The sequence below is a fragment of the Pseudomonas sp. CFII68 genome (assembly GCF_000416195.1).
GTDB classification, from domain to species: Bacteria; Pseudomonadota; Gammaproteobacteria; order Pseudomonadales; family Pseudomonadaceae; genus Aquipseudomonas; species Aquipseudomonas kilonensis.
Window position 1 is genome coordinate 57,672 of the sequence record NZ_ATLN01000120.1, and the last position, 46,247, is coordinate 103,918.

Annotated in this window: 33 protein-coding genes, 5 tRNA genes, 1 pseudogene and 1 riboswitch (1 of these 40 only partly in view); of the genes and pseudogenes, 27 read left to right on the forward strand and 12 right to left on the reverse strand. The window is 62.1% G+C overall.

The genetic code is table 11. From position 1 onward, the window contains the following. From dgcB to CFII68_RS04760, 6 genes are all read left to right on the forward strand, one after another. On the forward strand, nt 1–1,394 hold the 3' portion of the coding sequence (gene dgcB / locus CFII68_RS04785) for a dimethylglycine demethylation protein DgcB (protein WP_018612381.1). The gene continues 559 nt to the left of window position 1, outside the view; 1,394 of the gene's 1,953 nt are visible here — the last part of the coding sequence; its start codon lies beyond the left edge, outside the window; it ends in the stop codon at nt 1,392–1,394. Next, nucleotides 1,391–2,611 carry an electron transfer flavoprotein subunit alpha/FixB family protein gene (locus CFII68_RS04780; protein WP_018612383.1) on the forward strand — a complete coding sequence of 407 codons (1,221 nt, stop codon included), beginning with the start codon at nt 1,391–1,393 and terminating at the stop codon, nt 2,609–2,611. The genes dgcB and CFII68_RS04780 overlap by 4 nt, the downstream gene beginning before the upstream one ends. 13 nt (nt 2,612–2,624) lie before the next feature. Next, complete coding sequence (locus tag CFII68_RS04775; protein WP_018612385.1) at nt 2,625–3,395, forward strand: electron transfer flavoprotein subunit beta; 771 nt, start codon at nt 2,625–2,627, stop codon at nt 3,393–3,395. A gap of 1,048 nt (nt 3,396–4,443) precedes the next feature. Then, on the forward strand, nt 4,444–7,896 hold the full coding sequence (locus tag CFII68_RS04770) for a GMC oxidoreductase (protein ID WP_018612387.1): 3,453 nt from the start codon (nt 4,444–4,446) through the stop codon (nt 7,894–7,896). Nucleotides 7,897–8,017: 121 nt separating this feature from the next. After that, nucleotides 8,018–9,886: a cytochrome c gene (locus CFII68_RS04765; protein ID WP_018612389.1), complete on the forward strand. Its 1,869-nt coding sequence runs from the start codon at nt 8,018–8,020 to the stop codon at nt 9,884–9,886. Between the two features lie 27 nt (nt 9,887–9,913). Continuing rightward, nucleotides 9,914–11,158 carry a metallophosphoesterase gene (locus CFII68_RS04760; RefSeq protein ID WP_018612393.1) on the forward strand — a complete coding sequence of 415 codons (1,245 nt, stop codon included), beginning with the start codon at nt 9,914–9,916 and terminating at the stop codon, nt 11,156–11,158. Between the two features lie 138 nt (nt 11,159–11,296). Here CFII68_RS04760 and gbcA read toward each other — a convergent pair whose 3' ends face one another. Continuing rightward, on the reverse strand, nt 11,297–12,589 hold the full coding sequence (gene gbcA / locus CFII68_RS04755) for a glycine-betaine demethylase subunit GbcA (protein WP_018612395.1): 1,293 nt from the start codon (nt 12,587–12,589) through the stop codon (nt 11,297–11,299). A 284-nt stretch (nt 12,590–12,873) separates the two neighbouring features. Between gbcA and gbcB the strand changes: the two genes are divergently transcribed. Then, on the forward strand, nt 12,874–13,974 hold the full coding sequence (gbcB, locus tag CFII68_RS04750; RefSeq protein WP_018612396.1) for a glycine-betaine demethylase subunit GbcB: 1,101 nt from the start codon (nt 12,874–12,876) through the stop codon (nt 13,972–13,974). Between the two features lie 214 nt (nt 13,975–14,188). On the opposite strand, the gene CFII68_RS04745 is transcribed toward gbcB, so the two are convergent. Continuing rightward, nucleotides 14,189–15,229 (reverse strand): low specificity L-threonine aldolase, encoded by a 1,041-nt coding sequence (locus tag CFII68_RS04745; RefSeq protein ID WP_018612398.1) that lies wholly within the window; start codon nt 15,227–15,229, stop codon nt 14,189–14,191. Nucleotides 15,230–15,465: 236 nt separating this feature from the next. Between CFII68_RS04745 and CFII68_RS04740 the strand changes: the two genes are divergently transcribed. Both CFII68_RS04740 and glyA read left to right on the forward strand, forming a co-directional pair. Then, entirely contained in the window at nt 15,466–16,170 is a 705-nt protein-coding gene (locus tag CFII68_RS04740) for a TraX family protein (RefSeq protein ID WP_018612400.1), read from the forward strand. A 346-nt stretch (nt 16,171–16,516) separates the two neighbouring features. Continuing rightward, nucleotides 16,517–17,790, forward strand: a pseudogene (glyA, locus tag CFII68_RS0126205) (serine hydroxymethyltransferase). Nucleotides 17,791–17,868: 78 nt separating this feature from the next. Here glyA and CFII68_RS04735 read toward each other — a convergent pair. Beyond that, nucleotides 17,869–17,944 (reverse strand) — tRNA-Asn (locus CFII68_RS04735). 235 nt (nt 17,945–18,179) lie between these two features. Between CFII68_RS04735 and CFII68_RS04730 the strand changes: the two genes are divergently transcribed. Beyond that, the gene (locus tag CFII68_RS04730; RefSeq protein WP_018612405.1) at nt 18,180–18,407 is read left to right on the forward strand and encodes a hypothetical protein; all 228 of its coding nucleotides are present in this window, start codon (nt 18,180–18,182) and stop codon (nt 18,405–18,407) included. Between the two features lie 261 nt (nt 18,408–18,668). Here the strand turns inward: CFII68_RS04730 and CFII68_RS04725 are convergent, their stop codons facing one another. Then, nucleotides 18,669–19,865: an amino acid aminotransferase gene (locus CFII68_RS04725; RefSeq protein ID WP_018612407.1), complete on the reverse strand. Its 1,197-nt coding sequence runs from the start codon at nt 19,863–19,865 to the stop codon at nt 18,669–18,671. A gap of 332 nt (nt 19,866–20,197) precedes the next feature. Between CFII68_RS04725 and uvrB the strand changes: the two genes are divergently transcribed. The 11 genes from uvrB (at nt 20,198) to CFII68_RS04670 (ending at nt 28,736) form a co-directional block, all read left to right on the forward strand. Next, nucleotides 20,198–22,213, forward strand: coding sequence for an excinuclease ABC subunit UvrB (gene uvrB / locus CFII68_RS04720; protein ID WP_018612408.1), 2,016 nt, complete (start codon nt 20,198–20,200; stop codon nt 22,211–22,213). Between the two features lie 230 nt (nt 22,214–22,443). After that, nucleotides 22,444–23,925: a glutamate--tRNA ligase gene (gene gltX / locus CFII68_RS04715; protein ID WP_014337445.1), complete on the forward strand. Its 1,482-nt coding sequence runs from the start codon at nt 22,444–22,446 to the stop codon at nt 23,923–23,925. 271 nt (nt 23,926–24,196) lie between these two features. Further along, nucleotides 24,197–24,272 (forward strand) — tRNA-Ala (locus tag CFII68_RS04710). A gap of 79 nt (nt 24,273–24,351) precedes the next feature. Then, a tRNA-Glu gene (locus CFII68_RS04705) sits at nt 24,352–24,427 on the forward strand. A 53-nt stretch (nt 24,428–24,480) separates the two neighbouring features. Continuing rightward, nucleotides 24,481–24,556: transfer RNA gene (locus CFII68_RS04700), tRNA-Ala, on the forward strand. A gap of 75 nt (nt 24,557–24,631) precedes the next feature. Continuing rightward, a tRNA-Glu gene (locus CFII68_RS04695) sits at nt 24,632–24,707 on the forward strand. 179 nt (nt 24,708–24,886) lie between these two features. Then, nucleotides 24,887–25,426 (forward strand): TetR/AcrR family transcriptional regulator, encoded by a 540-nt coding sequence (locus tag CFII68_RS04690; protein ID WP_003203880.1) that lies wholly within the window; start codon nt 24,887–24,889, stop codon nt 25,424–25,426. A gap of 28 nt (nt 25,427–25,454) precedes the next feature. After that, on the forward strand, nt 25,455–26,288 hold the full coding sequence (locus CFII68_RS04685) for an alpha/beta fold hydrolase (RefSeq protein WP_018612410.1): 834 nt from the start codon (nt 25,455–25,457) through the stop codon (nt 26,286–26,288). Between the two features lie 85 nt (nt 26,289–26,373). Further along, nucleotides 26,374–26,823 (forward strand): thioesterase family protein, encoded by a 450-nt coding sequence (locus CFII68_RS04680; RefSeq protein WP_018612412.1) that lies wholly within the window; start codon nt 26,374–26,376, stop codon nt 26,821–26,823. A gap of 381 nt (nt 26,824–27,204) precedes the next feature. Beyond that, nucleotides 27,205–28,164, forward strand: coding sequence for a tRNA-dihydrouridine synthase (locus CFII68_RS04675; protein ID WP_018612414.1), 960 nt, complete (start codon nt 27,205–27,207; stop codon nt 28,162–28,164). 119 nt (nt 28,165–28,283) lie between these two features. Then, entirely contained in the window at nt 28,284–28,736 is a 453-nt protein-coding gene (locus tag CFII68_RS04670) for an Hsp20 family protein (RefSeq protein ID WP_018612416.1), read from the forward strand. A 214-nt stretch (nt 28,737–28,950) separates the two neighbouring features. On the opposite strand, the gene CFII68_RS04665 is transcribed toward CFII68_RS04670, so the two are convergent. Next, nucleotides 28,951–32,229 (reverse strand): EAL domain-containing protein, encoded by a 3,279-nt coding sequence (locus CFII68_RS04665; RefSeq protein WP_018612418.1) that lies wholly within the window; start codon nt 32,227–32,229, stop codon nt 28,951–28,953. A 68-nt stretch (nt 32,230–32,297) separates the two neighbouring features. Then, nucleotides 32,298–33,188 carry a LysR family transcriptional regulator gene (locus tag CFII68_RS04660; RefSeq protein ID WP_003203868.1) on the reverse strand — a complete coding sequence of 297 codons (891 nt, stop codon included), beginning with the start codon at nt 33,186–33,188 and terminating at the stop codon, nt 32,298–32,300. Between the two features lie 156 nt (nt 33,189–33,344). On the opposite strand from CFII68_RS04660, the gene leuC reads away from it, so the two are divergent. From leuC to asd, 5 genes are all read left to right on the forward strand, one after another. Further along, a complete protein-coding gene (gene leuC, locus CFII68_RS04655) occupies nt 33,345–34,763 on the forward strand; it encodes a 3-isopropylmalate dehydratase large subunit (protein WP_018612421.1) in 1,419 nt (472 codons plus the stop codon). Nucleotides 34,764–34,774: 11 nt separating this feature from the next. Beyond that, complete coding sequence (gene leuD / locus CFII68_RS04650) at nt 34,775–35,419, forward strand: 3-isopropylmalate dehydratase small subunit (protein WP_018612423.1); 645 nt, start codon at nt 34,775–34,777, stop codon at nt 35,417–35,419. Nucleotides 35,420–35,576: 157 nt separating this feature from the next. Next, entirely contained in the window at nt 35,577–36,341 is a 765-nt protein-coding gene (locus CFII68_RS04645; protein WP_018612425.1) for a class I SAM-dependent methyltransferase, read from the forward strand. A 66-nt stretch (nt 36,342–36,407) separates the two neighbouring features. Next, nucleotides 36,408–37,490, forward strand: coding sequence for a 3-isopropylmalate dehydrogenase (gene leuB, locus CFII68_RS04640; protein WP_018612426.1), 1,083 nt, complete (start codon nt 36,408–36,410; stop codon nt 37,488–37,490). A 54-nt stretch (nt 37,491–37,544) separates the two neighbouring features. Further along, complete coding sequence (gene asd / locus CFII68_RS04635; protein ID WP_003203857.1) at nt 37,545–38,657, forward strand: aspartate-semialdehyde dehydrogenase; 1,113 nt, start codon at nt 37,545–37,547, stop codon at nt 38,655–38,657. A 322-nt stretch (nt 38,658–38,979) separates the two neighbouring features. Here asd and CFII68_RS04630 read toward each other — a convergent pair whose 3' ends face one another. From CFII68_RS04630 to cobO, 6 genes are read right to left on the reverse strand one after another with little or no spacing between them, the layout of a single operon-like run. Then, a complete protein-coding gene (locus CFII68_RS04630; RefSeq protein ID WP_018612429.1) occupies nt 38,980–40,431 on the reverse strand; it encodes a cobyric acid synthase in 1,452 nt (483 codons plus the stop codon). Continuing rightward, a complete protein-coding gene (gene cobD, locus CFII68_RS04625; protein WP_018612431.1) occupies nt 40,428–41,420 on the reverse strand; it encodes a threonine-phosphate decarboxylase CobD in 993 nt (330 codons plus the stop codon). Before cobD ends, CFII68_RS04630 begins: the two co-directional genes overlap by 4 nt. Then, nucleotides 41,413–42,321, reverse strand: coding sequence for an adenosylcobinamide-phosphate synthase CbiB (cbiB, locus tag CFII68_RS04620; RefSeq protein ID WP_018612433.1), 909 nt, complete (start codon nt 42,319–42,321; stop codon nt 41,413–41,415). Before cbiB ends, cobD begins: the two co-directional genes overlap by 8 nt. Then, nucleotides 42,318–42,968: a 5,6-dimethylbenzimidazole synthase gene (gene bluB, locus CFII68_RS04615; protein ID WP_018612435.1), complete on the reverse strand. Its 651-nt coding sequence runs from the start codon at nt 42,966–42,968 to the stop codon at nt 42,318–42,320. The genes cbiB and bluB overlap by 4 nt, the downstream gene beginning before the upstream one ends. Then, on the reverse strand, nt 42,965–44,362 hold the full coding sequence (locus tag CFII68_RS04610; protein WP_371103555.1) for a cobyrinate a,c-diamide synthase: 1,398 nt from the start codon (nt 44,360–44,362) through the stop codon (nt 42,965–42,967). The genes bluB and CFII68_RS04610 overlap by 4 nt, the downstream gene beginning before the upstream one ends. Nucleotides 44,363–44,373: 11 nt before the next feature. Beyond that, nucleotides 44,374–45,000: a cob(I)yrinic acid a,c-diamide adenosyltransferase gene (gene cobO / locus CFII68_RS04605; RefSeq protein WP_018612438.1), complete on the reverse strand. Its 627-nt coding sequence runs from the start codon at nt 44,998–45,000 to the stop codon at nt 44,374–44,376. A 79-nt stretch (nt 45,001–45,079) separates the two neighbouring features. Beyond that, a riboswitch (cobalamin riboswitch) is annotated at nt 45,080–45,447 on the reverse strand. A 154-nt stretch (nt 45,448–45,601) separates the two neighbouring features. On the opposite strand from cobO, the gene CFII68_RS04600 reads away from it, so the two are divergent. Further along, a complete protein-coding gene (locus CFII68_RS04600; protein ID WP_018612440.1) occupies nt 45,602–46,186 on the forward strand; it encodes a hypothetical protein in 585 nt (194 codons plus the stop codon). Nucleotides 46,187–46,247: the final 61 nt, after the last annotated feature.

Below are 46,247 nucleotides of genomic sequence, written 5' to 3' on the forward strand. Positions count from 1 at the left end.
TGAAACACGCCTTCGCCGGTGCCCTGCACCTGGCCTGGCACCGCCGAGCGGAGCGCTTTGGTGGCGGTCGTTCCACCGGTCTGAAGCCGTTGGACTTGAACGACCCTAGCGCATCGCTGGGTGTGGAAAAACCCAAGGACTTCACCTGGAACCAACTGCTGGGCTTCGATGCCTGCGTGCAGTGCGGCAAGTGTGAGGCTGCTTGCCCGGCGTTCGCTGCCGGCCAGCCGCTGAACCCGAAAAAACTCATCCAGGACATGGTCGTCGGCCTGGCCGGCGGCACCGATGCGAAATTCGCCGGCAGCCCGTATCCGGGTAAACCGGTGGGCGAACATGCTGGTAATCCCCATCAGCCAATCGTCAACGGCCTGGTGGACGCCGAGACCCTGTGGTCTTGCACCACCTGCCGGGCGTGCGTCGAGGAATGCCCGATGATGATCGAGCACGTCGATGCCATCGTCGACATGCGCCGCCACCTGACCTTGGAAAAAGGCGCCACGCCGAACAAGGGCGCCGAAGTGCTGGAAAACCTCATCGCCACCGACAACCCTGGCGGCTTCGCCCCGGGCGGGCGGATGAACTGGGCGGCGGACTTGAACCTCAATCTGCTCAGCGAGAAGAAATCCACCGACGTGCTGTTCTGGGTCGGCGACGGTGCTTTCGACATGCGCAACCAGCGCACCCTGCGCGCCTTCGTCAAAGTGCTCAAGGCGGCGAAGATCGACTTCGCCGTGCTCGGCCTCGAAGAACGCGACAGCGGCGACGTGGCCCGGCGCCTGGGCGATGAGGCGACGTTCCAGCTGTTGGCCAAGCGCAACATCCAGACCCTGGCCAAATACAGCTTCAACCGCATCGTCACCTGCGACCCCCACAGTTTCCATGTGCTGAAAAACGAATACGGTGCCTTCGATGGCAACTACCTGGTGCAGCACCACAGCACCTATATGGCGGAAATCATCGACGCCGGTGCGTTGAACCTCGGCCAGCACAAGGGCGACAGCGTGACTTATCACGACCCGTGCTACCTGGGCCGCTACAACGGCGAATACGAGGCGCCGCGCCAGGTGCTGCGTGCGCTGGGTATCGAGGTCAAGGAGATGCAGCGTTCCGGTTTCCGTTCGCGTTGCTGCGGCGGTGGCGGCGGCGCGCCGATCACCGACATCCCGGGCAAGCAGCGGATTCCTGACATGCGCATGGAAGACATCCGCGAAACCGGCGCCGAACTGGTGGCCGTGGGTTGTCCACAGTGCACCGCGATGCTGGAAGGCGTGGTCGAGCCGCGGCCGATGATCAAGGACATTGCCGAACTGGTGGCCGACGCGCTGCTGGAAGACGTGGCCCCGAGCAAACCGGTGACCCCGGTCAAACGTGAACTCGCGCAGGTGCATTCATGAGCACAATCATCCGCCGCGACCCTCGCGCCGAGTGGATCGCCCGCAACCGCCTGCACCCGCTTCACGCGGCCATGCAACCGGTGCAGCACAGCTGGATGGGGCCCAACGGCGTCATTCGCAAGAACGTTCATGGTGTCGGTTTCATCGGCCCCAATGGCATCAAGCGGATCGACCGCAGCGGTGCCCAGCAGGGTGGCGCGAGCAAACGCAGCGCTGCCGTTGAAGTGCAATTGCCGCTGCATCAGGTGCCGCAACCGGCGTTCTACATCAGTGTGGTGCCGGACATGGTCGGTGGCCGCTTGAGCAGCCACGACCGCGATCTGCTGGGCCTGGCCCATCAGCTTGCCGGCAGTGAAGGCGCAGTGCTGGCGGTGGTCTTCGGCGAGCATAAGGAAAACGCCTTCGCCACGGCCGGTGTCGACCGCTTGCTGGTGCTCGATGGCGAGGAATTCAGCGGTTATGCACCGGAACAACGGGTGCAAGGCCTGCGGGCTGTGGATAACCAGTTCAGCCCACGCCATTGGCTGTTGCCAGACAGCCGCACCGGTGGCGGCGAACTGGGCCGGCGCTTTGCTGCGGCCTTGGGTGAGCGCCCGGCCACGCGGGTCTGGCAGGTCAAGGGCGAAGAGTGTATCGGCCGCGCCGGTGCGGGCCTGCAAGACCTGGCCCGGCCATTGGCGCGCTTGATCCTGGCAGCGGCCGAATGCGCTGAACCGGTCAGCGAAACCCGCCACGAAGCCTTGCCGGTGGAGTTATCCACAAGCGTGGCCCGCAGCTTGTCGCGCATCGAAGACCTTGGTGCGGTGGCGGTGGACCCGGGCGCGATCCCGATGGCCGAGGCCGAATTCATTTTCTCCGGCGGCAACGGGGTCAAGGACTGGGCACTGTTCCACCAGACCGCAGCGGCCCTGGGCGCTACCGAAGGCGCTTCGCGGGTGGCGGTGGACGACGGCTTCATGGCCCGCGATCGCCAGGTCGGTGCGTCCGGCACCTGGGTTACGGCGCGGGTTTACGTGGCCGTGGGGATTTCCGGGGCGATCCAGCACCTGCAGGGCATTGGCGCCTGCGACAAGGTGGTGGCGATCAACCTCGATCCGGGTTGCGACATGATCAAACGGGCGGACCTGTCGGTGATCGGTGACAGCGCGGCGATTCTCCAGGCCTTGATCGCGGCGGTAGAGGCTTACCGCAACGAAGCCAAGCGCGATGCGGCTTAAGAAGGATAAGTTGATGAGTACCCAAGTGATCAGCCTCGTGTCCATCGGCGCCCACCCCACTTCCGGTCGGCCTCGGCGCGCCGAACAGGACGCCCGGGCCGTGGAGCTGGGCTTGCAACTGGCCGGCAGCGACCTGCAAGTGCTGCACGCTGGCGACGTGGCCGAACCGGCCCTGCGCGCCTATCTGGGCATGGGCCTGGATGAATTGCACGTGCTGGAAAACCCCGTCGGCGCCGACGCCCTACCGGCCCTGACCGATTACCTGCGTGATGCCGGTGCCCAAGTGGTGCTCACCGGCAGCCAGGCGGAAACCGGTGAAGGCTCGGGCATGCTGCCGTTCCTGCTGGCCGAGAGTCTCGGTTGGCCGCTGGTGGTGGGGTTGGCCCAGGTCGAGTCCATCGACAAGGGTGTGGCCCTGGTGCTGCAAGCCTTGCCTCGCGGCCAACGGCGACGTCTCAAAGTGCGCCTGCCGTTCCTGGCCACTGTGGATAGCGCTGCGCCAAAGCCTCGGCAAAGCGCCTACGGCCCGGCCCGGCGGGGGGCATTGCATACCGAGGAGGTCGAAGTGATCGACGACACCTTGCTGGCGGTGGCAACCCTGCAACCGGCCAAGCCACGGCCCAAACGCTTGAAAGTGATCAAGGCCAAGAGCGGCGCCGACCGCATGAAAGCTGCCACGGCCAAGGCCAGTGGTGGAGGCGGGCAGGTGCTCAAGGGCGTGAGCCCGGAGGCGGGGGCCGAGGCGATTCTCAAGCTGTTGGTGGAGGAAGGAGTGGTTCGCTGACCTCAAGTACCCCCTAACCCCCTGTGGGAGCAAGCTTTGCTCCCACAGGGCTAGCTCCCACAAAGAATGGGCATGGTGGGTTACCCACAATCCCTGTGCGCGCTTCTGTGGATAACCTGTTCGCCCCTCTCTGCACCCCATGCAAATCAGGCCCTCCAGCCCTGCGTTCAAAAAACAATCAGTCTAACTCACGGTTTTTATTGGCTTTTGCCTGTGAGTAGTTATTCGCTCCAGCCAAAACTTGCCCCCAATCTCTGTTGGCGCTTCTGTGGATAAGATGTTCGCTCTACGCTGCAACCCATACGAACCGGGGCGTTCAGCGAGTTGATCATAAACTGATCAAATAGCCTTTTTTTATCAGGAAAACCTCGATTTACAAGCCGTCCAAAGGGTTTTCCACAGAATCGTCAAATTTACCCCCAAACACTGTTGGTGCTTCTGTGGATAAGGTGTTCGCTTACCGCCACACGCCTTGCCAGGCATGGCTTACAGGGGTTTGATCAAAAAACAACCGATAGGCCGGTAAAACCGTCATTGTTCATAAGTCACGGTTTTTATTCACTTTGCCGGTGGAAAAATGCCGGGCATACACGTACTTGTCCCCATTTGCTGTGGGTGGTCATGTGGATAACTTGTTCGCCAAACGCTGCAAGCCACAGCGGGCATAGCGCAAATGGCGATAGATCAAATTTCATACAGTTCTAAGTCACACCCTTGACGAGGGTCTGTGGGCTGTCTTCACTCCATGGCACAAGGACATCGCCACTTTATCCACATCAGGTTCAGGGAGAACACATGATGGATAGCAAGGAACCCCGCTCACACCCGCAATCATCGGTGACCTGCGTCCCGACACCTCCCACCTCGTTGCATAAACGCATTCATCGTCGCGCCGTCAATCAGCGTGCGCGTCTATAGCGCCCGGGTTTTCCCCTGTAGCACCGCTGACTGTCGCCGGACCCTGCAAGGGACGGTGGCCAGGCGTTCGTGCGCCTGTCGATTTGCAGGCAACCGCAGAGTTGCCCCTTCTGCCTGAGAGGACTTGAACATGACACGGATCTCGACCCCCATCAGTGATATCCAGGAGCACTACGACGTGATCGTCATCGGTTCGGGCTACGGGGGCGGCATTGCTGCCTCGCGTCTGTCCCGGGCCGGGCGCAAGGTGTGCCTGCTGGAGCGTGGCCGGGAGATCCAGCCCGGCGAATACCCCAATACCCTGCTCGCAGCCACCGAGGAACTGCAAGTCCACGACCCGGATGGCCACATCGGTTCGCGCACCGGGTTGTTCGACTTGCACGTCAACGCCCAGCAGAACGTGGTGGTCGGTTGTGGCCTGGGCGGCACGTCGCTGATCAATGCCAACGTTGCGCTGGAGCCGGAGCCTGGCGTGTTCGAGGACCCGCGCTGGCCCCAGGCAGTCCGTGAGCACCAGGACACGCTGCTCAAGGACGGCTACGCCCGGGCCCGGGAGATGCTCAAGCCCAATCCTTACCCCGCGTCGGAACCGAACCTGCCCAAGCTCGACGCGCACAAGAAGTCCGCCGATTACCTCAAGCAAGGCGCGCATTTCTACAAACCACCGATCAACGTGACGTTCGACAAGCTGCCCAACAACCTCAACCACGTCGGCGTCGAACAGCTGCCGTGCAATGGTTGTGGCGATTGCGTCTCGGGCTGTAACAACAAGGCCAAGAACACCACGCTGATGAACTACCTGCCGGATGCCTGGAACCACGGCGCGGAAATTTTCTGCCAGGCCGAGGTGCGGCACCTGGAGCGCGACGGCGATGGCTGGATCGTGCACTTCCAATACCTGGACAGCGGCCGCGAAATGTTCTCCGCGCCGACCCTGTTCGTGCGCGCCGACATCGTGGTGGTGTCTGCCGGCACCCTGGGCTCCACCGAAATCATGTTGCGCTCGCGGGACAAGGGCCTGTCGATGTCCAGCCAATTGGGCGAGCACATGAGCGGCAACGGTGACATCCTCGGCTTCGGCCACAACTGTGACCAGGTCATCAACGGCATCGGCTTCGGCGCCCATTCGGCCAAGGAACTGGAACCGGTGGGGCCGTGCATCACCTCGATCATCGACATGCGCACCGAGGGCGACTGGCGCAGCCGCATGGTCATCGAGGAGGGTTCGATTCCCGGCGCCCTCGGCCAGGCCATGGTGCCAAGCATGGCGGCGTTCGCCGGGATGATTGGCGTACCCACCGACACCGGCTTCGGCGCCAGCCTCAAGTACAAGGGGCGCGAAGCCGAGAGCTTCCTGCGCGGGCCGTATCACGGCGCGCTGCACAACATGCAGACCTACCTGATCATGAGCCATGACAACGCCAAGGGGCGCATGCTGCTCGACAGCAAGGATCAGTTGCGCATCGACTGGCCCGGCGTCGGCGAACAGGAGAACGTCACCCTCGGCAACGAGCGGCTGCACCAGAGTACCAAGGCCTTGGGCGGGATCTGGGTCGAGAACCCGATCTGGACCAAGTTGCTCAAGCACAGCATCGTCTCGGTCCATCCCCTGGGCGGTTGCGTGATGGGCGAGGACGCGACCCAAGGCGTGGTCAATCACAAGGGCCAGGTGTTCAGTGGCGCCAGCGGCACCGATGTCTACCCGGGCCTGTACGTGACCGACGGCGCGGTGATCCCGACGTCGCTGGCGGTCAACCCGCTGCTGACCATCTCGGCGGTGAGCGAGCGCAACATGGGGCTGCTGGCGGCCGACCGCGGCTGGATCATCGACTACACGCTGCCCTCCGCCCCGCGCAAAGCCGTGGCGGCGCCGACCCTCGGCGTGCAGTTCACCGAAACCATGAAGGGCTACTTTTCCACAGCCTTCACCCAACCCCAGGGCACCGACCTCAGCCTGTACGAAGCGGCGGCCAAGCGGGGCAAGGCTGACAACTCGCCCATCGAGTTCACGCTGACCATCACCGCCGCCGACCTCAACCGGCTGATCAAGGAGCCGGAACATGCGGCAACCCTGGTGGGCACCCTCGATGCACCGCTGCTCTCGCCGCAGCCGCTGGTCGCCAGCAATGGGGTGTTCAACCTGTTCGAGCAGTACCAGGAACAGGTTGGCGTGCGGCACATGAACTACGACATGAAGCTGACCGCCGAAGACGGCAGCGACTATTACTTCAGCGCCTTCAAGACCGTGCCCGAGGACAACGGTGTGCTGAACATCTGGCCTGACACCAGCACCCTGTACGTCACCCTCTATCGCGGGCCGGACAAGACCGGCGCGGTGATCGGCTCCGGGGTGATGCACATCCTGCCGGCGGACTTCGCCAAGCAGATGACCACCATGAAAGTGCTCAACGCCCGCAACGAGCGTGAGCGCGTGGAGGCGCTGGCGCGGTTCGGCAAGTTCTTTGCCGGTATCTTGTGGGAGAGCTACGGCGGTGTCTTCGCCGGCGATGTCTACTTCAACCCGGACGCACCGCCCCGGTTGAAACGGCCACTGGATGCACCGGCGCCGGCCGTGCATTTCTTCCAGACCGAAGACAACGTCGAGTTGCGCCTGACCCGTTACCAGGCCGGCACCAAAGGCCCGGTGATGTTGGTCCATGGCCTGGGCGTGGGCTCGAATATTTTCTCCACTGACACCATTCACACCAACCTGCTGGAATACCTCTGCAAGCACGAATATGACGTCTGGCTGTTGGATCTGCGGGTGAGCATCCTGCTGCCGGCCAGCAAAAATGAATGGAACGGCGACCAGGTGGCCCAGTACGATTTCAAGGCCGCCATCGAGCAGATCCAGCAAGCGACCCTGGCCCGTGACGTGCAGTGCGTGGTGCATTGCTACGGCGCGACGACGTTCTTCATGTCGATGCTGGCGGGCTTGCAGGGCGTGCGTTCGGTGGTCTGCTCGCAGATCGCCGCTGACACGGTGGTTGCCACTGCTACTGGGCTGAAGGCCGGTTTGCACTTGCCGGGGATGCTCGATGCCATTGGCATCAAGTCCCTCACGGCCTACGCCGACACCAAGGAAAGCTGGTTCAACAAACTCTACGACAAGGCCCTTAACGGCTATGCCCGGATCGAGGCCCAGGGCTATTGCACCAACCCGGTCTGCCATCGCATCACGTTCATGTATGCGTCGCTGTACCGCCACGACACCCTCAACGAAACCCTGCACGACAACCTGCATGAGTTGTTCGGCGAGTCGAACATCCAGACCTTCGAGCACCTGGCGCTGATCGTGCGCAAGGGGCACCTGGTGGACTTCAAGGGCAACGACGTCTACATGCCGCATTTCGATCGGTTGAAGTTGCCGATCTGCTTCATCAGCGGCGCCGACAACCAGTGCTACCTGCCACAAAGCACCCTCAAGACCTATGAGCGACTGTGCGAGATGCACGGCCCGCAGTTGTTCAGCCGCCACGAAGTGCCGGGGTACGGCCACATCGACTGCATGTTCGGCAAGGATGCGGTGGTGGATGTGTATCCGATCATCCTTGAACACCTGGAGAAGACGGCGTTGGGCTAGCTGATCGTTCCCACGCTCCGCGTGGGAATGCCGCCATGGACGCTCTGCGTCCGCTGTTGTGACGCAGAGCGTCACGGGATGCATGCCCACGCAGAGCGTGGGAACGATCAAGGGAAATGCCATGAACACTTACATCCGCTGGTTCCAACGCATCATCTGGGTCGGGATTGTCATGAACATGTTCTTCGCGATCCCGGCGCTGTTCGCGCCGGCGTTGCTGACGTCCATGATCGGCCTGCCCCCCGTATTGTCCGATCCCTGGCTGGAGAACGCCGGCATGTTGCTGGTGGGGATCAGCCTGTTCTACATGCCCTCGGGGTTCAACGCGCCGCGTTTCGTGGTGCATTCGTGGTTGTGCGTGCTGTCGCGGCTGGTGGCGGTGGTGTTCTGGATCTACCTGATCAACACCAACAACCAGGGCCAGCTGTTCGTGCCGATGCTGATGGGCGACCTGAGCATGTTCCTGATCCTGGGCGTGCTGCTGTACCTGGGCAGCCCGGTGGCCAATCGTCCGCTGGCCTTGCTCTGCGCCGGTTGGCGGGAATGGCGCGCCGGTTGGGCGCTGCGCTGGCAGAGCCACGGTTTCAAGGTCGGCACGCTGGTGGTGCTGCTGGTGCTGGGCTTCATCGGCTACCAGACCTGGTACCAGATGATCCGGGAAGTCCCGCAACCGGACTTCGCCTCCGACGAAGACCATTACAAATACGCCGCCATCGGCCTGGGCATCGAGGCGCGGATTCCCTACTACCTGTTCGCCGTGCTGCCGCAGATGTGCCCGGAAAAACTGCCCAAGCCGGGTGGCTACGAGGTGTTCGGTTTTCTCTATGAAAACGGCAAAGACCTGCCCATTGGCATGGCCAAGCGGCAGCTCGGTTACCCCACGGTGGAACCCAACTGTGCCCTGTGTCACACCGGCTCCTATCGGGCCAATGCCAGTGACGTAGCGGTTCCGGTCGCTAGCGCGCCGGCCAATACCCTGCAACTGCAGGCCTTCCAGTGGTTCGCCTACGAGTGCGCCAGCGACCCGAAATTCACCCCCCAGGCGGTGATGGCGGCGATCAATGGCAAGTTCCAACTGGGTTTTTTCGAGAAGCTGTACAACCGTTACCTGATCATTCCGATGGCCAAGAGTGCGCTGCTCAAACAGAAGCAGGCGTATGCCTGGCAGAAGCTGCGTCCGGCCCAGGGGCCAGGGCGGACCGACACCTTCAACCCGACCAAAATGGTGGTGTTCGGCTTCCCGGATGACTCCACCATCGGCACCGTGGATCTGCCGCAGGTCTGGAACCAGAAACCGCGCGAGTCCATGTACCTGCATTGGGACGGCAATAACAACAAGATCCACGAACGCAACTACGCAGCGGCCATGGCCGTGGGCGCGACGCCGCAATCGGTGCTGCCGCCGAGTTTCAATCGCGTCACGAACTGGCTGCTGGGCCACAAGGCGCCGGCCTGGCCGTTCGCCCTGGACCAGGCGAAAGTCGCCCAAGGCAAACCGATCTGGGAGAAAAACTGCGCCAGCTGCCACGATTTTGGCCGCAGCGACACCGGTCAGGTCACCACCAACATCGACCAGTTGGGCACCGATCCCCATCGCTTGAATTCCTTCACCACCGGCCTGGTGACGGCGTTCCACGGCTTCAAGAAACCGCCGTTCGACTTTGGCGCCTACCGCAAGACCCAGAGCTACAGCAACACGCCCACCGACGGTATCTGGCTGCGCGCGCCGTACCTGCACAACGGTTCGGTGCCGACCCTGTGGGATTTGCTGCAACCGCCGGAGCAACGTCCGCAAGTGTTCTACACCGGCTCCGACATCTACGACCAGGAGAAGGTCGGCTTCATCACCCGCGGCGCGCAGATGAAGGCGTCGGCGGATTTCAAATACGACACCCGCCTGGAAGGCAACCACAACGGTGGCCACCTGTATGGCACGCAGCTGTCGGACGTCGATAAACGGGCCCTGATCGAATTCATGAAGACCCTGTAGCCCAGGGCATTGCGAAGGAGCGTTCACATGTCATTACTGCACCATTGGGAACATGAGTTCGACAAGGTCAAGGTCCGCCTGCATGGGTTGGTCACGCGGCTGGAGATGTCCTGGAAAAAACTGGTCAACGACCTCGAGCCCGAGGAGTTCCAGGCCATCGTCAAGCTGCTGCAGCGAGGCCACGACCAGGCCCAGCATGTCATCGAGCATGGCGACCTGCCGGACGACGAGCCGGCCGTGCCGTGGGAGTTGTCCCACGGTTTGTCGATCCTCAAAATCGGCAACGCCACGCCCTTGCCGCAAAGCGTGGACGAGTTGCCGACCCGGGTACTCAAGGACGGCACCTTGCTCGGCTGCCGCAAATGGGAACTGCTGGATCTGTTGTGGAGCGAGGCGCTGCTCAAGTGGATCGAGAACCTGCGCCACCACGCGCCGTTCGCCACCAACCCGGCGCTGGTGAAAATGGACAGCGACGTGGTGCTGGCCATCGCTGGCGACTGGGGCACCGGGCCGTTCGACAGTCATGCCCCGGCGGTGGCGGTGGCCAACCAGATGCAACTGGCCCTGGCCGATTTCACCATCCATCTGGGCGACGTGTATTACGCCGGCACCCATTCCCAGGAAGACGTCGACATGGTCGGCTGGCCCCAGGGCAAGCATGGCGCGTTCACCCTCAATTCCAACCACGAGATGTACAGCGGTGCCCACGGCTATTTCAAGGAATTGTCCAAGCGTTTCCCGGTGCAGCAGGGCACCAGTTACTTTGCCTTGTACAACGACGACTGGCTGGTGGTTGGCCTCGACAGCGCCTACGCCTCGGACGCCATGAACCTGTACATGGACGGCACCCTCAACACCCAGCAGATCGAGTGGATGAAAACCCTGCCCAAGCGCAAGAAACTCATGGTGCTCAGTCATCACCAGGGTTTTGATATTTCCGGGCACAACAAGACGGCGCTTTACCAACCGGTGTGCGATGCCTTGGGGCGTGAACCGGACTACTGGTACTGGGGGCATTTGCACAACGGCATCTGCTACGCACCGCAAGGCGGATTGCATGCGCGCTGCGCCGGGCACGGGGCGATCCCCTATGGCACCACCAGCGAATTGAACGGGCATGCCGGGGTATTGTGGTCGGAGACCCAATTGGCGGGTGACGAGGCGTATCCGCTGCGGGTGTTGAACGGGTATGTGAAGGTGCGGCTGAAGGGGGAGGAGATTGTCGAGACGTTTTATGGGGAGGATGGCAGTGTGCGGTGGTCTTCCCACTGAAGATCGTGAAGATCGTTCCCACGCTCCGCGTGGGAATGCCTCTACGGACGCTCCGCGTTCGGCTTTTGGGACGCAGAGCGTCCCGGGCTGCATCCCCACGCAGAGCGTGGGGACGATCATCAACCGAAGCTTTGGATTTTAGCCCTGGACCGGAACGCCCTTGAGGTAAGGCGCCGGCTCGGCCCCCAGGTTGTTGAGCATGCGCTCGCTGTACCAGTCGACGAAGTTCACCACGCCGAACTCATAGGTCTTGGAGTACGGGCCTGGCTGGTAGGCGGTGGAGTTGATGCCGCGCTGGTTTTCTTCGGCCAGGCGACGGTCCTGGTCGTTGGTGGCGTCCCAGACTTCGCGCATGCGCGCCACGTCGTAGTCCACGCCTTCGACCGCGTCCTTGTGCACCAGCCACTTGGTGGTGACCATGGTTTCCTGGGCGCTGATCGGCCACACGGTGAACACGATGATGTGGTCGCCCATGCAGTGGTTCCACGAGTGCGGCAGGTGCAGGATACGCATCGAGCCCAGGTCCGGATTTTTGATGCGGCCCATCAGCTTGGCGCAGCCTTGCTTGCCGTCCATGGTCATCGACACGGTGCCCTTGAGCAGCGGCATGCGTACGATGCGGTTGCGCAGGCCGAAACTGGCGTGGGCGTAAGGGATCTTCTCGGCATCCCAGGCGGCGGCGGAGGCAGCCACGTGGTCCTTGAAGGCCTGGTCGGCCCGCGGGTCGGTGACGTCGTCCCATTCCAGCAGGGTCTTGAGCAGTTCAGGGTGCGAGGCGTTGCAGTGGTAGCACTCGCGGTTGTTTTCCAGTACCAGTTTCCAGTTGGCCTTTTCCATCAAGGTGGTTTGCACCGCCACCTTGGTATTCTCCATGTCGTACGGTTCCATGTAATGGTTCAGCGTCGACAGGAAGTCATCGATGGCCGGCGGGTTCTCGGCCAGGCTGATGAAGATGTAGCCACCCGCGGTCTTCACGTTCACAGGCTTGAGGCCGTACTGCTTCATGTCGAAGTCGGCGCCCATCTCGGTGCCGGCGAACAACAGGCGACCGTCCAGCTCGTAGGTCCACTGGTGGTAGTGGCAGACCAGTTTGGCGACCTTGCCCTTGTCGCTGGTGCACAGCCGCGAACCACGGTGGCGGCAGACGTTATGGAACGCGTGCACCACGCCCTCGGCACCGCGAATCACGATGATCGGGTTCTTGCCGACTTGCAGGGTCAGGTAATTGCCCTTGGCCGGGATCTCGCAGGTCATGCCGGCGATCAACCATTCTTTCTGGAAGATTTCCTGCATATCGATATCAAACAGGCGCTCATCGGAGTAGAACGGCTGCGGCAGCGAAAAGGTGCGCTCGCGCTCTTGCAGCATTTGCGCGGTGGCCTTGCGTGCGGGTTCCAGCGGATCGCCCAGGCTCAGGGTGGTGGTGTCCATCGTTTTATCCTCGTGGCCCTCTAAGCGGAGCCGGTGAAAATGACTAATCGGTTGTGCTACGCAAGGCAGAAAACTTTGTTTATCTGTTGGGGCGAGTGTGGGGCCGCGCAGGGGCGCAACCTTATCCATGGGCGACATGGCCCAATCTGTTCCCGACGCGCTAGCCCCGGTAGTTGGGGGCTGGTCGCGATAAGTATGTGAATGTCGCAGATAGGTAAATGGTCACCCAGGCGCCTGCGCACAATCGCCCTCATGAAGGCCGACAGTCGGCCGTGGAGATCAGCATGTCCAATAACTTCCTGAACCCGGTCACGACCCAGACCTGGGCCAATGGCCGACATATCGTACGTTGCGTCAAAGTCATCCAGGAAACCTGGGATGTGCGCACCTTCTGCTTCATGGCTGACCAGCCGATCCTGTTCTTTTTCAAGCCTGGGCAGTTCGTCACCCTGGAGCTGGAAATCGAAGGCCAGCCGATCATGCGCTCCTACACCATCTCCAGCTCGCCGTCGGTGCCCTACAGTTTCTCGGTGACCATCAAGCGCGTGCCGGGGGGCAAGGTTTCCAACTGGCTGCACGACACCCTGCATGAAGGCCAGGAGCTGGCGGTGCACGGGCCGGTGGGGTTGTTCAACGCCATCGATTTCCCGAGCCCGAAAGTCCTGTACCTGAGCGGTGGCGTGGGGATCACGCCGTGCATGTCCATGGCGCGCTGGTTCTACGACACCAACGCCAATGTCGACATGACCTTTATCCACAGCGCCCGCTCGCCCAAGGACATCATCTACCACCGCGAGCTGGAGCACATGGCGTCGCGGATCGACAACTTCAGCTTGCACCTGATCTGCGAAAAACACGGCCTGGGCGAGCCCTGGGCCGGCTATCGCGGTTATCTGAACCACAAGATGCTGGAATTGATGGTGCCCGACTTCCTCGAGCGCGAGGTGTTTTGCTGCGGCCCGACCCCGTACATGACCGCGGTCAAGCGCCTGCTGGAAGCGGCCGGCTACGACATGAAGCGTTACCACGAGGAATCCTTCGGCGCCACGCCACCGGAAGCCCGCGCCGACGCCGTGGAACAGGCCGAACAAGCGGCCGACGCCCCGCAAGTCGACGCAGCGGACCTGCACCTGGTGGAGTTCACCTCCTCGGGCAAGAGCATTCGCGTGGGGCCGGGCGAAACCGTGCACGCCGCGGCTGCCAAGCTCGGCATGATGATCCCCAAGGCCTGCGGCATGGGCATCTGCGGCACCTGCAAGGTGCTGAAGCTGGGTGGGGAAGTGGAAATGGACCACAACGGCGGGATCACCGAGGACGACGAGGCCGAGGGGTATATCCTGTCGTGCTGCAGCGTGCCGAAGGGGGATGTGCGGATCGATTTCTGATCTGCCCATCCTAGTGGCGGTGAGCCGCCCCCTGTGGGATCAAGGCCTGTGGGAGCAAAGCTTGCTGTGGGAGCAAAGCCTGTGGGAGCAAGGCTTGCCCGCGATGAAAGCGACGGGGTCTCCCATGGACCGAGCCGTCTGCATCGCGAGCAAGCTTTGCTCCCACAGTAAGCCTCTTTCACCACGGCGGGCATGACAGGCCGGGGCGGCTTTCCTAGCTCGCCATCACTTCCCGAATATCCGCCGCCAATTCCCGCACTCGCGCTTCTTCGGTATCCCACGAGCACATGAAGCGTGCGCCGCCTTTGCCGATGAAGGTGTAGAAACGCCAGCCCTTGGCGGTCAGCGCGGCGATGGCCGGTTCCGAGAGTTGCAGGAACACGCCGTTGGCCTGGACCGGGAACATCAGTTCCACGTCGGGAATGTCGCTGACCAGCTCTGCCAGCAATTGGGCGCAGTGGTTGGCGTGGCGGGCGTGCTTGAGCCAGGCCTGGTTTTGCAGCAAACCGACCCAGGGCGCGGAGAGGAAGCGCATCTTCGAGGCCAGTTGCCCGGCCTGTTTGCAGCGATAGTCGAAGTCTTCGGCCAGGTCATGGTTGAAGAACAGGATCGCTTCACCCACTGCCATGCCGTTTTTCGTGCCGCCGAAGCACAACACGTCCACGCCGGCCTTCCAGGTCAGGTCGGCCGGGGAGCAGCCGAGGAAGGCGCAGGCGTTGGAAAAACGCGCGCCGTCCATGTGCAGGTTCAGCCCCAGTTCCTTGCAGGTGACGCTGATGGCGCGGATTTCTTCCGGGGTGTAGACGCTGCCGACTTCCGTGGCTTGGGTCAGGGTCACGACCCGGGGCTTGGGGTAGTGGATGTCCTGGCGCTTGAGGGCGATCTCACGGATCGACTCGGGGGTCAGCTTGCCGTTTTCAGTGCGCGCCACCAGCAGCTTGGAACCGTTGGAAAAGAACTCCGGTGCGCCGCATTCGTCGGTTTCGACGTGGGCGGTTTCCGAGCAGATCACGCTGTGGTAACTCTGGCACAGTGAGGACAACGCCAACGAGTTGGCCGCCGTGCCGTTGAACGCGAAGAACACTTCGCAGTCGGTTTCGAACAAGGCCCGGAAATCGTCCGCCGCGCGGTGGGTCCACTCGTCGTCGCCGTAGGCGCGTTGGTGACCCTGGTTGGCTTCTTCCATGGCCGCCCAGGCTTCGGGGCAAATGCCGGAATAGTTGTCGCTGGCAAACTGTTGACTCTTGTCGGTCATGGCCTTGCTCCTTGAATAGAGAGTCCTGGATAAAGAAGATCCCTGGCGGAATGCCCGGGTGGGGCGTTCCATGGTTCGGCGTGTTTGGGTCCACAGCGCCGTGGTCGATCATGGTTCGGCGCGCTTGAGTGTGCAACGCCGTGATCTATGTTGGTGCGCACTTTACCCAAGATTAGTGGGGGAACACACCGGATGTTTCTGTCGGAAAGTATCAAAGTCATCGAGCTGTTTCACACATGAACCGGCGTGACGGCGCCCTGGACTTGCTCAAGTGGCTGGCTCTGTTGGCGATGGTGCTCGATCATCTGCGATATGTCGGTTTCTCCGTCGATTGGCTGTACGTGCCGGGACGGTTGGCCTTCCCCTGGTTCTGCCTGGCGATGGCGGCGAACCTGTCGCGCAACGACGCCAGCACCGCCCCCACGCGTTACCTGGGTTGGCTGCTGCTATTCAGTACCGTCAGCGAAATCCCCTACCGCTTGTTCATTCCCGTCCCCGCCACCCTGAATGTGATGCCAACCCTGATGCTGGGCTTGTTGGTGGCGCGCTGTTGGCAGACGCCCACCCTGGGGGCGCGATGCCTGGCCGCGGTGGCGTTGTTGTTGGCGGCGCTGTTTTCATCGCAACTGATGTTCGGGTTCTTTGGTGTGCTGCTGCCGCTGGCGATGTTGCTGGTATTCAAGCGTCCCTTGTACATGGCCTTGTTGCCGGGATTGGTCTGCGTGGCGGCTAATCAATGGCGGGTGCTGTATGGCGCGGCGTGGCTGGGGGAGCCAGTGGCGATCGGCGGGTTGGTGGCTTGCCTGATCGCGCCATGGCTTGGGCTGATGCTTTTGCGACAGGCGGGTCGTTTTCATCCACCGGCGATGCGGCGCTGGGCGTATGCGCTGTATCCCGCGCATTTCCTGGTCTTGCTCGCAGTTCGCCATATCGCCGCATAGCCCTGTGGGAGCAGCATTTTTGGAGTCAAGCTGTGGGAACAATACCTGTGGGAGCAAGGCCTGTGGGAGCAAGGCTTGCCCGCGATGAAAACGCCGCGGTCTCCCGTGGACCGAGGCGCCTGGATCGCGAGCAAGCTTTGCTCCCACAAATCTCAGTTCCCACAGTGCTATCGCGCAGGCCTTGCTCTCCGACTCTTTGGTCCCATGTCGTAAACGCACCTTTGCGTGGCGTCCATAGGCATTTGACATGCCTGCGCCAGCCATACCATCGCATCCAAAGGGCACGACCGAATGGTCCGTGCCTCACCGAGACGAAAGGCGCACCGCCGCCGCTGGGAGAGACGCGATGTTCAGCAAGCAAGACCAAATCCAAGGCTACGATGATGCACTGCTGGCGGCGATGAATGCCGAAGAGCAACGCCAGGAAGATCACATCGAGCTGATCGCGTCAGAGAACTACACCAGCAAGCGCGTGATGGAGGCCCAGGGCAGCGGTATTCACCAACAAGTACGCCGAAGGTTATCCAGGCAAGCGCTACTACGGTGGCTGCGAGCACGTCGACAAAGTCGAAGCCTTGGCCATCGAGCGCGCCAAGCAGTTGTTCGGTGCCGATTACGCCAACGTCCAGCCGCACTCCGGCTCTTCGGCCAACAGCGCCGTGTACCTGGCCTTGTTGCAGGCCGGCGACACCATCCTGGGTATGAGCCTGGCCCACGGCGGTCACCTGACCCACGGTGCCAAGGTGTCGTCCTCGGGCAAGCTCTACAACGCGGTGCAATACGGCATCGACACCACCACCGGCCTGATCGACTACGACGAAGTCGAGCGCCTGGCGGTCGAGCACAAGCCGAAGATGATCGTTGCCGGTTTCTCCGCTTACTCCAAGACCCTGGACTTCCCACGTTTCCGCCAGATCGCCGACAAGGTCGGTGCCCTGCTGTTCGTTGACATGGCCCACGTTGCCGGTCTGGTCGCCGCGGGTCTGTACCCTAATCCACTGCCTTACGCCGACGTGGTCACCACCACCACCCACAAGACCCTGCGTGGTCCACGTGGCGGCCTGATCCTGTCCAAGGGGCAGGACGATACGTTTTACAAGAAGCTCGACTCGGCGGTATTCCCTGGTGTCCAGGGCGGTCCGTTGATGCACCAGATCGCCGCCAAGGCGGTGTGCCTTCAAGGAGGCGCTGGCGCCAGGGTTCAAGACCTATCAGCAGCAGATCGTGATCAATGCCCGGGCCATGGCTGCGGTGCTGCAGCAGCGTGGTTACAGGATTGTCTCCGGGGGGACCGATAACCACATGATGTTGATCGACCTGTCCGACAAGCCTTACACCGGCAAGGACGCCGATGCCGCCCTGAGTAATGCCTACATCACGGCCAACAAAAACTCGGTGCCCAACGATCCTCGTTCGCCGTTCGTAACCTCAGGGCTGCGCATCGGCACCCCGGCCGTGACCACTCGCGGGTTTGGAGTGCCAGAGTGCGAGCAACTGGCAGGTTGGCTGTGTGACGTGCTGGACGCGCTGGAATCCGGCGGCAGCGAGCAGGTTGCGCATCATGTACGCGAACACGTGGTGGCGCTGTGTCGTCGCCATCCTGTATATCGGCAGCGCTAAAACGAAAAAACCCGCCTGGAGGCGGGTTTTTCGGGGGGGGGGGCAGAGATTTTGAAAGCTTTCTCTGGACCCTTTGTCTGGCTCCACGACCTGGACTCGAACCAGGGACCCAGTGATTAACAGTCACTTGCTCTACCAACTGAGCTATCGCGGAATGGCGCGTATGTTACTGATTGGAAAAGAGAAGTCAAGCGTCCATTGCCGGACGGCGCATTCCTGGTGCCCTTTGACGGTCAATCAACGATTGGCAGTTACCGCCAGGGCAGGAGAGGACTACCATGGTCATCCGGAAGTGGCAGGACGCGCTGCCGGCCATTCGCCGACATTAAGGTACGCGCCATGAACCACCTGTTACCCCTTCACACTGCCCGCCGCGCCGAGGTGCTCTTGTGAGTACCGCCCAGATCAGCTTGCCCAAGGGCGTGGGGCCTCATGCCGAGAAACTGTACGACGCCATCACCCAGGCCAGCACCGCCGAAGAACTGAACCGCGCCGGCGGCAAGGCCGAGGGCTTTGTCCTGGGGCTGGAAAGCACCAAGGCGATCAAGAGCCAGGTGGCCGAGTCGTTGTATGTCATTTATGACGATGCGGCGAGCCAGCGGGCGACGGAGTTGTAGCCTCACCGAAAAGTGTTGTGCCTGGTGCTTTTGTGGCCTTGCTTTTGTGGCGAGGGGATTTATCCCCGTTGGGCTGCGTAGCAGCCCCAAGTGGTCGAAGTTAATGAGCCTGTCAAACCGGGTTGCTGATTTCAGGGCTGCTTCGCAGCCCAGCGGGGATAAATCCCCTCGCCACAGGTTGGGGGTCTACCCGACCTGATCGACACACTCAAAAAAAACGGGAAGCCAATGGCTTCCCGTTTTTCATCCAGCGTGAAAGCTTCAGATCACCTGAACGATGGCCTTGGTCACCGCATCGATGTTGTTCTGGTTCAGCGCGGCCACGCAGATGCGGCCGGTGTCCAGGGCATAGATGCCGAACTCGGTGCGCAGGCGCGTCACTTGTTCAACGGTCAGGCCGGAGTAGGAGAACATCCCGCTCTGGCGTGCGACGAAGCTGAAGTCGTGGTGCGGGGCGGCCTTGGCCAGCATGTCCACCATCTGGACGCGCATGCCGCGAATGCGCAGGCGCATTTCGGCCAGTTCGGCTTCCCACTGGGCCCGCAGCTCCGGGCTGTTGAGCACGGCGGCGACGATGCTGGCGCCGTGGGTCGGCGGGTTGGAGTAGTTGGTGCGGATCACGCGCTTGACCTGGGACAGCACGCGGGCACTTTCTTCTTTCGATTCGCTGACGATCGACAGGGCGCCGACGCGCTCGCCGTACAGCGAGAACGACTTGGAGAACGAGCTGGAGGCAAAGAAGGTCAAGCCCGACTCGGCGAACAGGCGCACGGCCGCCGCGTCTTCGTCGATACCGGTGCCGAAGCCCTGGTAAGCCATGTCCAGGAACGGAACGTGGTTCTTGGCCTTGACCACGGCCAGCACGTTTTTCCAATCTTCCGGGCTCAGGTCCACGCCGGTCGGGTTGTGGCAGCAGGCGTGCAGCACAACGATCGAGCGGTCGGGCAGGGCGTTGAGGTCTTCCAGCAGGCCGCTGCGGTTCACGTCGTGGGTGGCGGCGTCGTAGTAGCGGTAGTTCTGCACCGGGAAGCCGGCGGTTTCGAACAGGGCGCGGTGGTTTTCCCAGCTTGGGTCGCTGATGGCGACGACGGCGTCAGGCAGCAGTTGCTTGAGGAAGTCGGCACCGATCTTCAGTGCACCGGTGCCACCCACGGCCTGGGTGGTGATGACGCGACCGGAAGCGATCAGCGGCGAATCCTTGCCGAACAGCAAGGTCTGCACGGCCTGGTCGTAGGCGGCAATGCCGTCGATTGGCAGGTAACCACGGGAAACGTGCTGAGCCACGCGAGCCGTCTCGGCCTCGACAACGGCACGCAGGAGTGGAATACGCCCCTCTTCATTGCAGTAAACACCTACACCCAGGTTGACCTTATTGGTACGGGTGTCGGCGTTGAAAGCTTCGTTGAGGCCCAGGATGGGGTCGCGGGGTGCCAATTCGACAGCGGAAAACAGGCTCATTAGTGCGCGGCTCTGAATGGAGAATGAGGGGACGTGTGGCGCTCCAGCCGAATGCACTAGAGCGGTGCACAAACGGGGAGCTAGTATAGAGGCCATCACCCGGCACGGCGACAGGCGATTCGGTTTTTACGCTAAGTTTTTACGATTTTTTTCGACCGTTAGTCCTCTCGGCGCGTCAAAGTCTTCAAGGCGTGTAGGACGTTCGTCTTGAAAGCGAAGGCATTCACCTCCACATTGTGTGCATTCCAGTTTTTTCCTCGGGCGACATCAGTCGTTTCGGTCTTTCTCGTTCCTGTCGGCTGGCCGACAGGGGTGAATCCAGAGGTTATGTCATGTCTGAATTCCAGCTAGTCACCCGCTTCCAGCCCGCCGGCGATCAGCCGGAAGCCATCCGCCTGATGGTCGAGGGTATCGAGGCCGGGCTGGCGCACCAGACGCTGCTCGGTGTGACCGGCTCGGGCAAGACCTTCAGCATTGCCAACGTGATCGCCCAGATTCAGCGCCCGACCCTGGTACTGGCGCCGAACAAGACCCTGGCGGCGCAGCTGTACGGTGAGTTCAAGGCGTTTTTCCCGAATAACGCCGTGGAGTACTTCGTTTCCTACTACGACTACTACCAGCCCGAGGCCTACGTGCCGTCGTCGGACACCTTCATCGAGAAGGATGCCTCGATCAACGACCACATCGAACAGATGCGACTGTCGGCGACCAAGGCCTTGCTCGAGCGCAAGGACGCGATCATCGTCACCACGGTGTCGTGCATCTACGGCCTGGGCAGCCCGGAAACCTACCTGAAGATGGTGTTGCACGTGGACCGCGGCGACAAACTCGACCAGCGCGCCTTGCTGCGGCGCCTGGCGGACTTGCAGTACACCCGCAACGACATGGATTTCGCCCGGTCGACGTTCCGGGTGCGTGGCGATGTGATCGACATCTACCCGGCGGAATCGGACCTGGAAGCGATCCGCATCGAGCTGTTCGACGATGAAGTGGAGAGTCTCTCGGCGTTCGACCCGCTGACCGGCGAAGTGATCCGCAAGTTGCCACGCTTCACGTTCTATCCCAAGAGCCACTATGTGACGCCCCGGGAAACCCTGCTGGACGCCATGGAGGGGATCAAGGTCGAGTTGCAGGAGCGCCTGGAATACTTGCGTTCGAACAACAAACTGGTGGAAGCCCAGCGCCTGGAGCAGCGGACCCGGTTCGACCTGGAGATGATCCTGGAGCTGGGCTACTGCAACGGCATCGAAAACTACTCCCGCTACCTGTCGGGCCGTCCGGCGGGTGCGCCGCCGCCCACGTTGTATGACTACCTGCCGGCCGATGCCTTGCTGGTCATCGACGAATCCCACGTCAGCGTGCCCCAGGTCGGCGCCATGTACAAAGGCGACCGTTCGCGCAAGGAAACCCTGGTGGAGTACGGCTTCCGCCTGCCCTCGGCGCTGGACAACCGACCGATGCGCTTCGACGAATGGGAAAGCGTGAGCCCACAGACGATTTTTGTCTCGGCCACCCCGGGCAACTACGAGGCCGAGCATGCCGGGCGGGTCATCGAGCAATTGGTGCGGCCGACCGGGCTGGTCGACCCGCAGATTGAAGTGCGTCCGGCGCTGACCCAGGTGGATGACTTGCTCTCGGAAATCACCAAGCGTGTGGCACTGGAAGAGCGGGTGCTGGTCACCACGCTGACCAAGCGCATGGCCGAAGACCTTACCGACTACCTGGCCGACCATGGCGTGCGGGTGCGTTACCTGCACTCGGACATCGACACGGTGGAGCGGGTCGAGATCATCCGCGACCTGCGCCTGGGTACCTTCGACGTGCTGGTGGGCATCAACCTGCTGCGCGAAGGCCTGGACATGCCGGAAGTGTCGCTGGTGGCGATTCTCGACGCCGACAAGGAAGGCTTCCTGCGTTCCGAGCGTTCGTTGATCCAGACCATCGGCCGCGCGGCGCGTAACCTCAATGGCCGGGCGATTCTGTATGCCGACCGCATCACCGGCTCCATGGAGCGGGCCATCGGCGAGACCGAGCGCCGTCGCGACAAGCAGATTGCCTTCAACCTGGCCAACGGCATTACCCCCAAGGGCGTGTTCAAGGACGTCGCCGACATCATGGAAGGCGCCACCGTGCCCGGCTCGCGCAGCAAGAAGCGCAAGGGCATGGCCAAGGCGGCCGAAGAGAGCGCCCGTTACGAGGCCGAACTGCGCTCGCCGAGCGAGATCACCAAGCGCATCCGGCAACTGGAAGAGAAAATGTACCAGCTGGCCCGGGACCTGGAGTTCGAGGCGGCGGCGCAGTTGCGTGATGAGATTGGCAAGTTGCGTGAGCGGTTGCTGGCTGTCTGAGTATTGCTGTGGCTTCGATGGCCTCTTCGCGAGCAAGCCCGCTCCCACAGTTGACCGCGTCGTCCAGGCTGGATGCGTTCCACTGTGGGAGCGGGCTTGCTCGCGAATGAGGCGACTCGGTCTGACGTCTGGCGACACAAATCCCGCTCTCACTGGAGCCCGCCCGCCATCGCCTGTTACCATTCGCCCCCTGTTCGATCTTCGCTTTTATATTCTTTCCGAGACATGCCATGACCACCGTCCGCACCCGCATCGCGCCTTCGCCCACTGGCGATCCCCATGTCGGCACCGCCTACATCGCTTTGTTCAACTATTGCTTTGCCAAGCAGCATGGCGGCGAGTTCATCCTGCGGATCGAGGACACCGACCAGTTGCGTTCGACCCGCGAGTCCGAACAGCAGATCTTCGACGCCCTGCGCTGGTTGGGGATCGACTGGAGCGAAGGCCCGGACGTCGGCGGCCCGCACGGTCCGTACCGCCAGAGCGAGCGTGGTGACATCTACCAGCAGTATTGCCAGCAACTGGTGGACATGGGCCATGCGTTCCCGTGTTTCTGCACCGCCGAAGAGCTGGACCAGATGCGCGCCGAGCAAATGGCCCGTGGTGAAACCCCGCGCTACGACGGCCGGGCGCTGCTGCTGTCCAAGGAAGAAGTCGCCCGTCGCCTGGCGGCCGGCGAGCCCCATGTGATCCGCATGAAGGTGCCCACCGAAGGCGTCTGCGTGGTGCCGGACATGCTGCGTGGCGATGTCGAGATCCCGTGGGATCGCATGGACATGCAAGTGCTGATGAAGACCGACGGCCTGCCGACGTACTTCCTGGCGAACGTGGTGGACGATCACCTGATGGGCATCACTCACGTGCTGCGCGGTGAAGAATGGCTGCCATCGGCGCCGAAACTGATCCTGCTCTACGAATACTTCGGCTGGGAACAACCACAGTTGTGCTACATGCCGCTGCTGCGTAACCCGGACAAGAGCAAGCTGTCCAAGCGCAAGAACCCGACCTCGGTGACGTTCTACGAGCGCATGGGCTTCATGCCCGAGGCCATGCTCAACTACCTGGGGCGCATGGGTTGGTCGATGCCGGACGAGCGCGAGAAGTTCTCGCTGCAGGAAATGGTCGAGCATTTCGATTTGTCGCGGGTGTCCCTGGGTGGGCCGATCTTCGACGTCGAGAAGCTGTCGTGGCTCAACGGCCAGTGGCTGCGGGACCTGCCGGTGGAAGAATTCGCCGCACGTGTGCAGAAGTGGGCATTGAACCCAGAGTACATGATGAAGATCGCTCCCCATGTGCAGGGCAGGGTAGAGACCTTCAGCCAGATCGCCCCGCTGGCCGGCTTCTTCTTCGCCGGTGGCGTGACGCCGGATGCGAAGTTGTTCGAATCCAAGAAGCTTTCGGGCGACCAGGTGCGCCAGTTGATGCAACTGATCCTGTGGAAGCTCGAAAGCCTGCGTCAGTGGGAGAAGGACAGCATCACCGCGACCATCCAGGCTGTGGTCGAGTCGCTGGAGTTGAAACTGCGCGATGCCATGCCGCTGATGTTCGCCGCCATTACCGGCCAGGCCAGCTCGGTGTCGGTGCTCGATGCGATGGAAATCCTCGGGCCGGACCTGACCCGTTTCCGCCTGCGCCAGGCCATCGATCTGCTCGGTGGTGTGTCGAAGAAGGAAAACAAGGAGTGGGAAAAACTGCTGGGTGCGATCGCCTAAATAGCCTGTAGGAGCTGTGTAGGAGCTGACGAGCGAAGCGAGGCTGCGATCTTTTGATCTTTCGCTTGAGATTCAAATAGCTGGGGGAAAGATCGCAGCCTCGTTGCACTCGTCAGCTCCTACACAGCTCCTACGGAACAGGCGAGGCCCCAGTTTTATTGGGGAAGGTGGTAAGTGATTGTTATCCCGGCAAAAAATTTTCAAATTTGTTGAAAATAAATTTGACAGCCCTCCGATACGCCCTTAAGATTCGCCCCGTCCTCAGCGATGAGGGGCTATAGCTCAGCTGGGAGAGCGCTTGCATGGCATGCAAGAGGTCGACGGTTCGATCCCGTCTAGCTCCACCAATTTACACTTCAAGGCCTGGCCACACCGGTCTTGAAGCGATCAACACTTAGCGTTGATCAGTTGTACAGAAGGGTTTGCGTCCCCTTCGTCTAGTGGCCTAGGACACCGCCCTTTCACGGCGGTAACAGGGGTTCGAGTCCCCTAGGGGACGCCAGTTTTACAGAAGCGATGTTGCAAGATGTCGCTCCGCCGCGAGGCGAAAAACCTGGGGCTATAGCTCAGCTGGGAGAGCGCTTGCATGGCATGCAAGAGGTCGACGGTTCGATCCCGTCTAGCTCCACCAATTACAGGTTCAAGGTCTGGCCACACCGTCCTTGAATCGATCAGTTCTCAGCGCTGATCAAGTCAGAAGGTTTGTGTCCCCTTCGTCTAGTGGCCTAGGACACCGCCCTTTCACGGCGGTAACAGGGGTTCGAGTCCCCTAGGGGACGCCACGATTACCCGCTCTGCGGGATTTTATAAGGGTCATTCAATTCTTGAATGGCCCTTTTGTTTGTCTGGCGTTCGGCCAATTCCCTATCCTTGAAAAAGTCTTCTGACCAGCGGTCAAAATTTCCGCTTGCGGAAAATTATTATAGGAATAATATTTCAATCGTAATATTCGGAGGCGACGATGAGCGATAAAAAGGCACAAACCCGTGAGCGCATTCTCAAGGCCGCCAGCGATGCGCTGATCCAGCGTGGGCCGGCTGAGCCGAGCGTGGGCGAGGTGATGGGCGCGGCCGGGCTGACGGTGGGCGGTTTTTATGCCCATTTCGAAAGCAAGGATGCCTTGATGCTGGAGGCATTCAAGCAATTGCTCAATCGGCGCCGCGGCCTGATCGCCGACATGGATGGCGAGCTGACGGGCGAAGAGCGGCGCGCTCTGGTGGCGGCGTTCTATCTGTCCCGCAAGCACCGTGACTCCACCGAACACGCCTGCCCGATCCCTGCGTCGGTCGGCGAGCTCGGTCGGCTGCCGGATGCGTTTCGTGAAGTGCTCAATGAGCATATCGAGTTGATGGTCGCGCAATTGGCGGCCAGCCCGGAGGACGCCGACAAGGCCCTGGCCGATATCGCCTTGATGGTAGGTGGCCTGGCCCTGGCACGAGCCTTGGGCCCTGGAGAGTTATCGGATCGTTTGCTGCGCGCCGCCAAGTCGGCGGTGCGATGAGCTAAGGCGCAAGCCCTGGAGATGAGCGATGAACAGGTTGAGCTGGATTCGTAGCGTCAATGGCACGCTGGGTTGGGTGGCTCCGCGCCTGGTGGCCAAACAGATGCGTTCGCTGTTCATGCGCCCGCGCAACTTGCCGCCGCGGGATTGGGAGCTGCCGCTGCTGGCCTCGTCCGAGCGTATCACCTTGCGCTTCGGTCTCTCGGCGTTGCGCTGGGGCAAAGGCCCGGCAGTCCTGCTGATGCATGGCTGGGAAGGGCGGCCGACGCAGTTCGCGGCGCTGATCACGGCCCTGGTGGACGCCGGTTACACGGTGGTGGCGCTGGACGGTCCAGCCCATGGTCGCTCACCGGGTCGCGAGGCGAATGTCCTGTTGTTTGCCAGGGCCATGCTCGAAGCCGCCGCTGAACTGCCGCCGTTGCAGGCCGTGATCGGGCATTCGATGGGCGGCGCCAGTGCCCTGTTGGCCGTCCAGTTGGGGTTGCGTACCGAGACGCTGGTCAGCATCGCCGCACCCGCCCGCATTCTGGGGGTGCTGCGCGGTTTCTCCCGGATGATGGGCCTGCCGCCCAAGGCGCGTTCGGCGTTCATTCGCCAGGTGGAAAGCGATGTGGGCATGCCCGCTTCGAAGATGGACGTCGCGCATTACCAACTGGACGTGCCGGGGTTGATCGTCCATGCCGAGGACGACACGTCGGTTTCGGTCAGGGAGTCGCAGTTGATCCATGAAGCCTGGTTCGACAGTCGTTTGCTGCGACTGCCACAGGGCGGGCATCAGCGGGTGCTGGCCGATCCTCGTGTCATTGATGGGGTGTTATCACTGCTGGCCGGTCGCAGCCTGCAGGCGCGGCAATCGGCTTGATCTGTGGGAGCAAGGCTTGCCCGCGATGGCGGTCGAGCTAGGATCCGTTACACTGCCCCGATCCAAATTCGACCAGGAGAGGGGCATGGGCTGGGATCGCGCAACACCGTTCATTATTGATCTTCAGGTCAATGCCGAAGACATCGACGGGCTGGGCCACGCCAACAACGCGGTGTACGTTACCTGGCTCGAGCGCTGCGCCTGGCGCCATTCCCAGCGCCTGGGCCTGGATCTGGTGGAATACCGGCGCCTCGACCGGGCCATGGCAGTGGTACGGCATGAAATCGATTACCTGGCGGCCGCCTATGAAGGCGATGAGCTGCAATTGGCGACCTGGATCGTCGACTGGGACCAGCGTCTGAAAATGACCCGGCATTTCCAACTGGTCCGTCCCAGCGACAACACCACGCTGCTGCGGGCCCAGACCACCTTCGTCTGCATCGAATTGTCCACCGGCAGGCCCAAGCGCATGCCGCCGGAATTCATCGAAGGTTATGGTCCCGCGCTGAAGCCATCCGGCATCCTCATCGACTGATCCACCGTCATCGCGAGCAAGCTCGCTCCCACAGGGATTGGTGGTGAATTCCGGTTTCGTGAACGCCTTGAAACCCCTGTGGGAGCGGGCTTGCTCGCGAAGACGGCGATACATCCAACATCAATGCAAGCTGACCCACCGCTTTCGCGAGCAGGCTCGCTCCCACAAGGAATTTGTGGTGAGCGCAGGATTTTTGAGTGATCGAGAACCCTGTGGGAGCGAGCCTGCTCGCGAAGACGGCAGTACATCCAACATCCTCGCAAACTGATCCACCGCTTTCGCGAGCAAGCCCGCTCCCACAAGGGATTTGTGGTGAATGCCGGATATGTGGGCAAAATCCGGTAAACTGCCGCACGTTTTTTCGTTTGAGTGTGTGTTTCCATGCAAATTGCCCTGGCGCCCATGGAGGGGTTGGTCGACAACATCCTGCGGGATGTCCTGACCCGTGTTGGCGGGATCGACTGGTGTGTCACCGAGTTCATCCGTGTCAACGACCGTCTGCTCACGCCGGCCTATTTCCATAAGCTCGCCCCTGAACTGCTGACCGGTGCCCAGACGGCTGCCGGTGTGCCGTTGCGGGTGCAGTTGCTCGGTTCCGATCCGGTGTGCCTGGCGGAAAACGCGGCGTTGGCGTGCGAGTTGGGCTCGGAGGTTGTCGACTTGAACTTCGGTTGCCCGGCCAAGACCGTGAACAAATCCCGGGGCGGGGCGGTGTTGCTCAAGGAGCCGGAACTGCTCAACGAAATCGTCGAGCACGTGCGTCGTGCGGTGCCAAAGCACATTCCGGTCACCGCCAAGATGCGCCTGGGTTTCGACAGCCCGGACGGCGCGCTGGTGTGTGCCACGGCACTGGCCGAAGGCGGTGCGGCGCACATCGTGGTGCATGCGCGGACCAAGGTCGATGGCTACAAGCCTCCTGCCCACTGGGAGTGGATTCCCCGGGTGCAGGAAGTGGTCAAGGTGCCGGTGTTCGCCAATGGCGATATCTGGAGCGTTGAGGATTGGCGCCGTTGCCGCGAAATCAGCGGTGTCGAAGACATCATGCTCGGTCGCGGTCTCGTTTCCCGTCCTGACCTGGCCCGGCAGATCGCCGCCGCCCGGGCTGGTGAGGAGGTGGTCGAGATGTCCTGGGCCGAGCTGCAGCCGATGCTCCAGGACTTCTGGGTGCAGGTGGTCGAGCAACTGACACCACGCCAGGCTCCAGGCCGGTTGAAGCAATGGCTGGCGATGCTGACCCGCAATTACCCCGAAGCGGTGGCGCTGTTTACCGCTTTGCGCCGGGAAACCGACCTGGACGCGGTGGGCCATTTGCTGGGTGTGCAGCGCACCGAAGCGGCCTGAAAAAATTTCAGAAAAAGCTCTTGAAAAGTTTTTGGCGGTCCCTAGATAGGGATTACGCGATGCCGAATTCGGGTCGCGGAGACAAAAAAACTTGCTGATTTTTTCAGGAGATTTGAATCATGAGTACTGCATTTTCGCTGGCCCCGCTGTTCCGTTCCTCGGTAGGTTTCGATCGTTTCAACGACTTGTTCGAAACCGCCCTGCGCAACGAACCGGGTAGCAGCTATCCACCCTACAACGTGGAAAAACATGGTGATGACGAGTACCGCATTGTGGTCGCCACCGCCGGGTTTCAGGAAGAAGACCTGGACCTGCAAGTGGAAAAAGGTGTGCTGACCATCAGTGGCGGCAAACGTGAAGCCAGTAACGACAGCGTCACCTACCTGCACCAGGGCATCGCCCAGCGTGCGTTCAAGCTGTCCTTCCGGTTGGCCGATCATATCGAGATCAAGTCCGCCGGCCTGAGCAACGGTCTGTTGAGCATCGACCTGCTGCGGGTGATCCCGGAAGAGGCCAAGGCCAAGCGCATCCCGATCAACGGAGCGCAGCAACAACCCGCGCTGCAAAACTGATGCAGCGCAAATGAAGAAGGGCGCCAAATGGCGCCCTTTTTCATTTTTTGGATATCAGTGGAAGATTTATGTGGCGAGGGGACTGTGGGAGCAAGGCTTGCCCGCGATAAAAGCGATGCGGTCCTTCAGAAACCGAGTCACCTGCAGTCGCGAGCAAGCTTTGCTCCCACATAAAACCCCCTCGCCACAAAAGCCTCGTGCCTAGCTGCACAGGCTAGGGCAACAACCGCTCAAACGCCTCCAGCGGCAACGGCCGGCTATGCAAATAACCCTGGTACAGATGGCAATCAAGCCCTTGCAGGAACTGCAATTGCTCCAGGGTCTCCACGCCTTCGGCAATCATGATCAGGTTGAGGCTACGAGCCATGGCGACGATGGCGCGGATGATTTCGGCGTCGTTGGGGTCGCTGGTGGCGTCGCGCACGAATGACTGGTCGATTTTCAATGTGTCCACCGGCAGGCGCTTGAGGTAGGTCAGCGACGAATAACCGGTGCCGAAATCATCCATGGCAAAGCTCACCCCCAGCTTCTTGAGCCGGCGCATCTTGGCGATGGTGTCGTCCAGGTTCTGGATCACGATGCCTTCGGTGATCTCCAGTTTCAGCAGGGAGAAGGGCAGGCCGTGAGAGAGGAGACTGTTTTCGATGCGTTCGACAAAGTCGCTCTGGCGGAATTGCCGTGGGCTGATGTTCACGCACAGGCTGAATCGCTGGGGGTCGATCTTGCCCTTGGCGATCAGTTGCTTGAAGCCGTCGCAAGCTTCATCGAGGATCCAGGTCCCGACTTCCAGGATCAGGCCACTGTCCTCCAGCACTTTGATGAATTCGTTGGGCGATTGGGCGCCCAGGTCCGGGTGATGCCAACGCACCAGGGCTTCGGCGCCGATGATGCGGTTGTCCCGGGCATCGACCTGAGGCTGGAAATGCACGCTGAACTCGCCACGGGCCAGGGCCAGGCGCAGGTCGGTCTCCATGCGCAGCCGTTCGCTGGCGGCTTTTTGCATGGTGGTGTGAAACATCTGCGAGGTGTTGCGCCCTGAGTCCTTGGCGCGGTACAGCGCAATGTCGGCGCGCTTGAGCAAATCGGTGGGCGTGGAACCGTGATCGGGAATCAGCGCGATACCGATGCTCGGCGTGACCTGCAGGCGCTGGCCATCGAGAAACATCGGCTCCGAAAGCAGTTCGCGCAGGGTGTCGGCCAGGGTCCGCACTTGCTCGCTGACTTCGTTGCGCGAGCCTTCCAGGCCGCTGAGCAGCACCACGAATTCGTCGCCACCCAGCCGCGCTACGGTGTCTTCCAGGCGCACGCTGGCTTCGAGGCGCGCGGTGATGATCTTCAGCACGGTGTCGCCCACCGGGTGACCGAGGGAGTCGTTGATGTGCTTGAAGTGGTCCAGGTCGAGAAACAGCAGGGCGCCGCGCAAGTTGTGGCGTTTGAGCAGGGCGATCTGCTGGCTCAGCCGGTCCATCAGCAAGGCCCGGTTGGGCAGGTTGGTCAGCGAGTCGTGGTAGGCCAGGTGGCGGATCTGGGCTTCGGCATTGCGCAGCAGGCTCACATCCCGGGCGGTCAGCAGCAGGCACGCCGTTTCATTGAGGGTGATGGGCTCGACCGAGACCTCCACCGTCAGGATTTCCCCCTGTTTATTGCGCCCGAGCATCTCCTGGTGGACTACGCGGCCCTTGAGTTTCAGCTCGGCCAGCAAGGCGGCTCGCTGTTTTTCTTCGGCCCAGATCCCCACTTCGTAGACCGTGTGCCCGATCACTTCGTCGGCGCGGTAGCCGGTCAGCCGGCAGAAGCCGTCGTTGACCTCAAGGTAGCGACCGCTTTCGAGTTCGGTGATGGTGATGGCGTCGGGGCTGGAATGAAACGCCTTGGCGAATTTCTCTTCGCTGGCCTTGAGGGCGGCTTCGGAGCGTTGTTGCTGGGTGATGTCGCGCAAGGTCGTGACGATGCAGGGCTGGTTGCCGACGTTGATTTGCCGGCTGGAAATCACACAGGTCAGCGGCTGGCCGTTCTTATGGTGAACGACGATGGCGACATTGTTCAGTGATTGTTCGCGGATCACCCGTTCGATGCGTTGCAGGCTGCTGCCCGAGGCGTCCCAGAGGCCGATTTCGTCAGCGTCGAGGCCGATTACGTCGCTGGTGGTCCAGCCGAAGGTCTGAGTGAAACTGGAGTTGATCTCCAGGAACCGGCCGCTGTCCAGGTGGGTGACGCAGATCGGGTCGGGGCTGACCTGGAACAGCGTGGCGAATTTTTCTTCCGAGGCGGCCAGGCTCTGTTCGCGCTCCACCTGGTCGGTGATGTCGAGCAAGGTGCCGGCCATGCGCAAGGGGCTGCCGTCGTCGTTGCGGTAGAGGCGGGCGCGGCTTTCCAGGTAGCGCGAGCTGCCGTCCGGCAGTTGCACGCGGTAGGTCAACTGATAGTTGCCCGCCGGACCTTCGCGCAGGCTGCGATAGGCGTTGCGCATGTTGTTGCGCTCTTCCATGGGGACGCCTTCGAAAAACGCATCGAACGATTCGTGGAACGGCTTGGGCTCCAGGCCATGGAGCTGCGCGGCCCGGGCCGAGCCGTAGAGCATGCCGCTGGGAATGTGCCAGTCCCAGGTGCCCAGTTGCGCCGAGTCGAGGGCCAGGTCCAGGCGTTCCTGGCTGTCCTTGAGGGCCTGTTCGGCGAGTTTGCGCTCGGTGGTGTCGAGAAAGGCGCTCAACAGGTAGGGTTGGCCCTCCAGCTCGACTTTCTGCGCGCTGAGTAGGCCGGTGTGGATCTGGCCATTGCTCGCCCGCAGTTCCACCTCCATGCTCGCCAGTTCGCCCTTGGCCTTGATGGCTTCCAGCAGTTTTGCCCGTTGTCCGGGGTCAACCCACAAGCCCAGTTCCAGGGTGGTGCGGCCGATCACATCGTGCAGCGGCCAGCCGAACAGGCTTCCGAAATACTGGTTGGCCTCGCTGATCAGCCCGTCCTCCTGGCGGGTCAGCAAAACCATGTTCGGGCACAGGTGAAAGAGCGTGGCGAAGCGTTTTTCCGAGCTGCGCAGCGCCTGTTCCCGCTCGCGCTGATGGGTGATCTCGCGGATCACCCCGATCATGCGTGGGCGACCGTGCTTGTCGGGCAGCACGCTGCCGCTGATTTCCAGCCAATGCAGGCTGCCATCGGGCCAGACGATGCGGTGGTGCATGGCCTGTTCCAGCGGCGCCCCGGCCACTGCCGCGTGAAAGGCGCGCATGGCCCGGTCCCGGTCTTCGGGCAGCAACAGGTCCAGATAATCCACATCCGCTGGCAATGGCTGGCGCGGATCGAAGCCGAACAGTGCCTGGGTGCCCCGGGACCAACTGATCTTCCCTGTCTCGATGTCCCACGACCAGGCCCCCAGTCGCGCACCGTTCAGGGCGGCCAACAACTGCGGCGCGCTGTCCCAGCTTTGCTCGGACCGTTTCGGGTCGAGCGCCTGGATGCGTGGCAAGGGCGGGAGGTGGTCAGCGGGTTTGGGCATTATCTAGCGAGCCTTGAGCGGGTTAGGGCATAAAGCACAGGCGTCAGGCCCTACAGGCGCGGCACAACCTATGCCCTTGTCCCTGGCAAATCGATTTGTGCGTCCAGTAAGGCCATGAAAGCCCGTGCGGCGTTCGACAGCGTCCGTTCGGTGTGCAAGATATAGCCTAGCTGGCGACTGAGTTGTATGCCCGGCAAAGGAATGCGCGCCACCTGTTCGTCGAGCATGGTGCGCGGCAAAACGCTCCAGGCCAGGCCGATGGAGACCATCATTTTTATGGTTTCCAGGTAATTCGTGCTCATGGCGATGTTCGGCGTCAGGCCCTGGGCTTCGAACAGCCGTCGCACGATGTGATGGGTAAACGTGTTGCCCCCCGGGAAAACCGCCGGATGCAAGGCAATGTCCGCCAGGCTGACCGCGCCGTTTTCCAGCAGCGCATGCTCCGGGGCGACCACGAAATCCAGCGGGTCGTCCCACACCGGCGTGGCCCGTACCAACGTGTGGGGTTCGGGGGCGAGGGTGATGACGGCCAGTTCCGCCCGGCCATGGAGGATTTCTTCGTAGGCCACTTCCGAATCCAGGAACTGGATATCCAGCGCCACCTGGGGGTAGCGTCGGGTGAACTCCCGCAATAGCGGTGGCAGGCGGTGCAGGCCGATGTGGTGGCTGGTGGCGAGCGTCAGGCGCCCGGTCACTTCGCCGCTCAGGTTGGTCAGGGCGCGGCGGGTGTCGTCCAGCACGTTGAGGATCTGATAGGCCCGTGGCAACAGGGCCCGGCCGGCCTCGGTCAGGCCCACTTCACGGCCCAGGCGATCGAACAGGCGCACCTTGAGCTGTTGCTCGAGGCCGGCAATGCGCTTGCTGATGGCTGGCTGGGTCAGGTGCAGGCGTTCGCCGGCGCCGGAGAAACTGCCCGTCTCGGCGATGGCTATAAAGGCATTGAGGTTGGCGAGGTCCATGGCGGTTCCGGTCGAATTCCAATTGGTTATGCAAAGTATGAAAAATATGAATTTGAGTTATTTAATGTAACCCCATAGGATCAGCCTCACAAGCCAAGGGGTTATTGATTCGGTCAAGGCCCGGGGCATAGAAACAAGCTGATGAGGAACCGTCTGATGGCCGGCAAAACGCTCTACGACAAGCTCTGGGATTCGCATTTGGTCAAGCAGCGCGACGATGGCTCGGCGCTGATCTACATCGATCGTCACATCATCCACGAAGTGACTTCGCCGCAAGCCTTCGAAGGCCTGCGCCTGGCCGGGCGCAAGCCGTGGCGTATCGATGCCAACATCGCGACCCCGGACCACAACGTACCGACCACCCCGGAGCGCAAGGGCGGCATCGAAGCCATTGCCGACCAGGTCTCGCGCTTGCAGGTCCAGACCCTCGACGATAACTGTGACGAATACGGCATCGTCGAATTCAAGATGAACGATGTGCGCCAAGGCATCGTCCACGTCATCGGCCCGGAGCAGGGCGCGACCTTGCCGGGCATGACCGTGGTCTGCGGCGACTCGCACACCTCGACCCACGGTGCTTTCGGGGCCCTGGCCCATGGCATCGGCACCTCCGAGGTGGAGCATGTGCTCGCCACCCAGTGCCTGGTCGCCAAGAAAATGAAAAACATGCTGGTGCGCGTCGAGGGCAAGTTGCCGTTCGGCGTGACGGCCAAGGACATCGTCCTGGCGGTGATCGGCAAGATCGGCACCGCCGGCGGTAACGGCCATGCCATCGAGTTCGCCGGCAGCGCGATCCGCGACTTGTCCGTCGAAGGCCGCATGACCATCTGCAACATGTCCATCGAGGCCGGTGCCCGCGTTGGCCTGGTGGCCGCCGATGAAAAAACCGTGGAATACGTCAAGGGCCGTCCGTTCTCGCCAAAAGGCGTGGAATGGGACATGGCGGTCGAGGCCTGGAAAGACCTGGTCTCCGATGCCGATGCCAAGTTCGACACCGTGGTTGAGCTCGACGCAACGCAGATCAAGCCGCAAGTCAGCTGGGGCACTTCGCCTGAGATGGTGTTGGCGGTGGACCAGAACGTACCGGATCCGGCCAAGGAAATGGACCTGGTCAAGCGCGACTCCATCGTCCGCGCCTTGAAGTACATGGGCTTGAGCGCCAACCAGGCGATCACTGACATTCAGCTTGATCGTGTGTTCATCGGTTCCTGCACCAACTCGCGGATCGAAGACCTGCGCGCCGCGGCGGTGATCGCCAAGGGTCGCAAGGTTGCTTCGACCATCAAACAGGCCATCGTGGTGCCGGGTTCGGGCCTGGTGAAGGCCCAGGCGGAAGCGGAAGGGCTGGACAAGATTTTCCTCGAGGCCGGTTTCGAATGGCGTGAGCCGGGGTGCTCGATGTGCCTGGCGATGAACCCGGACCGTTTGGAGTCGGGCGAGCATTGCGCCTCCACCTCCAACCGTAACTTCGAAGGCCGTCAGGGCGCCGGTGGCCGTACGCACCTGGTGAGCCCGGCCATGGCCGCGGCGGCGGCTGTCAACGGCCGTTTCGTCGATGTCCGCGAATTGATCTGAAGGAGCGCAGCATGAAAGCTTTTACCCAGCACACCGGTCTTGTCGCGCCTTTGGATCGTGCCAACGTCGACACCGACCAGATCATTCCCAAGCAGTTCTTGAAGTCCATCAAGCGCACCGGTTTCGGCCCGAACCTGTTTGACGAATGGCGTTACCTGGATGTCGGCCAGCCGTACCAGGACAACTCCAAGCGGCCGTTGAACAAGGACTTCGTGCTCAACGCCGAGCGTTACCAAGGCGCCAGCGTGTTGCTGGCCCGTGAGAACTTCGGCTGCGGCTCGAGCCGCGAGCATGCGCCATGGGCCCTGGAAGAGTACGGTTTCCGCAGCATCATTGCGCCGAGCTATGCCGACATCTTCTTCAACAACAGCTTCAAGAACGGCTTGCTGCCGATCATCCTCAGCGATGCTGACGTGGATGAGCTGTTCCAGCAGGTCGAGGCCAACCCCGGCTATCAACTGCAGGTCGACCTGGCCGCCCAGACCGTGACCCGTCCCGACGGCAAGGTGCTGGGTTTCGAGATCGACGCGTTCCGCAAGCATTGCCTGCTCAATGGCCTGGACGATATCGGCCTGACCTTGCAGGACGGCGAGGCGATTGCCGCGTTCGAGGCCAAGCACCGGGCGAGCCAGCCTTGGTTGTTTCGCGATGCTTGATTGATCTGAAATTGATGTAGTCAGTGCTGGCCCCTTCGCGAGCAAGCCCGCTCCCACACTGGATTTGCGGCGTTCACAAAACCCCTTGTGGGAGCGGGCTTGCTCGCGAAGACGGCGGCACTGGCAATACAAAGCGAGACCTAAAAAGGAAGTTCCCATGACCAGCACCGCCCACAGTCAGGTTGTACAAAAGCAATTCGGTGAACAGGCCTCGGCCTATCTGAGCAGTGCCGTGCACGCCCAGGGCGCTGAATTCGCGCTGCTACAGGCTGCATTGGCCGGTCGTGGCGATGCCCGGGTGCTGGACCTGGGGTGTGGCGCCGGCCATGTGAGTTTCCACGTGGCGCCGCTGGCCGGTGAAGTGGTGGCTTATGATCTGTCCCAGCAAATGCTCGACGTGGTCGCCACGGCGGCTGCCGAGCGTGGCCTGGGCAATATCAGCACGGTATGCGGCGCCGCTGAGCGCTTGCCGTTCGCCGACGCTGAGTTCGACTTCGTGTTCAGCCGCTATTCGGCGCATCATTGGAGCGACCTGGGCCTGGCGTTGCGGGAAGTGCGCCGGGTGCTCAAGCCGGGCGGGGTGATGGCGTTCATCGATATCCTGTCGCCAGGCACGCCATTGCTGGACACCTACCTGCAAAGCATCGAAGTGCTGCGCGACACCAGCCACGTGCGCGATTATTCTGCCGGCGAGTGGTTGCGCCAGGTCAGCGAAGCGGGGTTGCACACCCGCAGCACCTCGCGCCAGCGCCTGCGCCTGGAATATCGCTCCTGGGTCGAGCGCATGCGCACCCCCGAGGTGATGCGGGCGGCGATTCTCCAGCTGCAGCGTTCGATGGGCGATGAAGTGCGTGAATATTTTGAGATTGAGGCCGATGGTTCGTTCAGTACAGATGTACTGGTGCTGTGGGCCGAGCGATAGCATTTTTCCCGGCCAGGCGTTGGGTACGAAGCCCAGGCATGTGCCGACAGAGCAAACGAGGAAAGCATGAGCAAGCAGATTCTGATTCTCCCAGGTGATGGCATTGGCCCGGAAATCATGGCCGAAGCGGTCAAGGTCCTGGAGCTGGCGAACGACAAGTACGGCCTGGGCTTCGAACTCAGCCACGACGTGATCGGCGGCGCGGCCATCGACAAGCACGGCGTGCCCCTGGCCGATGAAACCCTGGACCGTGCCCGTGCAGCCGATGCCGTGCTGCTGGGCGCCGTGGGCGGCCCGAAATGGGACAAGATCGAACGCGACATCCGCCCCGAGCGCGGCCTGCTGAAGATTCGCGCGCAACTGGGCCTGTTCGGCAACCTGCGTCCGGCGATTCTCTACCCGCAACTGGCCGATGCATCGAGCCTGAAGCCGGAAATCGTCGCGGGCCTGGACATCCTCATCGTCCGCGAGCTGACCGGCGGCATCTACTTCGGCGCCCCGCGTGGCACCCGTGAGCTGGATAATGGCGAGCGCCAGGCCTACGACACCCTGCCGTACAGCGAAAGCGAAATCCGCCGTATCGCCCGGGTTGGCTTCGACATGGCCCGCGTGCGTGGCAAGAAACTGTGCTCGGTGGACAAGGCCAACGTACTGGCTTCCAGCCAACTGTGGCGTGAAGTGGTCGAGCAGGTGGCCAAGGATTACCCGGACATCGAGCTGAGCCACATGTACGTCGACAACGCCGCCATGCAACTGGTGCGTGCGCCGAAGCAGTTCGACGTGATCGTCACCGACAACCTGTTCGGCGACATCCTGTCCGACGAAGCGTCGATGCTCACCGGTTCCATCGGCATGCTGCCGTCGGCCTCCCTGGACGCCAACAACAAGGGCATGTACGAGCCGTGCCACGGTTCTGCGCCGGACATCGCCGGGCAGGGCATTGCCAACCCGTTGGCGACCATCCTGTCGGTGTCGATGATGCTGCGTTACAGCTTCAACTTGAACGATGCCGCCGACGCGATCGAAAAAGCCGTCAGCGTGGTCTTGGACCAAGGCTTGCGCACCGGTGATATCTGGTCGCAAGGTTGTACCAAAGTCGGTACGCAGCAAATGGGCGATGCAGTAGTCGCCGCGCTGCGGAATCTGTAATCTTTCGGGCCCACCGCTCCGACGGTGGCCCACTTTTGTATAGGTGTAGTTGCGATGAAACGTGTAGGTCTGATCGGTTGGCGCGGCATGGTCGGTTCCGTGCTCATGCAGCGAATGCTGGAAGAGCAGGATTTCGATCTCATTGAGCCGGTGTTTTTCACCACTTCCAATGTCGGTGGCCAGGGCCCGTCCGTGGGCAAGGACACCGGTGCGCTCAAGGATGCCTACAGCATCGAAGAGCTCAAGACCCTCGACGTGATCCTGACCTGCCAGGGTGGCGACTACACCAGCGAAGTCTTCCCCAAGCTGCGTGAAGCCGGCTGGCAGGGTTACTGGATCGACGCCGCTTCCAGCCTGCGCATGCAGGACGACGCAGTGATCGTCCTCGACCCGGTGAACCGCAAGGTCATCGACCAGCAGCTGGACGCGGGTACCAAGAACTACATCGGCGGCAACTGCACCGTCAGCCTGATGCTGATGGGCCTGGGCGGCCTGTTCGAAGCCGGACTGGTGGAGTGGATGAGCGCCATGACCTACCAGGCGGCGTCCGGTGCCGGCGCGCAGAACATGCGTGAGCTGATCAAGCAGATGGGCGCCACCCACGCCGCCGTCGCCGATGACCTGGCCAACCCGGCCAGCGCCATCCTCGACATCGACCGCAAGGTCGCCGAGGCGATGCGCAGCGATGCCTACCCGACCGAGAACTTCGGCGTACCGCTGGCCGGCAGCCTGATCCCCTGGATCGACAAGGAACTGCCTAACGGCCAGAGCCGCGAAGAGTGGAAGGCCCAGGCCGAAACCAACAAGATCCTGGGTCGCTTCAAGAGCCCGATCCCGGTGGACGGCATCTGCGTGCGCATCGGCGCCATGCGCTGCCACAGCCAGGCGCTGACCATCAAGCTGAACAAAGACGTGCCGATCGCCGACATCGAAGGGTTGATCAGCCAGCACAACCCTTGGGTCAAGCTGGTGCCGAACAACCGCGAAATCAGCATGCAGGAGCTGAGCCCGACCAAGGTCACCGGCACCCTGAACGTACCGGTGGGCCGCCTGCGCAAACTGAACATGGGTTCGCAATTCGTCGGTGCCTTCACCGTCGGCGACCAACTGCTGTGGGGCGCGGCCGAACCGCTGCGTCGCATGCTGCGGATCCTGCTCGAGCGTTGATCGATTGCTGCGGTGAAAGAACCCGTGCCTTGTGAGAGGTGCGGGTTTTTTTATGGAGCTGGATGCATGGGATCAATTGTGGGAGCGGGCTTGCTCGCGAAAGCAGAGTGTCAGTCACTAGTTTTTAGCTGGCACACCGCATTCGCGAGCAAGCCCGCTCCCACATTGGATGTTCAGTGGTCACAAAACCTGTGGGAGCGAGCTTGCTCGCGATGAGGCCAGCCCAGCCACCCTAAATCCCACAGAACCCACACTAAATCTGCTGAGCACACAAATCCCCTGTGGGAGCGAGCCTGCTCGCGATGAGGCCGGTACAGCCACCTCAAATCCCACAGAGTTCACGCAACAACCGAGTATCCAAATGCTGTTCCACCAGATCCGCCAACCGCTCGATGTCCCGCTCGCGCAACCCGTGGTAATCCACCGCCTGCACATCCTGCAACCCGGCCCAGCGCAACAACGCGCTACTGGCCGCCGGCGATTCAAAGAGCCCATGCAGGTAAGTGCCGAACACCTGCCCGTCGAGACTCTGGGCACCGTCGCAACGGCCATCCTCCAGATGCACCGCGGGGTTTTCCAGGGCCGAGCCAGTGGTCACGCCCGCGTGGATCTCGTAGCCGCTGACCTCAGCCTCTTCCAAGGCCAGTCGCCCGCGCACATTGCGCAATTGCTTCTCGTGTTCCAGCGTCGTTTCGAAATCCAGCAGGCCCAACCCGGCACTGGAACCGGCCGCACCTTCGAGGCCCAACGGGTCGTGGACCTGCTGGCCGAGCATCTGCAAACCACCGCAGATGCCCAGCAGCTTGCCACCGTAGCGCAGGTGACGATTGATCGCCGCTGCCCAACCGTTGGCGCGCAAGTAGGCCAGGTCGCTGCGCACGCTTTTCGAACCGGGCAGGATGATCAGGTCGGCCGCCGGGATGGGCTGGCCGGGGCCGATGAATTGCAAGTCGACCTGCGGGTGCAGGCGTAGTGGATCGAAATCGGTGTGGTTGCTGATGCGCGGCAACACCGGCACCACCACCTTGAGCACCTGTTCAGCCTTGTCGGTTTGGCGCTGGTCGAGGCCGTCCTCGGCTTCCAGGTGCAGGTCCATCACGTACGGCAACACGCCGATCACCGGTTTGCCGGTGCGCGCTTCCAGCCAGTCCAGGCCCGGTTGCAGCAAGGCGATGTCACCGCGAAAACGGTTGATGATGAAGCCCTTGACCCGCGCCTGTTCACTGGGTGAAAGCAACTCCAGGGTACCGACCAGATGAGCGAACACCCCGCCACGATTGATATCGGCGATCAGCAGCACCGGGCAATCCACCGCCTCGGCAAAGCCCATGTTGGCAATGTCACCGGCACGCAGGTTGATCTCGGCCGGCGAGCCGGCGCCCTCCACCATCACCACCGGATACGCCGCGCTCAAGCGCGCGTGGGAGGCCAGCACGGCTTGCATCGCGATGGCTTTGTAATCGTGATAGGCCACGGCATTCATGGTGGTCACGGCACGGCCATGGATGATCACCTGGGCGCCAGTGTCGCTGTTGGGCTTGAGTAGCACCGGGTTCATGTCGGTGTGCGGTTCCAGCCCCGCCGCCTGGGCCTGCACCGCCTGGGCGCGACCGATTTCGCCGCCGTCGGCCGTCACGGCGCTGTTGAGGGCCATGTTCTGCGGCTTGAACGGCACCACGCTTACACCCTGGCGTCGGACCCAGCGGCATAAAGCCGTGACCAAGGTACTTTTGCCGGCATCGGACGTGGTGCCCTGCACCATCACTGTGGTCATCGGGTGTCCTTGGCGTAGGCCTCTAAGGCCTGTTCGAGGCGCAGGAATTCGCTGTCATCGGCCGGCAGCCCGAAGCGCAGGCTACTGGTGTTGGTAAACAAGCGCAGGAGAATGCCGCGATGGGCCATGAAATCATGAAGCCCCAAGGCGTGTTCGGTGACCAGCCATTGGAACAACCCGCAGCCGCCCTGCGGCTTGAAGCCGTGGCGTTCGAGCATCAGCGCCAGGCGTTGGCTGGTGGCTTCGCAGCGTTGGCGCTGGTATGCGTGGGCATCAGTGTCCAGCAGGCACGCCTGGCCCAGCACCCGGGTCGGCCCGCTGACGACCCACGGCCCGACCTGTTCGGCGAGCAACTTGAGCAAGCGGCGCTCGGCCAATACAAACCCCAGGCGAACCCCGGCCAGACCAAAGAACTTGCCGAACGAGCGCAGCACGATCAACCCGACCAGATGGGTGTGCGCCGCCAGGCTCAGCGCCGGCGTGACGTCCATGAAGGCCTCATCCACCACCAGCCAGCCACCGCGCTGGGCCAGGCGCGCATGCCAGTCCAGCAAGCGCTCGGGCGCCAGGCTCAGGCCCGTGGGATTGTTCGGATTGACCACCACCAGCACGTCGAGGCTGTCGAGAAAGAAATCCACCTCCGACTCCAGCACTTCGCGCACGATGTAGCCGCTGCGGCGCCAGGCTTCGGCGTGCTCGGCATAACACGGCGACAAGACACCGACCTTGCCGGCCCGGCGCAGGCGCGGCAACAGCTGGATGGCCATCTGCGAACCGGCCACCGGTAGCACATTCAGCGCGCCGTAATAATCGCAGGCGGCCTGTTCCAAGCCGTCATCGGTTTCCGGTAAACGCGCCCAGGCCCGCAGGGGAATCGCCGGGACGTTGAACGGCCAAGGCGCCAGACCGCTGGACAAGTCGAGCCAATCCGCTTCGGCAATGCCGTATTGCCGGGCTGCGTTGCGCAAACGGCCACCGTGCTCAAGCATAAAACTCAGCTCCCAGGCAGAGAATCAGCAGCCATAACCATACGCCGCGCTGGACCAATTGCCAGCCGCGATCAATGGCGTCGGCACTCGCCGGCACGCCTTCGCCCAGCGCTGGACGTTGATGCAGCTCGCCGTGATAAACCGCCGCCCCGCCCAGCTCGACACCCAGCGCTCCGGCACCGGCGGCCATCACTGGTCCGGCGTTGGGGCTGTCCCAGGTCGGCCCCTGGGTGCGCCAGCACTTGAGCGCCAGGCGGGTTTTGCCGAGCAGCGCGTAGGTCAATGCCACCAGGCGCGCCGGAATATAGTTGAGCCCATCGTCGATTTTTGCCGCCGCCCAGCCGAAGCGCTCGAAGCGTTCGTTGCGATAACCCCACATGGCATCGAGGGTATTGCTCAGGCGATACAACACCACGCCGGGCGCGCCGGCCACGGCGAACCAGAACAACGCGGCGAACACCGCGTCGCTGCCATTTTCCAGCACCGATTCGGTGGCGGCGCGGGCCACGGCGGTTTCATCCAGCTCAGCCGTTTCGCGGCTGACCAGATAGCCGACACGCTTGCGCGCCTCCTCCAGATCGCCACTGCGCAACGCCCGCGCCACCGGCTCGACATGTTCACCGAGGCTGCGCAGGCCGAGGGCACAGTACAGCGCCAGGATCTCCACCAACCAGCCCACCATCGGCGCCCACGAAAGGGCCGTGGCGAGCAAGGTCAACGGCACCACGGCGATGATCCACGCCGTCACCCCATGGCTGCGCCAACCGCGTCCGCCGGAATTGAAGCGCTGTTCGATGCGATCGGCAAAGCCGCCGAACGCCACCAGCGGATGCCAGCGCCGGGGCTCGCCCAGCAGCGCATCCAGCGCCACCGCGGCAGCACTGAGCAACGCCACACTCATGGGCTCACTCCCCAATGGTTTTCATACAGCAGTTCATTGAGCGGACGCGGTTGCGCCCACCCTTCCAGGGCGAGCATCGGCGCCGGATAAAAACCCTCGACCGGGCCCAGGCAGAGGATCGCCAGCGGCTTGGCCCCGGCGGGCAGGCCCAGCAGGTCGGCCAGGGCCTGGGGTTCGAACAGCGACACCCAGCCCATCCCCAGCCCTTCGGCGCGGGAAGCCAGCCACAGGTTCTGGATCGCGCAGGACAGCGAGGCCAGGTCCATTTCCGGCAAGGTCCGCCGACCGAAGATGTGCCGCTCGCGATCCTCCATCAACGCCGCCACCAGCACTTCGGCGCAGTCGTCGATCCCTTCGACCTTGAGCTTCATGAATTCATCGCTGCGCTCACCCAGGGCCTCGGCGGTGCGAATGCGTTCCTGCTCCACCAATTCGCGGATCTGTCCACGCAAGGCGCGGTCACTGATGCGGATGAAGCGCCATGGTTGCATGAGGCCGACGCTGGGGGCCTGGTGCGCGGCTTCCAGCAGGCGGCGCAGCAAGGCCGGCTCAACCGTGCCACCGCTGAAGTGGCGCATGTCGCGGCGTTCGGCGATGGCGCGGTAGATAGCGTCGCGTTCGGCCTGGGAGAAAGCGGTGTCGGTCATGGCCTCTTCGCGAGCAAGCTCGCTCCCACATTGGCTAGCGTTGCACTTGAGATCACGGGGTCCCCTGTGGGAGCGAGCTTGCTCGCGATAGCGGTCTCAGGATCAGGCGCAAACAACGCAGCAATCGCCTTGGGATTGGACGGAAAATAAAAATGAACATAGGAGGCCGTCATCCGCCCCTGCCGGAAAACCGCCTCTGCCCCTCGCCCGCCATTCGGACTATGGCCACGGGCAATCGGTTCAAGCTCGGTGCTGGTCAGGGAGTGATGATAGGTATGCCCACGCAAGGTGCCTTCCGGCAAATCCACCGCTTGCAGCGCCAGGGCTGCCAGGCGTTTTTGCATCTGCGCATCACCGGCCAGCAAACCCAGCAGTTCGGCGCGCACGCCTTCGACGTCGGTCAATGAATCGAGCAGATACAACATGCCGCCGCATTCGGCGAGCAACGGTTTGTCGGCGGCCTGGTGAGCACGGATCGCCGCGAGCATCGGCGCGTTCTCGGCCAAGGCAACGTGGTGCAGTTCCGGATAACCGCCAGGCAAATAAAGGCTGTCCGCCTCGGGCAGTTCGCTGTCATGAATCGGCGAAAAGAAACACAACTGCGCGCCCATGGCCCGCAGCAGATCAAGGCTGGCGCCATAGGTGAAGGCAAACGCTTCGTCACGGGCCACGGCGATGCGCACCCCGGCGAGCCACGGCTCAACAGCGATCACCTCAGGCGCGGCGAACTCCACCGCTGGCGGCAGCGCCACTTCGCAACTGCCGGCCAGGGCCTCGGCGGCCGCGTCGAGGCGCGCGTCCAAGTCGTTCAACTCGCTGGCCTGGACCAACCCGAGATGACGACTGGGCAATTCGATGCCGGTTTCCCGGGACAGCGCGCCGTACCAGCGCAGGCCTTCGGTCAGGCTGCCTTCAAGCAATTGCGCGTGGCGCAAGGTGCCGACCCGGTTGGCCAAGACCCCGGCGAATGGCAGGTCCGGTTGATAACGCGCCAGGCCCAGGGCCAGGGCGCCGAAAGTCTGGGCCATGGCCGTGCCATCGATCACCGCCAACACCGGCACGCCAAAATGCCGCGCCAGGTCGGCGCTCGACGGGGTGCCGTCGAACAGCCCCATGACCCCTTCGATCAGGATCAGGTCCGCTTCAGCAGCGGCTTCCCACAACAGCCGGCGACTTTCCTGCTCACCGACCATCCACATGTCCAATTGATAGACCGGCGCGCCACTGGCCCGCTCCAGGATCATCGGGTCGAGAAAATCCGGGCCGCATTTGAATACACGCACCTTGCGTCCCTGGTTGCGATGCAACCGGGCCAGCGCCGCAGTGACGGTGGTCTTGCCTTGGCCCGAGGCCGGCGCTGCGATCAGCACCGCCGGACAGTGGCGGCGGGTCATGACGGGTTCGCTCACAGTTCGACGCCTTTCTGCGCCTTGATACCCGCTTGGAACGCGTGCTTGATCATGCCCATTTCAGTCACGGTGTCGGCCAGCTCGATCATCTCGGGCTTGGCCCCACGACCGGTCACCACCACATGCTGCATCGGTGGGCGGGCCTGCAGATCGCTCAGCACCTGATCGAGGTCGAGGTAACCGTGCTTGAGGGCTATGTTCAACTCGTCGAGCACCACCAGGCCGATGGACGGATCGCTGAGCAACTGGCGCGATACCGCCCAGGCGGCTTCGGCGGCAGCGATGTCGCGCTGGCGATCCTGGGTTTCCCAGGTGAAGCCTTCACCCATGACGTGAAAGCGCACCTGCTCCGGGAAGCGGCGCAAGAACAGCTCTTCACCGGTGCTGTTGCGCCCCTTGATGAACTGCACCACGCCGCACTGCATGCCGTGCCCCATGGACCGCGCAAGCATGCCGAACGCCGAGCTGCTCTTGCCCTTGCCATTGCCCGTCAGCACCAGCAACAAGCCGCATTCATTCGGCGAGTTGGCGATGCGCTCGTCGATCACGGCTTTCTTGCGCAGCATGCGCGCCAGGTGGCGTTCGTCGCGATCGGACGTGTCAGTGACGAGGGAGTCGGTCATGGGAAGCCTCCGTTTGGGATTGGATAACGGCGGGCGGGCACACAAAAAGACGGCAACAAGCCTGGCATCGCCCACCGTGATGCCGTTGGATGAATCAGGCCGGTCTCCGGGCTCATGAGCGGCGTGGTGCCTGGCTGCGCGCCTTCCCATGTCTGCGACACAGTGGTGAGTGGCCTGTGTGGCGAGTTCTGTCAGTCAACTTCGGCGTCAGAAGTCCATATCCTGCGTTGCTGCTCCTCGCCATAGCGGGCTATGACTCGTCGCAGCGCCTTGGCTATGGACTTCTGACATCCGAATTTGAACTGACGAACTCACCACACAGGCCACAAGCGCAGCGTTGACTCATTTACCGTTGCGGGGGCAGCGCCGGGTTCGTGTGCACTCACCGGCTTCCCTGTTTCACTCTGTCGACCGCAGCCACAGAGCACCTGAAACAAGCGGCGAAGGTTAGAGGGTTGGGGGTGGAGCGTCAATTAAAGCCGCCTGTCGGGGCGATCATTGGCGCCGATCAATAAAATGACGCCAATCTTGTGGGATTCTGCGGCAAGTGATATCAAAGCGACATTACGACCCGATATCACAAGAACAAGAGGGCAAAAGCATGCAAGGCATGATCATCAGCAATCCAAAATTGGAATTCCTGCGCCCGGCGCTGGAACGCTGGTTTGACTGTATCGACCGCTACAACGCGGTGCGTGGCGATAACGACACGCCTTATTGGTTCGATGAAAAAGCCAACCTCGGCTTGCTGTCGGCCGCAGCCTGGATGGCTGAGATGGTCACGCTGCAGAACGCCCCGACCCGCAAGCAGAATGAAGAAGGCGAACGCAACGTCAGCGCCGATCTGTTCATCGCCAGCACCGAGGAGCGCGCCTTCATCCAGGCCACCCAGCGCTGGCCCAAGGTCAGCAACCTGAACCTGACCCAGCCGCTGCTGGAAGCCACCAGCGATGCCAAGCGCATCAGCTACGCCAGCGATCTGAAGCTGGGCTGCCTGTTCGTCTCGCCGCAAAAAGCCCAGCAAAGCGCCACACCCGAAGAATTGCAGGACATGATCGACGACCTGCAGAAGGAAAACACCTGCGCCGTGGCCTGGTACTTCCCTTACGCCTACCGCAAGTTGCGCAACGAAGCCGGGCATTACCACCCTGGCATTGCGGTGCTGTTCAAGCAGGCTCATGGTTGATTCGTTCAGCAGGGAACGGTGAGAGATCTGGTGTGGGAGATTCTATGGTACGGGGCTACCC

Excerpts from the sequence above, each read along its gene's own strand:
- CFII68_RS04780 (WP_018612383.1), top strand. The coding sequence starts at position 1,391 with ATGAGCACAATCATCCGCCGCGACCCTCGCGCCGAGTGGATCGCCCGC.
- CFII68_RS04775 (WP_018612385.1), top strand. The coding sequence starts at position 2,625 with ATGAGTACCCAAGTGATCAGCCTCGTGTCCATCGGCGCCCACCCCACT.
- CFII68_RS04770 (WP_018612387.1), top strand. The coding sequence starts at position 4,444 with ATGACACGGATCTCGACCCCCATCAGTGATATCCAGGAGCACTACGAC.
- CFII68_RS04765 (WP_018612389.1), top strand. The coding sequence starts at position 8,018 with ATGAACACTTACATCCGCTGGTTCCAACGCATCATCTGGGTCGGGATT.
- CFII68_RS04760 (WP_018612393.1), top strand. The coding sequence starts at position 9,914 with ATGTCATTACTGCACCATTGGGAACATGAGTTCGACAAGGTCAAGGTC.
- gbcA (WP_018612395.1), bottom strand. The coding sequence starts at position 12,589 with ATGGACACCACCACCCTGAGCCTGGGCGATCCGCTGGAACCCGCACGC.
- gbcB (WP_018612396.1), top strand. The coding sequence starts at position 12,874 with ATGTCCAATAACTTCCTGAACCCGGTCACGACCCAGACCTGGGCCAAT.
- CFII68_RS04745 (WP_018612398.1), bottom strand. The coding sequence starts at position 15,229 with ATGACCGACAAGAGTCAACAGTTTGCCAGCGACAACTATTCCGGCATT.
- CFII68_RS04740 (WP_018612400.1), top strand. The coding sequence starts at position 15,466 with ATGAACCGGCGTGACGGCGCCCTGGACTTGCTCAAGTGGCTGGCTCTG.
- CFII68_RS04725 (WP_018612407.1), bottom strand. The coding sequence starts at position 19,865 with ATGAGCCTGTTTTCCGCTGTCGAATTGGCACCCCGCGACCCCATCCTG.
- uvrB (WP_018612408.1), top strand. The coding sequence starts at position 20,198 with ATGTCTGAATTCCAGCTAGTCACCCGCTTCCAGCCCGCCGGCGATCAG.
- gltX (WP_014337445.1), top strand. The coding sequence starts at position 22,444 with ATGACCACCGTCCGCACCCGCATCGCGCCTTCGCCCACTGGCGATCCC.
- CFII68_RS04690 (WP_003203880.1), top strand. The coding sequence starts at position 24,887 with ATGAGCGATAAAAAGGCACAAACCCGTGAGCGCATTCTCAAGGCCGCC.
- CFII68_RS04685 (WP_018612410.1), top strand. The coding sequence starts at position 25,455 with ATGAACAGGTTGAGCTGGATTCGTAGCGTCAATGGCACGCTGGGTTGG.
- CFII68_RS04680 (WP_018612412.1), top strand. The coding sequence starts at position 26,374 with ATGGGCTGGGATCGCGCAACACCGTTCATTATTGATCTTCAGGTCAAT.
- CFII68_RS04675 (WP_018612414.1), top strand. The coding sequence starts at position 27,205 with ATGCAAATTGCCCTGGCGCCCATGGAGGGGTTGGTCGACAACATCCTG.
- CFII68_RS04670 (WP_018612416.1), top strand. The coding sequence starts at position 28,284 with ATGAGTACTGCATTTTCGCTGGCCCCGCTGTTCCGTTCCTCGGTAGGT.
- CFII68_RS04665 (WP_018612418.1), bottom strand. The coding sequence starts at position 32,229 with ATGCCCAAACCCGCTGACCACCTCCCGCCCTTGCCACGCATCCAGGCG.
- CFII68_RS04660 (WP_003203868.1), bottom strand. The coding sequence starts at position 33,188 with ATGGACCTCGCCAACCTCAATGCCTTTATAGCCATCGCCGAGACGGGC.
- leuC (WP_018612421.1), top strand. The coding sequence starts at position 33,345 with ATGGCCGGCAAAACGCTCTACGACAAGCTCTGGGATTCGCATTTGGTC.
- leuD (WP_018612423.1), top strand. The coding sequence starts at position 34,775 with ATGAAAGCTTTTACCCAGCACACCGGTCTTGTCGCGCCTTTGGATCGT.
- CFII68_RS04645 (WP_018612425.1), top strand. The coding sequence starts at position 35,577 with ATGACCAGCACCGCCCACAGTCAGGTTGTACAAAAGCAATTCGGTGAA.
- leuB (WP_018612426.1), top strand. The coding sequence starts at position 36,408 with ATGAGCAAGCAGATTCTGATTCTCCCAGGTGATGGCATTGGCCCGGAA.
- asd (WP_003203857.1), top strand. The coding sequence starts at position 37,545 with ATGAAACGTGTAGGTCTGATCGGTTGGCGCGGCATGGTCGGTTCCGTG.
- CFII68_RS04630 (WP_018612429.1), bottom strand. The coding sequence starts at position 40,431 with ATGACCACAGTGATGGTGCAGGGCACCACGTCCGATGCCGGCAAAAGT.
- cobD (WP_018612431.1), bottom strand. The coding sequence starts at position 41,420 with ATGCTTGAGCACGGTGGCCGTTTGCGCAACGCAGCCCGGCAATACGGC.
- cbiB (WP_018612433.1), bottom strand. The coding sequence starts at position 42,321 with ATGAGTGTGGCGTTGCTCAGTGCTGCCGCGGTGGCGCTGGATGCGCTG.
- bluB (WP_018612435.1), bottom strand. The coding sequence starts at position 42,968 with ATGACCGACACCGCTTTCTCCCAGGCCGAACGCGACGCTATCTACCGC.
- CFII68_RS04610 (WP_371103555.1), bottom strand. The coding sequence starts at position 44,362 with ATGACCCGCCGCCACTGTCCGGCGGTGCTGATCGCAGCGCCGGCCTCG.
- cobO (WP_018612438.1), bottom strand. The coding sequence starts at position 45,000 with ATGACCGACTCCCTCGTCACTGACACGTCCGATCGCGACGAACGCCAC.
- CFII68_RS04600 (WP_018612440.1), top strand. The coding sequence starts at position 45,602 with ATGCAAGGCATGATCATCAGCAATCCAAAATTGGAATTCCTGCGCCCG.